The following is a 48,448-nucleotide window of genomic DNA, read 5'->3' as shown; positions in this document are numbered from 1 at the left end:
GCCACCAGCCGGTGGCGGGGGAGTAGACCGAGGGGTCGGTGGTGCCGTCGCCGTCATAGTCGCCGGGGACGGGGATGTCGCCCCAGGCGCCCCAGGCCAGGGCCTCGGTGATGTTGCGGATGTGCCAGACGCTGCCCCGGAGATAGGCCGCATCGGCGGTGCCGTCGCCGTCGTAGTCCCCGGGGGCGGGGATGTCGGAGGCGGTGCCGTAGTCGATGTCGCCCATGCCTTCGACGATCCAGGTCCCGTCGGAGTAGAGAGCGGCGTCGGAGATGCCGTCGCCGTTATAGTCGTCGGCGTCGACCACGTAGTGGACGATCTCGGCGGCCACGGCGGTGGCGGTGGGCCGAGGCGTGGGCGAGGCTGGGATGGGCGTGGGGGAAGCCGCCGCGACCGGAGTGGGGGTAACCGGAGTCGGGGTGGGACCGGGGTCGTACCAGCGGGCGATATAATACGCCGGCTGACCTCCCGCTTCGGTGAATTGCCCCCCCGCGTAGAGGTTCCCGGACTCATCGTAATACAAGGAATAAACGTTGTAGTCCAATCCCGATCCCAGAAGCGACCACGACGACCCGTTCCATCGCGCGATATAGCCGGCCGCAGAGCCCCCGGCCGTGGTGAAATTCCCCCCGACATAGAGGTTCCCGGATCCGTCCAGAGACAAGCCGTATACTCCCGGAGGCACGTATTCAAAGTCGCCGCCGCCCAAGCCCGTCCCCAGCTCCGACCAGGAACTCCCATCCCAACGGGTGATTCCGCCCTGGTCGAAATAAAAACCGCCGGAATACAACGTCGAGCCGCCGGCATACAAAAGGGAAGCCTCGCCGCCTCCTCCCAGATTCGTCCAGGAACTTCCATCCCATTTGGACACGTTCCCGGAAATATAATTCTGTCCCCCTGCGTAGAGGTTGCCGGCATCGTCCAGCGCCAAGGCCCGCACCGCGTCCCAATCCCACAGACCCGTGCTCAGCGCCGACCAGGAACTCCCGTCCCATCTGGCCACGTTGTTCACCTCCACGCCCCCGATGGTTGTAAATGCTCCTCCGGCGTAGAGATTCCCCGCTCCATCCTCGACCAAGGCCAACACCGTTCCTCCTCCATCCAGCCCCGAACCCAGCGACGACCAGGAACTCCCGTCCCACTTGGCCACGCCCCTGGTATCGGCCACGCCGCCCGCGGACCAGAATTCGCCGCCGGCATAGAGATTCCCGGCTCCGTCCCAGGCCAGGGTATAGACGACGCCGGTTGCTCCCGAACCCAGCGCCGACCAGGAACTCCCGTCCCACCGAGCCACGCGATTGGCGGCTACTGCTCCCACCTGCGTGAAACTTCCGGCCGCGTAAATCGCTCCGGACCCATCCCCTACGATGGAATAGATAATCCCATTGAGGTCCTGGTTCTCCCCCAACGCATGCCAATATTCATCGCCGGGGGCGCGGCGGACCGGAACACCCCCCGACGCCGGCGGGGCCGCTGCGAATACGTTGCAGATCACAGCGATGACGATTCCCGACAACCATGGTTGTTTCATCGTTCTCTTCCCCCGTTAGTATTTTCGGATACGGAAAAGAAAGTTTCCAAAAAGCGTTCCGGCGCCCTAGAGGCCGACCTTGGCAAACTCCCTTATCGGTTACTTAACATTTCCGGACCACATTGTCAAAACCATTTCCGGGGCAAGCGGTAATGATTCCCATCTCCGTTTGGACGGGTGGAGAGGGGGGCGGAAGCGCCGGGCACACACCACTGCAGTACCCCGTTTGGGAAAAAAGGGCTGATCGAAACCGGGAAGAGAGCTATAATGATTGTTAGTAGCTTTCGCGCCCAAGGGTAGAGAGCGGGGAAGCCGAATTTAACGCCGGGCGAACCGGCGACGAACCTGTCGGGAGGAACGAGAATGAGGATACCGGTATGGGTCATGGTCGGAATCGCGGCGCTGGGCACCATGAGAGCGGCTACGGCGGCGCCCCCGGCTCAAGCCGAAGAGATCGGCAAACACCTGGAATTTCTGGGGTACAAGATCACGATCGACGAAGACAAACTCGAAGCCCAGCATAACGTCTATCTGAACTTCACCCTCAGGGACTACCGGGGAGGGATGCTGCTCACCGCCTATTTTACCGGCAACGAGTTCTCCAAAACCCACCAAGCCGAGTTCCTGGAATTCGTCAACGCCCTCAACCTGGGAGCGGCGGCGGCGCGCTACTATATCGACAAGGACGGGGATCTGCTCATCGAGGGCTATTACCCGGGGACGTACGACAAGGCCAACTTCGGCGCTTTCATGGATGCCTTCAACCTGACCCAGGGACAGCTCTCGGCCGACTCGGACCGGCTGCTCAAGTTCGTCAATTGATCCTCAACCCGGCTTGACGGCCTCCGCCGGAACAGCCGCGGCGCCGGGGAAAAGCGAGGGAAGGCCCTTGCTCGCCGAAGGCAGGCCGGGGAAGGATTCCGTATCCGCGAAGAAAGGCGGCCGATGCAAGGAGAACCGACCGAAATCTCTCCGAGCGACTCCTCCACCGTATGGCACCCATGGCCCCCGAAACCGACGCCCGAGCCGGAGTCCTGGCGCAACCGCCTGCGCCTCCGTTCCTTCCGGTTCGTCCTCTCCGTAACCACGGCCGCGATCGTCCTCATCGTCGGACGAGACGCCCTCGCCTCCGGCACCGTCCCGCTCTCGGGGGCCGGGGCGGCCCTCTGCCTGATCCTGATCCAGGTACTGGTGGTCCTCAACCCCGCCTGGTGCCGCCCCCTGCTCTGGGCAGGGCTGGCCATCCTCCTGGAGGCGACCTTTCAAGAACTGCGCCCCCTGCCGGAGATGACCTCCAACCCCGCCTACGTCTTTCTCCCCCTCCTGGTCCTCTACGGGGTGCTCCTGGGCGATCTGGCCCTCAACCTGGCCGCCGTCGCTTTCATTTTGCTTCTCTGCGGGCTCAATCTATTCTGCGCTCCCGAAATTTCCGGACCGGTCGTCACCCGGATCGTCAACATCTCCGTGGCGACGACGGTCATCAGCCTGACCGGAGTGGGGGTCTGGTTGCAGCACCAGAAACTGATCCATGCCCTGGCCCGGCAGGCCCGCAGCCTGCGCCGCGAATTGGAAACCCGGCGGCGCCTCAACGCCGTCATCTTCCACGACATCCGCAATCCCTTGAGCGCCATCGTCTCCAGGACCCAGATCGCCCGGGAAAGCGGCGAGACCCGGGACGGCGACCTGAAAGCGATTTCCTTGATGGCAACCCGGATCAACGAGATCATCGTCGGGGTGGAAGACGCCCATGAGGAGACGCCCTTCATCCGGACGGTCGAGCCCGTGCCCCTGGACAGGATCCGCGAGCGCCTGGCCGAGGTTTTCTGCCACCGCCTCCGCCAGAAGGACCTCGACCTGGCCTGGCAAGGCGAGACGGACCTCGCCGTCAACACCAACCTACCCCTGATCTGCAACTCCGTCCTCGGCAACCTGCTGACCAACGCCATCAAATTTTCCCCCCGGGGCGGACGGATCGAGATCCGGGCGACCCGGGAACACGGGTTCGCCCGCATCGAGATTCAGGATCGGGGGCCGGGCTTCCCGCCCCACTTTTTCCGCGGGACCGGGCCGCCGGAGCGCGAGGATTCCCTTCCCGGAACCGAGGGCGAAGAAGGCAGCGGCTACGGGTTGGGCATCGCCGCTTTCTACCTGAAACGGCTGCGGGGCCGCATGGAGATCCGCAACCGGGAAGGCGGCGGGGCGGAAGCGGCGGTGCTGCTGCCCCTGGCGCCTTGACGAAACCGGCTTTCCCGGCGGCGGGGATTCAAGGAGCAGCCGGATTCGACCCCGGAACGTCCCCGGTCTTTTCCCCCCGGGGCTCATCCGGCCCGGCAGCCGAACGGACGCCGACCAGCCACCAGCGGGGAAGAGAGCGTTTCCCCCGCGGGGCGCGGTCGAAATAGATCTTCATGATCTGCCCGTCGGCGGTACCGATCTCGAACCAATGCTTGCGGACGTACCGCTCGCCGCTGCCGTGGCGACAGCCGCCGGTTTCCCGCCAGGAACGCAGCACGCCGACGACGGTCACCGTCCGGCCGCCGCGTACGAATTTCCGGGGCAGACCCGGGGCGCCCTGCGCCATCGGCAGCGGATCGCAACCGGCGGTGACCGGCCTCAGAGGTTCATGGACAAAACTGTTTTTCGTCTTCACCGCGGAACCCGCCCGTATTTTCCCGCGGGAAGGCTCCGGCGCCCAGGAAATTTATCCTTCCCGGCCCAAATACGAGCGCTCCGTCAAGACCCAGGAGAACCCGCCGGCCCACAATCACCTTGACCGCGGCGGCGGTTCTTGTAAAATTTTTTAAAGAGAGACCAACCCCGGAGTATAGATACGCTTATGAAACTCACCGTAGCCGAACTCGCCGAAAAACTCGGCGCCGAACTCGCCGGCAACCCCGATATCCAGGTCAGCGCCGTCGCCGACCTGGAAAACGCCCGCGAAGAAACCGTGGTCTGGGTGGAGAAACGACGTTTCCTGGCCGCCGCCCTGGAATCGCCGGCGGCGGCGATCATCGCCGGAGCGGATACGGAGCCCGGCAAGAAACCCGTCTTGCGGGTGGCCAACCCCCGCCTGGCCTATGCCCGGGCGGCCCAGATTCTGCACCCTCCGCGCCAGTTCGAACCCGGGGTTTCGCCTCAGGCCACCGTGGACGCCACCGCCATCCTGGGAGAAAACGTGACCGTGCAGGCCCAGGCGGTCATCGAAGCCGGGGCGGTGGTCGGGGCCCGCTCCGTGATCCAGGCCGGCGCTTTCATCGGGCAAGGCTCCCAGGTCGGTAACGACTGCCGGATCTACCCCCGCGTGACCGTCAACGAAAACATCGTGATCGGTGACCGCTGCATCATCCACGCCGGGGCGGTCATCGGGAGCGACGGCTTCGGCTTCACCCCCGACGAGAGGGGCAAACAGGTCAAAATCCCCCAGATCGGGCGCGTGGTGATCGAGGACGACGTCGAAATCGGCGCCAACACCACCATCGACCGGGCCACCTTCGGCGAAACCGTCATCCGCCGGGGGGTGAAGCTCGACAACCTGGTCCAGATCGCCCACAACGACGATATCGGGGAGAACACGGTGATGGCCGCCCAGGTCGGCATCGCCGGCAGCACCAGGATCGGACGCAACTGCGCCTTCGGCGGCCAGGTCGGCATCGGCGACCACGCCGAGGTCGGCGACCGGGTGTTCATGGGAGGAAAAACCGGGGTCGCGGCCAAGAAAAAGATCGCCTCGGACCAGATCCTGCTGGGGGCGCCGGCGCGGACCCTGTCGGATATGAAAAAGCTTTTCGCCCTGGAAAACCGGCTGATCAAGCAGGCCTCGAAACACGAGGCCCCCGAGGGAGAGTGACGCGCGAAGGCGCGGACGGCCGCGGAAACCAAGCCGGGCCCGCCGGGGGACGACCGAAAAACGCTCGAACGGTTCCGAAGTCGAAGGAGGATGCGCGATGTCGGGTAAAATACTGGCGTCGATACTGATTTTGAGTCTCGCCGGGCCGGTGACGGCACCGGGGCAGGAATGGGAACTCTCCACCGCTCTGGGAGAAGGCACGATCACGGGCGTGGGAGGCAACGAGACCGGGGAAGTCTGGGCGGTGCCGTCGGGGCAAAGCAGACAGGGAAAGGTATTTTACTACAACGGCTCGGCCTGGACGCTACAGACGTCCGTGTTCAGTTCTCATACCGGGGAATTCCGGGGAATGTTCGTCTACCCCGAAGGCGAGGACGTCTGGGCGGTGGGTAATTACAACACGTTTCCGGCCCAAGGCACCATCTTTCACTACAACGGGACGTCCTGGGCCCTGCAGACCGTCCTGATCGGGGGCAGTCACCAATACCTTTATTCGGCGTATTCGCCCGACTCCTACCACGTCTGGGTGGGGGGAAGCGATGGGAATATTTACGCTTCCGGCGACGAGGGCGCGACCTGGCAGCTCCAGACCAGCCTGGGTTCGGGCGTCTGGGTCCGGGGCATGGCCGGCAGCAGTTTCCATGATGCCTGGGCGGTGGCGGGGGTGGTTTCCGGAAATCCCCCCACCTGGATCCTGCACTGGGACGGAGTCGCCTGGGAAGTGGAAACGACCGTTCAAATTTGTCTTTACGACGTCGCCAGCGGCGGGGAGGAAGCCGCGGCCGCCTCCGGCTACGCCGGAACGATCCTGCAGTACGACGGCAACGAATGGTCTCTCTTCACCGACATCGGCAACCCCACCGTCTCCTCCGTCGCCGTGGGGCTCCAGAACGACAAGGTCTGGGCCGGCAGCAGCAACGGGGATATTCTCTTCTATAACGGCGTGCACTGGGCCGTTCAGACCCATATTGTCGGGAGCATCGACATCTCCGCCATCAGGACCGCGGGCACCGGCGAGATCTGGGCGGGAGCCCAGAACGGGAGCGTCTACCGGCTCCGGGTCCGACCGCCCCAGCGCTGGATCTACGACTATAACGGCGACGGGACCAGCGACATCGCCCTCTTCCGGTCCGGAGCCGGCCTCTGGCTGGTCCGGGGCCTGACCCGGGTCTATTTCGGTCAGAGCGCCGACACCGCCGCCCCCGGCGATTACAACGGCGACGGCACCACCGACATTGCCGTCTTCCGCCCCGCTTCCTCACTCTGGGCGATCCGCAACTGGTCTCGAGTCTACTTCGGAAATTCCGGGGACACCCCCATCCCCGCCGATTTCAGCGGCGACGGCACCGCCGACTGCGCCATCTTCCGCAACAGTTCCCGGCTCTGGGCGGTCCGGGGCCTGACCCGGATCTATTACGGGACGGCGGGCGATTATCCGGTACCGGCCGACTACACCGCCGACGGCAGTACCAACGTCGCCATCTTCCGCCCCGCCAACGGGCTCTGGAAGGCTCGGGCCTACAGTTACGTCTACTTCGGGCAGGCCGGAGACATCCCCGTTCCCGCCGCCTACGACGGCGGGGGGGGAATGCCCGGGATCTTCCGGCCCTCCACCGGCCTCTGGGCGCTGCTCAACGGCCCCCGCATCTACTACGGCCAGAACGCCGACACGCCGCTTCCGGCTTTCTACGAGGGCGGCGGATCCGCCGGGATCGGCATCTTCCGGGAATCGGTCGGCCTCTGGGCGATACGCCACCAGACCCGGGTATATTTCGGACAGACCGGGGACACCCCGGTAGTCAAGTGATGCGCGGCGCTCCGCCGCTTCACGCGCGAGCAATCCCCTTCGGGGGAGGGAGGACGATATGAAGACTCTGGTTTGGGGATCGGCGACGGTACTGCTTCTGGCGACGGCGCCCATATCCCGTCCCGCCCCGCTCCGGGAAGTCGACATCGAGCAACTCCGGGGAACTCCCCGGAGCGGAACCGGCGATCTGGGCGTGATGCGGCCGGACCCCGCCCTCCGCCGCGATTGGTGCACCCGGGAAAAGACCGGAAAGCGGGCCTGGTCCGACCCCTCGCTCACCCTTCCCCGCCAGGGCAGCTACTACAGCCTCCTGGGCAACCTCAGCTACGTCCCCTCCACCCGTTACCAGGGCGCCTGCGGCGACTGCTGGGTCTGGGCCGGGGTCGGGTGCCTGGCCATCGAACTGGAGCGTCTGACCGGGACCAAGGACCGCCTTTCCGTCCAGCACCTCAACTCCTGCGGCACCAACGGATACGGCCAATACCCCTGCTGCGGCGGCTGGGCCGAGGATCTGGCCGATTTCTTCGACGCGGTCGGATACTGCCTGCCCTGGTCGAACTCCAATGCCTCTTTCGCCGACAGCGGGCGTAACTGTTCGACCGGCAGCCCCGCGGTCGGCTGCGCCGCCATCGCCAAAACCCCCCGGCACGAAATCACCTCCTGCAGCTCCGGCTACCTGACCACGCACGGGGTGAGCCAAGCCACGGCCATCGCCAACATCAAGAACCAGCTCCACCAGGGCAAGGCGGTCTGGTTCGCCTTTTTCATGCCCACCTCCGCCGACGGCGACACCTTCGACAACTTCTGGGACAACTACACCGAGAACTACTACCTCAACCTCGATTACGTCAACGGGCATTCCTGGTCCAACGGCTGGGGCCACGCCGTCCTCTGCGTGGGCTACGACGACCGGGACCCGGCCAACCCCACCTGGATCATGCTCAACTCCTGGAGCACGGCCGGGGGGCTCCGGCCCAACGGTATCTTCCAGATCGACATGGACATGAACTATTCGGACACCTACTGGGACGGGGCTTCCTACTACGCGTTCTTCTGGGCGGTCTATGACGTCTCCTTCCCCGGGGGGAGCGGCACCCGCTACGTCATCGGCGACGGCGACTACAACGGCGACGGCACCGACGACATCGCCGTCTTCCGCCCCTCCACCGCCCAGTGGCTGGTCCGCGGGCTGAGCCGGTTCTATTTCGGGCAGTCCGGCGACGTCCCCGTCCCCGGCGATTATGACGGCAACGATACCACCGAACCCACGGTCTTCCGCGCGGCCGACGGCAAATGGATCAACCGGCAGCTGGGAACGGTCTACCTGGGCCAATCGGGCGACACCCCGGTGCCGGCGTACTGGACCGGGGACCTGGGGGCCTGCCGGATCGGCATTTTCCGCCCCTCCAACGGCAAATGGGTCTGGTCGGCCATTTCCGGCCTGTCCCCGGTTTACTACGGGGGGAGTTCCGACCTGCCGGTCCCGGGCGACTACAACGGCGACGGCACCGACGACGTCGCCGTCTTCCGCTCCTCCACCGCCCAGTGGCTGGTCCGCGGGCGCACCCGTTTTTACTACGGGAACAGCGGGGATTTCCCGGTGGTGGCCGATTTCTGGCCGGGGGGATCGGACAACCCCGGAGTCTTCCGCGCCGCCGACGGGAAATGGATGATCCGGAGCTACACCAGGTTCTACTACGGCCGCAGCGGCGACACCCCGGTGCCGGCCAATTTCAACGGGAGCTTGGGAGACGAATACTGCGTTTTCCGTCCCTCCAGCGGGCAATGGCTGATCCGCTTCCTCTCCCGGCCCTACTACGGCGCCAGCGGAGACATACCGGTTACCCGATAGCGAGTGCGCAAGCCAACGGGCGCCCCCGGCCGGGGGCGCCCAACAACCGCAGAGCGGAGGTATCTATGAGACCGAGCGCAAAGGCGCTGTTGCTGGCCGCCCTGGCGGCGGCGGGGACGTCGGCGGCCGCCGATTTCGACGGGGATTCCCGGGAGGACATCGCGGTCTACCGTCCTTCCAGCGGGAAATGGCTGATCCGGGGCATCACCCAGGTCTTCTTCGGGACCGCCGCCGACACCCCGGTCGCCGGGGACTTCAGCGGAGACGGCATCGCCGAGGTCGGGATCTTCCGGCCTTCCTCGGGGCTGTGGCGGATCCGCAACACCACCCGCGGCTACTTCGGGACTTCCACCGACATCCCCATAACCGGCGGCGGGAGCGGCCAACGCCTCTACGACTACGTGGTGAAGGCCGGGAACGGCGCCGACCTGCTGGCCGCCCTGCAGAGCACGACCTATACCAGCGTTTTCGTCCCGGCCGGAACCTATTACGTCTACAGCATGATCAACGTCGCCAGCGTCAAGCGCATCAGCGGAGAAAGCCTCCACGCCTACCCCCGGATCATGCTTATCAACGGGCAGTATCTCAACATCACCAGCCAGGGCTGCCTGGTCGAGGACATCATCATCCAGGGCGGCGGCGATTCGATATTGAAACGCGGCAGCTTCTACGTGAACAACGCCTGGTACGTGACCCTGCGCAACTGTTACTCCCTCTCCAGCGCCGGGAACGGGTTCGAGTACACGTCCGCGAGCCAGTACGTCACCTTCCTGGGTTGCAACGCCGAACAGTCCGACGACGCCGGCTTCCAGGGCAGCAACACCATCCAGACCGCGCGCATCATCGGGTGCGCCGCCGAAGATTGCTACAGAGGGTTCTCCAACTGCAACAACCTCTCCGCCTGCGTCTCCGAGGATGCCAGTGCCTACGGATTCGACAACTGTTACAACCTCTCTTCCTGCGCGGTCAAGGGCCCGGTTTCGGGCGGAGTCGGGTTCCACGGCTGCGACAACCTCTCCGCCTGCCGCGCCGAAGGCGTGGGTGACACCGCGTTTTTCGGCTGCGACCAGGTCGGGTCCTGCTCGGTGGTGACCGCGGGGACCGGCTTCGATTATTGCGGTTACCTCTCCAGCTGCGTGGCCTACGGCTGTTCCACTTCGTTTACGGGTTGTTTCAGCATCGACTCCGACTCGTGCAATAACTGAACCACGGTTTCCCGGAGAAGCGGCCCATCGGCCCCGCTTCCCGGCGCCGCTCAACTTCCGGGAGGTGAATACAATGAAACGCTTACTGACGGGCCTGGTCGGTCTTACCTTGCTCTGCCCGGCTCTTCCGGGCGGCGCCGCCGATTTCGACGGGGACTCCCGGGAGGACATCGCGGTCTACCGTCCTTCCAGCGGGAAATGGCTGATCCGGGGCATCACCCAGGTCTTCTTCGGGACCGCCGCCGACACCCCGGTCGCCGGGGACTTCAGCGGAGACGGGATCGCCGAAGTCGGGATCTTCCGGCCTTCCTCGGGGCTGTGGCGGATCCGCAACACCACCCTCGGCTACTTCGGGACCTCCACCGACGTCCCCATAACCGGCGGCGGGAGCGGCCAGCGCCTCTACGACTACGTGGTCAGGACCGGGGACGGAGACGACCTCGCGGCCGCGCTGGAGAGCGACGTCTACCGCTCGGTCTTCATCCCCGCCGGAACCTACAGTATCGATCAAACCGTCACGATCGAACACGTCAGGAAGATCGTGGGCGAGGAGCAGCGGGGCACCGTGCTCGCCTTCGACAGCGGGTGCTACCTCGATATCCACGTCGAGTTCTGCAAGGTCGATGGGCTGCGGGTGCTCTCCGGCGGGGGTGCGGGAGGTACGGGCAACGTATATGTTCGTTCCAATTACGTCACGGTCCGGGATTGTTTCTCCTACAGCAGCGAGGGTCACGGTTTCGAACATGGTTCGGGTGCGTACGTAAGCTTCATCGACTGCGTGGCCAGCAACGCCGCCGCCAACGGCTTCCAGGGTTCGAACGACGAGAGCTGCCGGTTTCTCAACTGCGCCGCCCGCGACTGCGCGGAGAACGGTTTCGAGGACTGCAACAACCTCGCCAACTGTTACATCGACGGGTACGGCCATACCCAGATCGGCTTCTACGACTGCGACCGCCTTTCCAACTGCTACGCCTACGGCTGCCAGACCTACGGCTTCTCCGGGTGCAACATGGCCGGCGCCTGCCTGGTCGATGGGGGCGGCATCACCACCACCGGATTCCATAGCTGCTACCGCCTCTCCAGCTGCTGGGTGCAGAACTGTACCGGGTCTTCATACGACAACGTTAACGTCTCGGACGACTCCACCAACAAATACTCCTGCAACTGAACCGGGGCCGCCGCGAGGCGGCGCGGATACTCCCGCTCAGGTCTCGGCGGAGGGGCAGCGGTCGGCGAGTACGCAGTCTCCGCAGCGCGGGCGGCGGGCGATGCAGACCTGCCGGCCGTGAACGATCAGGAGCGTGTTGACCTCCCCCCAGCGGCGGCGGGGAAAAACCTGGAGGAGGTCCCGTTCGATCTTGTCGGGGGCGGTCTCCCCGCTCAACCCCAGCTTTCCCGCCAGCCGTTTGACGTGGGTATCGACCGCGATTCCCTCGGCCTTGCCGAAAGCGTGCCAGAGGACGATATTGGCGGTTTTACGGGCGACGCCGGGGAGGGTGAGCAGCTCGTCCATGGTCTCCGGGACCTTTCCCCCGAACCGCTCTTCGATCAGGCGGGCGGAAGCGATGATGGCGGCGGCCTTGTTGCGGAAGAAACCGCTGGAGCGGATGTCCTCCTCGAACTGGGCGCGGTCGGCCCGGGCGTAATCCCCGACCGAACGGTACTTGCGGAAAAGATCCCGGGTGATCTTGTTGATCTGCCGATCGGTACTCTGGGCGGAAAGTATGGTCGCCACCAGGAGTTGGAGGGGAGTGCGGAATTCGAGGGCGATACCGGCGGCCGGATATTCCCGGGCCAGGCGGCGTAAGATCGTGGCGCCCCAGCTCTTCTTCTCGATCGTACTCACGCGGTTATCTTAGCCCGAAAGCGGCGCCGCGGCAACGGCGGCCGTCCCAGGAGAAACTGGCCCCGGCTCCCGCTTCCGGTTATACTATGTGATTAGTCCGTACCGGCAACTAGATGTTCGCTCCCGCCATTGCGGGCGGATGATAATTGCGTCCGGAGAAACGTATGCGAGCTCGCGTCTATTTCGACGAACTCTGCCAGGGCCGGGTTCTGGCGCTCTACCACTCCGGCAGAACCCTGGAAGCGGCCCAGGTGCTCCGCCAGGCCCGGGCCGAGGATATCGCCGACTGGCTTTCGACGCTCGCGCGGGAAGAACGTTTCGGCATCTTCAGCCTCCTCGACCGCGACCTCCAGGGAGACGTCCTCGAAGACAGTTCTCCTTCCCTCGAAGCCGAACTGGTCGACCGGCTCGGCCCCCCGGAACTGGGGGACATCCTGGAGACCATGCCCCCGGAAGAGGCGGTGGAGATCATCTCCGAGATGGAGCCGCACGAAGAGGCCCAGGTTCTGGGCGAAATTTCCGGGGACGGCTCGTCGGAAATCCGCACGCTCCTGGCCTACCCCGAAAACAGCGCCGGGCGGATCATGGACGCCGACCTCATCGCCCTGCCCGCCGACCTTTCGGTCAAGCAGGCCATCCAGGTCATCCGCCGCAGCACCATCGAGGAAGCGCTGTATTCCGTCTTCGTCGTCGACCGGGAGGGGCGCCTGCTCGGCCTCGTCCCCCTGCAGAAGCTCCTCGCCGCCCCCGACGGCGCTCTCCTGGGCGAGGTGATGCTGGAAGCATTTGCCCGGGTCACCCCGGCGACCGACCAGGAACAGGCGGCGGCGATCATCCGCAAATACGACCTGGCCGTCCTGCCGGTGGTGGACGAGACCGGGAAACTTTTGGGGCGGATCACCGCCGACGACGCGGTCGAAATCATCGACGAGGAGGCCAGCGAGGATATCCTGCGCATGGCCGGCACCGACGACGAGGAACTGCGGGCGACCAGTTCGCTGCGGATCGCCCGCATCCGCCTCCCCTGGCTCCTGATCTGCATCGGGGGCAGTTTTCTCTCCAGCCTGGTCATCCGTTCCTTCGAGGTCACGCTCGAACAAGTCATCGCCCTGGTCGCCTTCATCCCCATGATCACCGCCACCGGCGGCAACGTCGGGCTGCAATCGTCCAGCATCGTCATCCGGGGCCTGGCCCTGGGAACGCTGAAATCGTCCCGGGTCTTCGCCGAAGTCTTCAAACAGCTCAAAGTCGCGGTCCTGCTCGGGATTTCCTGCGGCGTCATCCTGGCGGGGCTGGCGTTTCTCCTCCAGGCCGGCCAGGGCAACGGCTGGTTCATGGGCGGGGTCGTGGGCCTGGCCATGTTTCTGGCCGTCACCTTCTCCACCCTCTCCGGCGTGCTCGTCCCCCTGACCTTCAGCCGTCTCCGCATCGACCCGGCGATCGCTTCCGGCCCCCTGATCACGACCATGAACGACGTCCTCGGTATCGCCATCTACCTGGGAAGCGCCACGGCGATGATCAGGGTTTTCCTCCATTGACCCCCCTCGGAACATGAATACCCTGGTCTGCACCATCTGCTGCCGGGACAAGGACGCGGCGCCGGGGCTGCTGCCGGCCCGGAAGCGTTACCGTTCGCGCCGGATCGCCGAAGTCGGGCGCCTGGCCCGCGAGGCCGGGCTGCCCCTGGCCATCCTTTCCGGTAAATACGGTCTGATCGACGCCGATGCGCCCATTCCTTATTACGACACCCTGCTGCGACCGGAAGGGGTGCCCGCGATCGCGGACGCGAACGAGCTCTACCTGCGCCGGAGCGGGTGCCGGCGCCTGCTCTTTCTGGTCAACCCTCCCGACCTCGACCCCCACGTCGTTTCCTACCTGAGCAGCCTGGAGATCGCCGCGGACCGAACCGAAACCGTTCTGGAAACCGTTTTCATCCCCCCCTACCCGGACCGTCTGGAGTAAGGGCCGGCCGCGGCGGCGGACACCCGCGCCGGTTTTCCCTTCCGCCGGCGGACGTTGACAAAAACCCGCACGGGGCTTATATTTATAAAAGACGCAGTCCCTTATGAAACATGCTGTTATGACAAGATTTGTCGGCGGGAAGTGAACGCGGACCCCGCCAAGCGGAGGAGGAAACGATTCGTCGGCGCCCTGGCGGGGATGGCGGCGATCGCGGCGGCGGGAACCGGCCGGGCGGCGGCGCAGGATCCCTACGGCCTGCCCCGGACCGGGCAGGCCGCCAGTTACCATTACGCCGCTCCTTACGACCTGGGAGACGACGGCTACCTGAGAATCGGATACCCCCGGGAGGGCGTGCGCTTCGTCGACAACGGCGACGGCACCGTCAGCGACCTCGGAACCGGCCTGATCTGGCAGAAAGACGACAGCGGCTACCGGCCGGTCGACGGTCTGGAAGGCATGGTCTCCTGGGACGACGCCTTCGCCTACGTCAGCGGTCTCAACAGCCGGGAGTTCGGATCGAGAACGGATTGGCGGCTGCCCAACATCAAGGAACTGCTCTCTATCGTCAACGAGGGGACCTGGCTGCCGGCGGCGTATAGTATCTTCTCCTGGATGCACGAATCCCCCTACTGGTCGAGCACCCACCATCCTTTCGCCTCGACCGGGTACGCCCCTTATTACATCAATATGGGGGAAGGCCACGCCAACGCCGGCTCCACGGAGACCGCCTACGTCAAGGCCGTCGCTTCCCTCCCCTACTCCGAAAGCGTCCGAGGGTTCCCCAAGACCGGCCAGGTCGACAGCATCCGGACCGGAGACGACGGGGACCTGGAGAAAGGATACCCCCTGACGGCCCCGGCTTACCTCGATTACGCCGAGTACGTCGAACAGGCGGCGACCGGCCTCTGCTGGCAGAAAACCGACAGCCGGACCCGGGCGTTCGGCTCGCTCGAGGGCGAACTGACCTGGGAGGAAGCCTTCGACTACGTACGGGCCATGAACGAATCCGGCTACGCCGGTTTCGGCGACTGGCGCCTGCCCAACTACTTCGAACTCTATTCGCTCTTGGAATTCCGGGACCGCTACCCGGAAGCACTGATCGACGAATCCTTCGACCCGGCCGTGCCCGCTCTCTACTGGACCGGCACCTCCCGCTACGGGGTTCCCGACGAGGCCTTCGGCGTCAGGTTTCTCGACGGCTGGTCGGGACAAGTCAGGTATTCGGACCGGTGCCTGGTCCGGGGCGTCAGGGGAGGGCCCTACCGTTCCCCCACCCCGGCCCCTTCCTGCCCCACCCCCACTCCCGATCCCGGGACCCTCACCGGTCTTCCCCGGAGCGGGCAGCTCGATTCCTACCACCCCGCGGGCCCCTACGACTTCGGCGACGACGGGGCGGTCCGGGCCGGGTATCCCCTGCAGGGAGAGCGCTTCGGCACCGCCGGGAGCACGGTCGCGGACCTCGCCGCCGGCCTGATGTGGCAGACCGGGGACAGCGGGTCCCAGGCGGCGGGGACCTACCAGGGTCTCCTGACCTGGGAGGAGGCCTTCGCCTACGTGGCCGAGTTGAACCGGAATTCGTTCGCCGCCTTTACCGACTGGAGAATGCCCAACAGCAAGGAGCTGGCCGCCATCGTCGATTTCGGCGCCTACGACCCCGCTTCTTTCTCCGTCTTCAGCTCCATTCCCGTCGGCGCTTTCTTCTGGTCGTCCACCACCTACGCCGACGTCGTCAGCGGGCTGCGGGGCTACGGCCTCGACTTCCGGGAAGGACTCCTGCAGACCGTGAACCTGGAAAGCTCCCCGGAACCGACGGGCTACGTCAAGGCGGTCCGGACGCTGCCCCGGGAGGAGACGGCGGCGGGGTTCCCGCGCTCCGGCCAGACCAACCCGATCCACAACCCCGTCGGCTTCGACCTCGGCGACGACGGCGCCGTGCAGGCGGGCTACCCCCGCTGGGGCCAGCGGTTCATCGCGAACGCCAACGGCACCGTCTCCGACCGGGCCACGGCCCTGATCTGGCAGGGGGAGGATTCCTCCAAGCTCGAGGTGGCGGGGCTCAAGGACAGCCTCACCTGGGAAGACGCGTTTCTCTACATCGAACGGCTTAACCGCAACCACTACGGCGGCTACAGCACCTGGCGCCTCCCCAACCAGCAGGAGCTGTTGAGCCTGATCGACTACGGCCAGTTCTACCCGGCCATCCCCCCCCTGCTCCGCTCCCGTGTCGGCACCGGCGCCCATTGGAGCGGCACTTCCCGCTTCTGCATCCCCTCCTATAAGTGGTACATCGACTTCACCCAGGGCGCCGGGGGTTTCCGCGAGAGCGAGGGCGCCTCCGCCCAGACGGCCTACGTCATCGCGGTCACCGGCGGACCCGGGCTCGACCCGGGCCCGACGCAGGCGACCCCGACGGCAACGCCCTACGGCTATACCACTCCCCCGGTAGTCACCCCCACCCCCATCCCGCCCCCTCCCACTCCCGTCATTGTTTTTAACCTTTATTACGGAGTGCCGGCGACCGGCCAGACCGAGGCCTTTCACGAGCGCGACGACGGCTATTATGAAATCGGCTACCCTCTCCACCCCCCCCGTTGGGAGGACCTGGGCACGGGGGTGGTGGCGGACTGGGCGACGGGCCTGATGTGGCAGCAGGGAGAGAGCAACAGCCAGCCCGCCGGCGGCCGTTCGGGGATCATGTCCTGGGAAGACGCGTTCGCCTACGTCGCTTCCCTCAACCGAGACTCGTTCGGCGGTTTCAGCGATTGGCGGATCCCGAATGCCCTGGAGCTGCTCTCCACCCGGGACCTGGGGCTCGATGCCAGCCAGGATCCGAACCACTACCTTTTTACCGGCACCACCCACGATCCCTACTGGACTTCGACCTGCTCCGCCAACTTCGCTTCGGGAACGGCCGTGTACCAGATGTCGTACGGTTTCGGCCAATCCTTCGCGGAACTGCTCGACAACGACCGGGAAGCGGCGGTGCGGGCGTGCCGCAGCTTTTTCACGGGCGACGACGCCGAGGGGTTCCCCGCCACCGGCCAGACCCTGGTCATCCACCCCCCGGGGCCGTTCGACCTCGGGGACGACGGAGCTGCCGGTGCCGGCTACCCCCGCTCGGGCGAGCGCTTCGTCCGAGAGGGCACGTACACCGTCCGCGACCGGGCCACCGGCCTGACCTGGCTGGACGCTTCCAGCCCCAACATACGTTCCTGGACCCAAGCGTTCGATTTCGTCGACGGCCTCAACTCCCTCGACGTGGGCGGCTACAACGACTGGAGACTGCCCAACCACGACGAACTGGTCAGCCTCGTCGACTTCGGGCGTTTTTATCCCGTGATCGATCCCATCTTCGCCGGAGGGACTCAAAAAGCCTGGTACTGGTCGAGTTCGACGGTCAAGACGCTCACCTCCAACGCCTGGGCGGTCGACTTTTCGGTGGGAGTCGCCGACGTCAAACCGAAGGACACGCTTCATTTCGTCCGGGCCGTGCGCGGCTACCCCCGGCCGGGTTACCGCCCCACCCCTCCCTCGCTGCCCGCCGTGGCCGGCGACTACACCGGAGACGGGACCGCCGACGCGGCTCTCTACCGCCCTTCCGCCGGGGCCTGGATGTTCCGGAACGGAAACCGTTATTACCTGGGGGAAAACGGGGACCGCCCGGTGCCGCAGGCTTACACCGGATACGGGAGGTGGCAGTCGGCGGTTTTCCGGCCGACCCTCGGGAAGTGGATCGTCAGGGAAGGAGACGGCGCCTACTTCGGGGCGGCGGCCGACGAGCCCGTCCCGGCCGACTACGACGGGGACGGAAGGGCCGCTATCGCCGTCTTCCGCCCGGGCCAGGGGAAATGGATGGTGCGAAACTCCACCCGGGCGTTCTGGGGCGGGGACGGCGATCTTCCGGTCAGCGCCGACTACGACGGGGACGGGACCGTCGACATCGCCGTGTACCGTCCCGCGGCCGGAAAATGGATGGTCCGGGGCGGCGTCTCCGCCTATTTCGGGGGAGGAGAAGACATCCCGGTTCCCGGCGACTACGACGGCGACGGTACCCGGGAAATGGCCGTCTTCCGCCCTTCAACCGGAAAATGGCTGGCGCGGACGGGGCGGAGCTGGTTTTTCGGGTCCGAAACCGACCTGCCCCTGGCGTCCGACTTCGACGGGGACGGGTCCGACGACGCCGCCGTCTTCAGATCGGGGACGGGAAAGTGGATGGTGCGCGGGTATTCCGGCTGGTTTTTCGGGTCCGAGGGAGATATCCAGGTGACCGCCCCCTATTGAAGCGGCAACCCCCGGGAAGACTCCCGGCCGAAACCCGTCAATCCCGATAACCGAATTCGGTCAGGCTGCGGGCGTCGCCGCGCCATTTGGGGCGCACCTTCACTCTCAGGTCGAGGAAGATCGGCATTCCCACCAGGGCTTCGATCCGGCCGCGGGCCTGAGTCCCGATCTTTTTGAGCATGGACGCGCCCTTCCCCACCACGATCCCTTTCTGCGACTCCCGCTCCACGAAGATAGTGGCGCCGACCACCAGGCGCCTGGGTTCCTCGCGGACATATTCGATCTTCACCGCGCTGGCGTACGGGATCTCCTGGCGGGTGTTGAGAAATACTTTTTCCCGGATGAACTCCCGCATCAGGTCTTTTTCCGGCTGGTCCGAAAGCATGTCCCCGGGAAAGAGTTCCTCGCCGGGAGGGAGGCATTCGAACGTCAGCGGCAGGAGACGGTCGCAGTTTTCCCCGGTCAGGGCCGAAAGCGGGACGATCTCCCGGAAACGGCCGGCGCGGCCGTAGACTTCGAGCCGGGGCAGGAGCGAGGGCTTGGGGACCAGGTCGGCCTTGTTCAGAACCAAAAACGCCGGGAGCCCCCGGGGCAGCAGCCGGGCGACTTTCGCCAAAGCGCTTTCGGGGTCGGAGCGGCAATCCTCCAGCCAATACACCAGATCGGCTTCCCCCAGGGCCCGCCGCGCCGATGAGACCATCCGGCGCCCGAGCCCGTCGGCGGGGCGGTGGAGGCCGGGAGTGTCTATGAACACGATCTGCCCGCGTTCGTCGGAGAGGATTCCCCGGACCGTGTTCCAGGTGGTCTGGGGCCGCGGAGAAACAATGGCCAGATCCGTTCCCACCAAGCGGTTCAGCAGGGTGGATTTTCCGACGTTGGGGAGCCCGACCAGGCAGACGAACCCGCTCTTCTTCCCGGTGCCGGTCACGAGCGCGGGGGGAGAACGAACTCGGCCAGGGCAACCAGGATCTCGTCCACCAGGAGGTTGCCCAGAGAACGGGGGTTGCGCCACTGGAGCTCGGGCTGAAGCAGCAGGTCCCCGACGGTGCGGATCTTCTTCCTCTCCAGGATATCGATCAGGTGGGGGGAGATGCGCAGGGCGCGGATGGAGGTCCTTCTCAACTTGCGGTCGCAGAGCACTCTCTCCACCCCCTTTCCCACGAAGTTGATCCCGAAGATATAGATGTACTGTTTCCCGTTCCAGTACGCCTTCAACTCGTCCTGAAGCTTGTTCCTGACCTGCTGGTCCAGGCATTTCTGGGAGAGGTCCTTGCTCTGCACCACCGCCACCAGATCGGCGAGGGTTTCGATCCCGTGCGCCGCCATCCACTTGCGGGGCCGGACCCCCGCCAGCAGAACCGCGGCCGGAAGCGTGCCCAGGTCCAAAAGAGGGCTGGGGGAACGGAGGAACCCGGCCGCGCCCTTGGCCATGAAGGGAAATTCGGTCTGTTCCGGGGAATGTTTCTTGTCGGGAGACATCGACTTACCTTGGCGGGAACCGCGTTTGATACTATTATAGCTGCCGGTGTACCGCCCGGAACAAAAATTTATCGTTCTTCGCCGCCCGTGATCTGGATTCAATTCATCATCAGCGCCGTCATCGTGATCGCCGGGGGGAGGCAGCTGGTCGGCTACGCCGAACTGATCTCCGACAAGCACCGGCTGACCCGGCTCTGGCTGGGCTTTATTCTGCTGGCCGGGGTGACCTCGATCCCCGAGCTGGGAACCGCGATCGGCGCGGTCACCATCGTCAAGGCCCCGCGTCTGGCCCTGGGCGACGTCCTCGGCAGCAACGCCTTCAACATCTTCATCGTCCCCCTGATCGCCCTGGCGGCCGGGGGGCTCAACATCCTCAACGGACAGAACTGGAAGTCGTGCCGGAACCTGATCTTCTTCGGGTGCGTGATGACGTTGACGGCGGCGGGGGGGATCGCTCTGGCCCGCGCCGGCCACACCTTCACCCTGGGCCCGGTGGGGCTGTTCGCGGCCGTCCTGCTGGTCTTGTACCTGGCGGCATCGATCTCCCTCTATCGGGGCGAACACGCCGGACAGGAAGAACCGCTGCCCCCCGGAAGGGACTTCCCCCCGGCGATCTACCTCAAGCTGGGGGGGGCGGTCCTGGCGGTGGTGGGAGCCGGTTTCTGGCTGTCCTACAGCGGGAACCGCATCGCCGAAATCACCGGATGGGGAACCACCTTCGTGGGGGCCCTGCTCCTGGCCCTGGTCACCTCGTTGCCCGAAGTCGCCGTCAGCCTGACCGCGGCCAAGCGGGGCCACTCCGAAATGGCTTTGGGCAATATTCTCGGCAGCAACATCTTCAACCTCGCCATCCTCTTCTGGACCGATCTCGCCTACGGCCGACGGTCGCTCCTGGCCCAGGGAGGTAACGCCGACCTGGCCGCGGCGGCCCTGGGGTTGCTGCTCACCCTGGCGACGGGCGCCGGGATTTTCCTGGGGAGATCCCGTCCCCCGAAATCCTCGCCCTGGATCCCCCTGCTCATCGCCGCGCTCTACCTGGGGGGTATGTACTGTATCTTCGCGTATTCCTCCCGCTGAGGCCGACCAACCGCCGGCGGGAGCGAGACGCTAACTTTATTTCCCGCTCCATCGGTGGTATATTTCCCGTACCCGATAAACGGAAGCCCGAATACCCGTCGACGGCCGGGCATACTCAGGCCTTCAGCCGAAAGGAGACGAGCATGGGTTTTTTCTATTGTTTTGCCTGTTCCAAATTCTTCGAGAGCGACGACAGCACCTGCCTGCGGTGCGGGCGCGGAGCGGCGGAAGCGCGCCGCGAACTGGTCAAATCCGGGCCGCAGGCCGACATCTACCGGATCATCGTGGGGGACCGGGCGGTAGGCAACCACCGGGTCAATAAGAAAGCCTGACCGCGACGCGCGCGGTTCGGGCGGCAGAAGTAACGGGAAAAGAACAGCCCCGGCGGTACGGTCAGGTCTCGGTAACCCTCACGGTCCCGCCGACCATGCGGGCGGGGCGTTTCATGATCCGGTCCATTTTTTCCCAGAAAGCTTTCTCCAGGTCGAAATCGAGGGAGACGGCGTTGCCCAGCAGCAGGATGAGCAGGTCGGCGTGCTCCTCGATCAGCTCTTCCCGGGGCTTGCCTTTGGTCAGGCACTGACAGATCTCGCCCAGCTCCTCCATCATCAGATTCATCCGGTGGAGCATCTCTTCCCCGCCCCGCTCCTTCAGGTCGTGGCGGCGGTGAAACTCCCTGACCGCCTCGACCATCTCCCCCAGCCCGGGGCTTCGGGAGCTGTCAGTGGGAATAGACATAATCGACGATGGCGTCGATGTGGCTGTAGTAGGAGGGGAGTACGAACCCTTCGTTCTCCCAAGCGACATCCTGTTTGATCCTGGCTTTGGCGGCGGCGGCGCTGTACCGGAGCTCGCGCAGTGTGGTGGCTTTATCCTTGACCCCGTACATATGCATCTTTTCGAAGTCGCTGCGGTACTCGTAGTGCTGTTTGCCCGGATGTTTGACCATTGCCGGCCTCCTTGGGTTGTTTGACTTGACGCCGTTTTGAGGGCATAATTATATAGATTGGCGCGCCGGGCAGGCAAGGCGATAGATCGATGATAGACCATACGTCGAAAAATTCGATGCTTCTGGGGTTGGGCCTGGACGGGACCGACAAGCACCTGAGGATCACTCGGGGTAAAAATTTCAGGCTCTTCGGCGGTTCCGAGGATACCCATTCCCTGATGCAGGAAAAGGCGATCAAGTTCAACGAACACCTGGACAAGCGAGGAAAGGGCCTTAACGACATTTCCCGCACCGAGTTCGAGGAAATCGCCCACAAGGTCGGCATCAACCTGCCCCCCTCTCCTTCCTGACCGACCGCGCCGTGGAACTCAAACAGCACATAACCCTCTCCGCGGCGGCGGCGGCCGTGACGGCATTCTTCACCCGGAGCCTGGCCGCGGGTCTGGCCTGCTTCCTGGCCGGGGTGCTGATCGACCTGGACCATGTGACGGAATACGTCGCCACCTTCGGCCCCCGCATCAAAATCCACGCCTTTTTCGAGGCCGCCCACTACCATATCTATCGGCGCTACTACCTCCCCCTGCATTCCTGGGAGCTGGCGGCGGGGACCTGGCTCCTCTGGATATTCGTTCTCCCCGTCGACTGGCTGCTGGGCGCCGCGGTGGGGGTCACCCTCCACCTATTCGCCGACCAGCTCTGGAACCCGGCCCGGGGAGCCACCTATTTTTTGATCTGGCGGGCGCTGCATGGATTCCGCTCCGAAATCGTCTTCCCGCCGGAGAAGGTCATCCTCGCCTACCCCTACCTCATCGACCGTTACCGTTGAGCGTCTTTTCGGACAAATGTCCGAAAATGCGCTCAACGACGGAGTTGACGCTCGCTCACGCCGAGAAACGCGGCCAGATGGCCCGGCGCATAACCCCGGGCGCGCAGGGCGCCGACCAGCCGCCGACGAGTCCCCGCCTGGCTGACGCTCTTGAACCCTCCCGAGGAATGCACGCAGCGCAGCAATTCCAGCAACCCCTCGTCGTCGCCGGCGCCGGAGAGGCCGGCGGCGGGCACACTTCCGGTTAAGCGTAGTTTCCCCCGGGCCCTCCAATCCCAGAGCAGCAGCGCGAATTTCTGGTCCTCGCCCGATTCCGCTTCCTCCCCCCGGGCCGCGCTCAAAAGGTCCCGGTACGCCTGGGCGCACTGGAACGGCGATTCTCCCAACATCTGCAGAATGAAGAACTTATCGACCAGAGCGGTCCCGGCCAGCGGCCGGACGAAATACCGGCACGACGACCAGGGGTAATCTTCAGGATCCGCGACCATGCCCGCGCGGACGGGGTTGAGATGGATATAGATGGACTGGCTGAGCAGGCGGCTGGTATCGCAACACGCCACCTGGTGGTAGGTGTCGTAAAAAAGGTGGCCCTGGCGGGAGTATTTCCGGTTGAACTTCCGGGAGTAGCGGAAAAACAATTCTTTCAAGGACCGGGGGAGATTGTCCTCCTCCTGCTGAAGCAGCAGATGCACGTGGTTGGTCATCAAGCAGTACGACAGGAGCTTGAACCGAAATTTCCGGGCGGCCTCCCCCAACAATTCGAGGAAGACCAGGCGGTCGGCGGCGGTTTTGAACAAACACTCGTCTCCCACGGCGTGCTGGGTGATGTGGGAAACCAAGAAGGGAGCGCTGACTTTTCTGTTGCGGCGCAGAACGCCCCGCAATCCTCGGCTTCGGTAGACAACGGGGCGCCCGGGAGCGTGAGATCCTTTGACGACATTCATGAAACACCTCCTGCTACTATATTGGTCGTAGAAGGAGACGTTTTATTCCCGTCTTTGAGCGTTTTTTCGGACAAATGTCCGAAAAAACGCTCAACAACAATCAGAGGAGGATGAGGGAAGCGACGGTGAAGTAGGCGACGATGCCGAGAATATCGATGGAGGTGGTGACGAAAGGACCGGTGGCGATGGCGGGATCGACGTTCAAACGCCGCAACAGCATGGGAATGAACGTTCCCATGGTCGCGGCTAGGCACATGGAGCAGAAAATGGCCGTTCCCACCGTGAACCCGAGATTGATCCCGTACGCCCGGTAATGAAGGACGGTGGCGAAGACCCCGAGCAGGACGCCGTAGGTCATCCCCAGGATCACCCCGATCCGCATTTCCCGGAACACCGTTCGCCCCAAGGCGTTGACGTCGATATACCCCATGGCCAGGCCGCGGACGACCACCGTCGCGCTCTGGGTGCCGATATTCCCGCCCATGCCCAGGACGATGGGAAGAAACGCGGCCAGGGCGGCCACCCGGGCGATCGACTCTTCGAAGACGCCGATGATCAGGGACGCGCCCAAGCCTCCCATCCAACTGGCGAACAGCCAGGGAGCGCGGATACGGGCGATCCGGAAGACCGATTCGGAGACGATCTCCTTCTGATCGGTCCCGGCCATCTTGTACATATCCTCGGTGGCCTCCTCCTGGATCACTCTCAGAACCTTGTCGAGGGTGATCGACCCCACCAGTTTCCCTTCCTCGTCCACCACGGGGAGCGCGTAGATCACGTGCCGGGTCGCCACCCGCGCCACTTCCTCCTGGTCCATATCGGTTCTCACCGAAACCACGAAGGGGCGGATCATCTCCCCCAGACGGGTGGAGCCGGAAGCGGTCAGAAGTTTGCGCATGGGCACCACTCCCAAGAGCTTTCCGGAGCCGTCGACCACGTAGCAATGAAAAATCTCGCCCTGCGACTCGTGCTCCCTCATCCGGGCCACGGCCTGGTCCACGGTCATCTCCCGGTCGAAGGGAACGACGTCGGGCGACATCCGCGCCCCGGCGGAGTCGGGAGGGAAGCTCAGCAACCTGCGCACCAGCTTTTCCTGACGGGGGACAAGCAGAGGCAGAACCCGACCCCGCCGCCGCGGCGGGAGCAACCGCAGAAAATCCGCGGCCCGGTCGGGAGCGGCGGAGGAACAGATCCGGCCCAGACGCTCATCGTCCAGGCGTTGAACGATTTCAGCCCGCGACGACCGATCCGCCTTCCAAAGGACCTCTCCCGCTTCCGCCGGGGCCAGGGCCGCCACCGTCTCCGTTTTCCGGGCCTCGTCGAGGCCGCTCAAGGATTCGGCCAGCGCCGCCGGAGAAGTCCGAGGCGGTCTCCCCCCGGATTCTTCCAGGCGGATATCCCTGATGGCCTCCTCCAGCGAATGCCGATCCTGATCCATGGTTCCTCCCGGGCCTAAAGTGACGGGGCACGGACTTATTGTATAAAGCGCGCGGAGGTCTTGTCAAAACAGACGGGAACCACGCACTGTGCGGGAGTAGACGGTTTTCGAGTAGGGTGGCCCGGAAAACTGTGGTAGAACGTGAAGGCCGATTCAACGACACGAGCGCAACGAGATGAAAAAAAACCTCATGGTTCTGGCCGGAGCCGTCGTCTTCGCGCTGCTGCTGCTCGAGGTCACGGTCCGGGTTCTGGGCCTGGCGCCCGACACCGCCGAGATCTCCTCCAGCGGGATCGTTTTTTCCACCAACCCGAAGCTGCGCTACACCCTCAAGCCCGGCGGGGTCAGCTACTACCGGAAGACGGCGATCGAGATCAACCCGGCCGGCTACCGCGGACGGGTCCGCGGGCCGGACGCCCGGCCCCCGCGGACGCTCCGGGTCATCTGCATCGGCGACTCAGTCACCATGGGGGTTTTTCTCGAAGACGACGAAACGTACTGCAGCCAGCTCGAAGAACTGCTCAACCGGGAAAACGTCCGCGGGCGCAGTTGGGAAGTCCTCAATTTCGGGGTGTTGGGCTACAACACCATCAACGAGGTGGAACTGCTCAAGGAAAAGGGGCTGGCCTACCACCCCGACGTGGTGATCCTGCAGTACTGCTTCAACGACCACCGGAATAAATCGGAGTTGGATATGCGCTTCCGGGGCGCCCTGGTCAGGAACCATCGGCTGGTCTATATGCTCACCCAGCCCCTGGCGCGGATCCTGGCCAAGAGCAAGCTGTTTCTCTTCTGCGCCGTCCGGCTCAAGGCCCTCGACCCGGACGAAGAGGACGTCCGCAAGTCGATGGAGGAATACTACTACGAGGGGGATTTCGTGTCCCAGGGGCTGGCCGAATTCAAAAAACTCGCCGACCGCTTCGGCTTCGAGCCCCTGGTGCTGATTTTTCCCAAGTTCGAGGGCAAGGAACGCTTTTCCGAGTACGAAAAAAACTACCGCGTGGTGACCGTGCCCTGCGAGGAGAACCGCCTTCCCTTCATCAACCTCCTGGACCGGCTGAAGGCGGATTATCCCGATCTGACCCCCTACCCCGCCTTCCATTACGACTCCGCCCACCCCACCGCCTTCGGGAACGGAGCCGTGGCCCGGATCGTCGCCGATTACCTGCGGACCCACCCGGGCGGTCCGCCCTCAAACGTGCTTGCCCCCCCCGCTTCCCCTTAGGCAAGATACCGCGAGCACTCCCACCAGCAAAAGGGCGCCGGCGACGGTGAGCGCGGCCCCGAGCGCGAAGGAAGCGGGGCGGTAGGAAAAATACACGTCATGGGCGCCGGGAGGGAGAAAGACCGCCCGCATCAGATAATTCGCGCGATAGACGGGCGTTTCCCGACCGTCGACCCGGGCGGACCAGCCCCGCGCCCAGGAGTCGTTGACCAGAAGAATTCCGTTTCCGCTCATCTCCACCCGGACCCGGAGCCGGTTGGGGGTTTCCTCGACCCCGAGAACTTTTCCGGCCGGAACGGGACCGGCCGCGAACCAGGCGGGAGGAGGGTCTTCCAGCAGAATTTCCCGGCGCGGGTCGTAGCCCGGGGAGGCCAGCCGGTTCAGGAGGGAGCGCCCGTCGGGGACGAACGCGCAAGCGGAGGAGACGATGCAGCGGTCCCACGCGGCCCCTTCCCAGACGGCTTTATCGCCCCCCCGGGCGACCCGCCGGAAACCGGGATAGGGCACGTCCATATCACCGGGCGTCACGTAAAAGCGAAGCCCCGCCAAGGCGAAGAGCGGAGATGACCGGGTCACATCCACCACCAGGTCGAAACGTTCGGGGTCGCCGAATTCTCCGGCGGCCAGGTAGCGCAACGTCCGCAGCGGAGCATCGGCCTGGGATCCGGTCAGGCAGGCCGCGTCCCCCAGCATCCCCCGGTTATAGTCGGAGGGGTCGAAGCTGATGTACCGCCCCTCCCGGCCCCGGTCCCGAAAAAAGCCCTCAAGCCCCCTCTCCCAACCGCAGCGGCGGGAATCGAAATCGGTGACGAAACCCGCCGCCCAGCTGAGAAGTTCCAGCAGAACCAGGCCCACGGCCGCCGGACGCGCCCACCATCCACGCAGCCCCAGGAGGATGCCGAATCCGGCCAAAACCAGCGCCGCTCGGAGAAAATCCGTTCGGGCCAGGCTCCAGGCCGGCCCCAGGAACATGGGGTGGGCGGCCAGCACCCCCACGTACTCCGTCCACCGCTCCGGCGGAGTCTCCCTCGCCAGTTCCCGCCACCAGACCGGGAACCCGGGGGGCATGAATTCGTTATGCCGGCCGCGGCCCAGTTCTTCCCTGACCAGGTTTTTCCACGGCCGCGGGGGCGAGGAAACCGAGGCCAGCGCGGGGAGAAGCGCCAGGGCGATCAGGGACAACCCCGCCGCCCGGCGGAGCCGGGTAAGATCCCGGCCCAACGCCTCGATGCCGACCGCGGCCGCGGCGGAGAGGAAAAAGACCGCCATGAACAGCGCCTTGGCGCTGCCCCGGACCAGGTCGAAGCCGGGCACATGATCGTACAGGAGCTTGAGCAGGGGGGTATAGCCCCCCAAGGAAAGGAGCAAAGCCAGCAGCGCCAGCACCAGGAACAGCACGGCCGGCCGACGCCGGGGGCCGCACAACCCCAACCCGACGAACCCCAGCGTCGAGATTCCGCAAAACGCGCACATCTCCCAATACAGGTTCCGCCCCCAGTACATCGCGCCGACGCCGTCGCCGAGAAACCCGGGGAAGAGGAGCGTAACCAGGTTGATGGGGGGAAGCGAGAAAGCGGCCGCCCAGTCGTAACCGAGCCCGGCGCGGAAGGAATCCCGGGACAGTTCCAGGGCCGGAATCCACTGGACGGCCCCCAGGGCCGCGCCCAGGCCGGCCGCGAAAACCAGTTTCCCCACCCGCCCCGCGGCCCCGGCGCCCCCGAGAACGGCCAGCCGGGCCAGCAGGTACAACCCGAGCCAGAGGCCGCCGTAGAACACGTACTGCCAGTGCCCGGCAAAGATCGCCATGCCCAAGGCGCCGCCCAGCAGAACCGGGGCGGCGGGACCGCGCGTCCCCAGTACCAGTTCGGCCAGAAAGAACCAGAGCGGGATCCAGGCCATGGTACAGATGTTGGAAAGATGCCCGGCGTACAGGTGCAGCACCAGGGGGGCGCTGAAGGTCAGGATCGACGCCGCGCCCAAGGCCGCCGGCGGACCCAGCCGGAGGCGCCGGAGAAACAGGTATTGGAAGATCCCGGCGGCGAAGAGATGCCCCACCAGGGAGATGTTGATCCCGACCGAGACCGGGACCAGCAGAAAGATCAGGTTGGGGGGGTAAAAAATCGAGGTCTCGGGGTAGGCGGCGAAGGGGACCCCGCAGAGAACGGCCGGGTTCCAGAGGGGGAGAACCCCTTTCCGCAACAACCCGAATCCGAACGATCTCCAATAGTAGTAAAGACGGGAAACATCCCCGTCCACGCTGGAAAGCAAGCGGACGGAGGAGAAGAAAACGTCCCCGTAAAGAAGGAGCAAGGCCCCTCCCAAGAGAAGCGCCGCCCCCAGGAGTTCCCTCCGGCCCACGACCGTTCTAGGCTCCACCGGACCCGCTCCCGGCCAACAGCCGCTCCACCTCCGCCAGCGTGGGCAGCGATTTTCTTCCCCCCACCTCCCGGCAGACCAGGGCTCCGACCGCGGCGGCGAACTCCATGCACTCGGGCAGGTCCCAACCTCGAACCACTCCGTAGGCGAAACCGGCATGGTAGGCGTCCCCGGCGGCGGTGGTGTCGACGGCGTCGACCGGGAAGGCACGCTGGCGGCGGACCGAAGCTCCGTCGGTCCCCACGCTGCCTTCTTCGCCCAGGGTGACGACCGCCGCTCTCCGGCAACCGCGGCGCATCAGCTCCCGCAACGCCGCCTCGGGCCGGTCCAGCCCCAGCAGCGCCAGCGAATCGCGGGAGCCGATGACGTAATCGCTGGCAGCGATCATCCCCCCCACTCCTTCGGCCGTGTGCTCCAGGTCGTAGACGACGGGGACACCCGCGGCGCGCGCACCGGGCGCCGTCCGGAGACCGAGCCCGGTCCCGAACGGATCGACCATGAGGCAGCCGGCGCCGGCCAGCAGGTCGAGCGGGCAAGGCAAGGCGTCGAGGAGGTGGGGGGCCGAATCCGAATAGACGATGGTTCGGGACCGGCGGCGGGTATTGATCACGATCTGGGCAACCGGGGTCCTGATTCCGGGGGCCACGCGCACCCGGGAGACATCCACGCCGGCGGCGGCCAGACCATCCAGAACCAGAACACCTTCGGGGTCGTCCCCCACCACTCCGACAAAAGCGGCGGCGAGCCCCAACCGGGAAAGAGCCGCCATGGCCGTCGACGACTGTCCTCCGCCTTCAACCGCATGCCGGAGCGCGCGCACCTTCGAATTCTCCGCCGGGAAACCGTCCACCAGCGCCAGATAATCGAGACAGCAACGCCCTATCCCCACCGCGTCGAACATGGCCGCGAAAGCCTCCCGTCGCGTATCCGGGTTTATTCCGCGGAAGGAATCAAATCCAAGGAGATGGCGAACAACTCCTGTTCGGGGTTGCGATAGCGAACCCCGCCCGGAACGGTCTCGCCCTCGGGCTCCGCCCGGGATATCTCCCACCCTCGAGGAACCTCCACCGTGACCAGGGGCATGTTGGTTTGGCGGCGGAAACAGAGATCGCCGCCGTCGCCGCGGAAAAAGGATTCGGGACGGCTGAAGACGCTGTCGAGAACATAGCGGCCCCGGGCCGAAGGATACGCCCCCCCCTCCTCTCCGCTGACTTCGACTGCCGCCGGGTCCGATTCGATCACCGAGCTTTTCAGATCCTCGTCGGTAACGTCATCCCAGGCCTGGACCCGGTCGATCGCCGTCCCGGCGGCGGACGAGGTTACCCGGAAAGCGGGACCGGCCTGGCGGACCAGAACCTGGAATTCGCCGGGCTCGGAGCCCAAACCGTATACCAGCTCCCCTTTCCAGGCGATGATCTCCCGCTCCAACAGGCCCATCATCTCCCGGCATTCCTCCAACCCGAGGTCGCGGGAAAGATCGCAGCCGACCAGCGGCCCTAGGCGCGCCGGCAGCCAGTCGGCTCCCCCCCCCGCGGTCAGGAGGGGAGAGCCGGGGGAAAGCGCGTAGTCGCCGGAGTCGGGGTTGACGAAGACCGGCGCCAGGTAAAGATTTTCCGGGAGAAACTCCCCGGCGGACGTATCGGCGCCGTTGGCCCAGAAATCGTTGTTGAACAGATCGGGAGAAGCCCCCTCCTCCAGTCCGAAACCGACGCCGGAGTAAGCCAGAATATTGTTCGCCAAGGAGCTCCAGGGGGCTTTCCAGGCCTGAACGGCAGTCTCCCGCTCCGCCACGGTGTTGTTGCCGACCAGGGCCACCACGGCGCTGAGCTGAAAGCCCAGTTTCCCGCTCCCCCGCACCAGGTTGTTGACCAGAATGCAGCCCCCGCCGCCGGCGTACACCGCGCTCACGGCGTTATCGACGAACTCGCACCCGAAAACCCCCAACCTGCCCCCGTTATTGCGAACGCCGGCGGAGCCGCCGCGGACCGTAAGCCCGCGCAGGCAACAACCGTCGGCGGCGTCGATCACGGCCGGGACCTTATCCCCCTCGATGACGGTCAACCCGGCGCCGGCGCCGGAGAGGGTCATCCCCTTCTCCAGCCTGACGGGCCCCCGGTAACAACCGGGACCCAACTCGACGACCGAGTCCGGACCGGCCGCGGCCACGAGAGACTGGAGGTCTTCGGCCGACAGAGCCGGAGCGGCGAGGAAGAGGATCGTACAGCCGACTAGAAATACCGTTTTCATCCCATCCTCCTTGTGGTGGCGATTCTTCCGAATAATTGCTCACTGGATAGTATACACCCTTTCCGCAGGTTTGTGGATAACTCCGCCGGGGCCGGACCGGGCCCCCGGTCAGCGAAGGTTGCCGGAGACGGGCAGATCGCCGGAAACGCCGAACCAGGCGCTCAGGACATCCTTGACCAGCCAGCGGCACCGGCCGGACCGGAAGACGGCGATATCCGCGGTGCCGTCGCCGTCGTAATCGGCGGGAACCGGCAGGTCGCCGGAAGCGCCGAAGGAACAGCCGGTCACTCCCCGGACCAGCCAGCGGCCGGAGGGGGCCCGGTAGACGGCGACGTCCACGCGCCCGTCGCCGTCGTAATCCGCGGGCACGGGCAGGTCGTCTTCCCTGCCGAAATACAACGGGGGGCATCCCGGGAACATCCATTTGCCCAGGCCGGCCCGATAGACCGCCGGCTCGGCACGGCCGTCGCCGTCATAGTCGGCCGGAAGAGGCGTATCTCCCTCTCCGCCGAAAATCAACGGAGAGGACCCGCCCACGAACCAGCCTCCGGTGGAGGGGCGGAAAACCGCGGGTTGGCACCGGCCGTCGCCGCTGTAGTCGGCGGGCACCGGCAGGTCCCCGGTCCGGCCGTAATAGACCGACCCGGCGCCCCGAATCTCCCACTGCCCGGCGGAGGGACGAAAAACCGCGGCTTCCCAGGTGCGGTCGCCGTCGTAGTCGCCCGGTACCGGCACATCCCCAGAGCGGCCCCACCAGATCCGGGTGATCCCGCGCACGACCCATAACCCGAGGCGGGGGCGGTAGATCGCCACGTCCGCGGTGCCGTCCCCGCTGTAATCGCCGACCACGTCCCGAAAGGGTTCGACGAGGGTGCAAAGGGCTTTCTCCAGATCGATCCGGGAGGCGGCCTGCCCCGTATTCTCGTCGACCACCTTGACGGCGGCGGCGCACAGAAGCGCTTCCAGGTCGGAAGGCGCGAGCGCCGTCCCGTTGACGAAAACGGAGGCGCCCTGGACCACGGCCGCGGCCCCGGCCGCATAGGGACAGGCGGCGGACGTCCCTCCGAAACCGGGATAATAATCCCCGTCGGTATACCCCCCGGCGCCGGCTATGTCCAGGGTCTGGACCCGGTCGGCGGGGGCCAGAAAAACCGCCAGGGGCCACGAGTTGGAGTAAGCGGCGACCAGATCCGGTTCCGACTCCTGAAGAACGTAGTACGATGTGCTGCAGCCGTCGGTGTAGATTTTGTCGGGGCGGCAGCTGTCCTGGGAAACGCAGGGAGCGATAGGGCCGAAGGCGTCGTCATAAACGGCGCCGACGGGATTGATCCCGCTGACGCAGGCGGGCCAACAGACCGAGTCGCAATAGCCGCTGTTGCCGGCGGAGGCGAAGATGGTTATCCCCGCCGCGCGCGCGGCGGCCGCCGCCTGTGTCAGCGCGGGAGAATAGTCGTCACAGGCGGAGGCAAACTTCCCCCCGCCGAAGCTGAGGGTGATCACCAGTAGGGGCTGCCCGGGGCGGTCGTCGCGATGGCGGACGCACCAATCCCAGGCGGCGACGATATCCCCGGAGGAGGCCGAGGTGGAATCGCCCGAGGTGATCTTGAGCGCGTAGATGCCGGCGCCGGGGGCGACTCCGCCGATATAATCCCCGACGTCCTCCCGGGCCCCGGCGACGATACCGGCGCAGGCGGTTCCATGGGCGGATCCCCCCGGGGAGGGATCTTCGTCGCCGTCGCCGAAATCGTATCCGCCCAGGACCTTGAGGTTGGGGAACCCGCCGCCGCCGAGGAGGGGGTGGCGGTAGTCGACTCCGCTGTCGCAGACGGCCACGGCCACCCCCGCACCGTCGAACCGGCTGCGGTAGCGCTCGGCGCCGATCAGGGCCAGCCCCTGACGGAGACAGGCTTCGATCCTGGTCTCCGGCTCGACGGAGAAAGCGAGACCGCTGGCCAGCAACGCCTCCAACCCTTCCGGGCTCACCGTTCCCGAAAAACCGGGGATGGCGGAGTACCGGTGGCGGAGACGGAAACTCCCCCGGGGGAAAACCGCCAAGGCTTTGTCCTCCAAGGCGCGGAAGCGCTCCTCCCCGAGCCGACGCTCCCGGAGGGAAACCGGGCCCGAACCGCCCCCGGCCCCGCCCTTCTCCAGCAGGACCACCACTCCCGCCTCCCCGCCGTCTCGGAAAAACGCTTCGGCAATCTCGGTGCCGCGCACCAGAGCCGGGTCGTCGGCGGAAAAAATGAATGCGGAGAGATCCGAGGAGGGGGCGGCAGCGGACAATCCGGGGGCGAGCACGCAGAAAACCGTTGTCAGCGACAAGATTCTCATATCCCCCTCCTGATTATACTATACCACGAAATGCGGCCGGAGGGGGCCGGGGCGGAAAAAAGGGGCGGCGGCCCGGCGGCCGCCGCCCCTTATTCGTCCCGTCCGGTTCGACGCTCAGGTGGTGGGAGTGACCGACGGGGTCGGTTTCGGACCCGGGTAAGGGTTGGTGACCTGGCTGTCGTTGGACGATCCGAAGTAGATCGTGGCCACGGAGGGGTTGTTGATCAGCCACTTGCCCTTGTTGGCCCGGAACACCGCCGTGTCGGCGGTCCCGTCCCCGTCGTAGTCGGCGGGAACCGGAACGTCGGTAGAGACGCCGTAATAGACGGAAGCCCCGTTCCGAACCAGCCATTTGCCCTGGCCGGGACGGAAGACGGCGATGTCGTCCGCCCCGTCCCCGTCGTAATCGGCGGGAACCGGAGCGTCCGTGGAGACTCCGAACCAGGCGGTGAGGACGTCGCGGATCAGCCACTTGCCCTGCCCGGCGCGGAAGACGGCGATGTCGTCCGCCCCGTCCCCGTCGTAGTCGGAGGGGACCGGGAAGTCGGCGGCTCCGCCGTAGTAGGCGGAAGTCATGCCCCGCACCAGCCATTTGCCCTGGCTGGGACGGAAGACCGCGAGTTCGGCGGTGCCGTCGCCGTTATAGTCTCCGGGGACCGTGCGGTCGGAGGCGGTGCCGTAGTAGAAGGAGGTGCCCCCGTAGACGAGCCACTTGCCGGCGGCGGGACGGAAGACCGCGATCTCCCAGGAACCGTCTCCGTCGTAATCGCCGGGAACGGGACGGTCCGTGGACACCCCGTAATAGGCGCGGGTGAAGGACCGGACCGCCCAGAGGCCGGTGGAGGGACGGAAGACGGCGATGTCGGAGGTGCCGTCGCCGTTGTAATCGCCGACCACGCCCGCCTGGGGCGGGGCCGGAGTCGGGGTGACGGGAGCGGTCCCCTCGAAGCAGGCCCCGTCGTCGGCATACCCGCAGAAAGCGTCGTCCAGGAAACCGCGGACGGCGCAGCGGGCGTCGGTGGCGCCGGCGAGGCAGACCGAGGAGACGGTCAGAAGTTCCCACTGGTTGGCCGTGGTCGACTTGACCGTATCCCAGTAGATGGTGGAGCCGCCCACGTACCAGTTGGCGGTGATCCCCATCGAACCGGGAGAAGCCGAATAGACCCACATCTGGAAGGTGTAGGTGTTCCCTTCCACGGTGGGCTCGGCGTCGGCGTAGATCCCCTTCCCGTAGGTCCCGGCGGTTCCGGTGACGCTCAGGGAGAGGCTCTTGGACCCGGCATGGACGGTGCCGGTTTCTTCGGCCACGACCGCTCCGGTGACCGGGGTCCAGTCGTCCGGCGTGCCGCCGGTCCAGTACTCGAAGCTGGGGTTGGGGAGGAGGTTGACGTAGGAGGGCGTGGGGGTCGGGATCGGGGTCTTGTACCCCTCGGGGGTGGGCGAAGGCGGAGCGGTGGGGGTCGAGGTCGGGGGCGGCGTGGGGGTCTTGTACCCCTCGGGGGTGGGCGTGGGGGTGACGGCGTCATACTCGACGACCAACCAGGCCGCCTTGGCCGGGTCGGCGTTGTAGGAATACACCCGGTTCCTCTGGTCCACCGCCGGGTTGTTGCCTTGAACCAGGAGGGTCAGGGGCGACCCGGCGCTCCATCCGCCCTGCCCTACGATCTCTTCGACGATCGCGCTCAGTTGGGGGCTGGTGATGGTGGCTTCATAGGCGGGAGCCGGGAAAGTCCAGGCGACGGTGGCGGTGGTCGAGGGCCGCTCGTGGGGCTGGTCGCCCGAGGAGAAAGCGGCGGAGTTGGTGGACTTGTCCCCGTAGACGGTGACCCCCATCGAGGTCTTGGAGGAGTAGGGGTACTGGGTCATGTAGAGAACCGCGGAGGTGATGGTCGCTCCCTGGGGGACGTTGAAGTTCTCGAAACGGAAGCCTCCGGTGTAGACCCCGGAAGTGCCGCCCCGGTTGCCGATGTAGATATAGTCGGCGTCGGCGGAGAAGTAGCTGTTGTGGTCGCAGGCGTCGTCGTCGGCGGCAATGATGACGTAGGTGCCGGCGGGCGGGGTCGGGGTGGGCATGGGGGTGGGGGGAAGCACGTCGGCGGGGTCGTAGGAGAGGAAGTCGCAGGGGTACTTGCTGCTGAATTGATATTTTTCCCAGAGGGTCAGGTAGAAATCGTTGAAGAGCTCGTCGAACCCGTACCCGTCGATATTGGCGTGGCGGGCTATGCTGAGCTTCTTGGGAGCGGAGCAGATGGTGATGTCTTCGATGGTGGCGGGGTCGAGGAAGGGGAAGTTGGCGGCGGTGAGCAGATCGCCGTCGCCGTAGATGGGGCGACCGGCCACCACGGTCAGCTTGACCTCCTGGGGACCGCAGCGGTAATCGGCGTCGGCGCCGCCGCCGGCGACCATGAGCAGGTCGTCGTAGGGGTCGCCGGGACCGTTATCGATGACCATGAAGTTGGCGACCTTGCCCGCCTCGATCGAGCCCAGCCGGTCGGACTGCCCGAACCCGTGGGCGGCGTTGGTGGTCACCATCTCGACGAAGGTCCGGGTCTGGATGCTCCAGGCGTTCTCGAACGCCACCCAGCGGCAGAAGTTGAGTTCGGCCAGCATGTTGGGCATCCCCGACTCGGTCCAGTCCGGAGCCAGGGCGACCACGGCCCCCTGGGCCAGGGCGCCGCCGACGTCGGCGGTTTCGTCGTAGAGGAGCATGTTCGATTTGCAGGCCCAGGAGAGCACGGTCTGGAGGGGGTTGCCCCAGACGTCGGTGCCGTGGTTGAAGAGCGCGTATTCGGCGGCGGGGATGTTGATCCCGTGGATGATGGTGTCGTAGCCGTCGAAGGAAGCGAACGACTTCCAGTCGTTCCACTGGTTGATCATATCGCCGCCCTTGTCGGTGGTCTCCGCCAGGTGGACGATATAGCGCTCGACGCGGCCGGCGACGGCGGCGTTGTGCCAGTCGCCCCAATCGCTGGCGTCGGTGGTCCCGACCACCTTGTCGTAGCAGCGGCCGGGGTAGCGCTCCCCGTTGAGGATCCCGATCCCGAGCTTGGCGATCCCGTCGTCGCTGTGGTTGATCCGGCTGGAAACCTGGGATTGGGTGACGGTGCAGCCGGAAGAGGCCATCCGGACCTCGACCAACTTGCCGATCTGATCGTAGTAGCTGGCGAAGGCGGAGTACTGGGCCTTGAAGTCGCAGTACATCTGGGTCGCGGCCCACTCGTTGCGCCCGACGAAATCGGGGGCTTCGGTGAAGGGGATGAAGTCCCACATGTCGTAGGCCAGGTGGTCGTGAGTGCTGATCAGGCCGGGGAAGATGAGGCCGTCGACGTCGATCACCTTGACCGCCGGGGGCGACGTCGTCACCTCGGCGATTTCGTCGCCGTCGACGACGATGTAGGCGTTCTCGTAGACGTTGAACCCGGAGTCCATGGTCACCACCGTCCCGTGGAGGGCGTAGCTGGGGATGATGTCGCTGGAGGCGGCGAAATCGGCGGTGAAGCGGGGCTGGAGGATCTGGTTGGGCGAAGCCGAGGTGTCGCGGACGACAATCCCGGTGATGGAGTCAAAAACGTCGCCGTTGGTGGGGAAGTAGTTGTAGTCGAGTTCGTCGTCGATGGTCACGGCGGTGCCGCCCCCGACCGGCTGGATCTGCCAGCGGCCGTTCCCGGCGTCCTCGTTGGTCACCTGAACGTTCTCCAGGGAGACCAGACAGCCGTCGTACTCGGTGTTCTGGAAGTTGGCGGCGGTCACCACAACCGGCGCGTAGGGAACGTTGCCCCGGGAGTTGATGGCGAAGGCGGTGGGCGACTTGAGCTCGGTTTTGCCGTTGTACTCGTCCACCTCGCCGGTCATGGTCACGGAATCGCCGATATCCACCCCGTACGCCCCTTGATAGATGCAGATGCCGTTGTAGGCGCCGGCGGCATCGGCCACGTAGAAATCGTAATTGCCCGAACTCTGCGCGATATCGGAATCGACGAAGTTTACGACCCCGGTGATGGTGGCCGTCGACCCCACCGGGATGGTCCCGTTCTGAATATCGGAAATGGGGACCGCCCAGCTCGAAGCGGCGACCACGGCCATAAAGACCAGCAGCCCCGCGGTGACCAATGCCGACCTGTTCATACTCCTCTCCCTGTTGCTGATTTCCGGATATACCAGGGACCGACAGACCCCTGCTTTTTGTCGATTGTATGCCCCGGCCGGGAGCGCGACAAGCTAAATCCGGGATTTAGCGGAGGGAACGGACTTTCTCGAGGTTGCGGGCCGCCGGCGCGAAACCGGGATCGAGCTCCAGCGCCTTTTCCCACTTCTCCGCCGCCGCCTTCAGGTCTCCGCCCTCCCCCAGGGCGCGGCCCCAGGCGTTGAAAACGCCGGGGGAAGGCTCCCGGGCGGCGGCCGCGCGGCATTCGGCGGCGGCGGCCGCGAAAAATCCCATGTCCGTATAAACGTTGGCCAGGTTGACCCGGGCCTCCGCCAACGATCCGTCCAGGAAGAGGGCGCGGCGGTAGGCCTCGATGGCCCCGACGGGGTTGCCCGCCGCCCGGCAGAGACGCCCCAGGTTGAGCGCGGCGGCTGGATGGCGGAAGGCTTCCCGGTACGCCGCCCGGGCCCCCGGGAGATCCCCGGCCTCTTCGCGCCGGGCGCCGAGCGCGAAGAACTTCTCCTCCCTCGCCGGATCCGGCGCCGAGGACGCCAGGCGACCGACCCGTTCCAGATTGAGCGCGTATTCGGAAATGCCCGGGTCGAGCGCGGCGGCGCGGCGCCACGACCGCAGGGCGGCCCCATAGTCGCCGGTCCGGGCCTGAACCAGGGCCAGGTTGCCCCAAGCTTCGGAGAGGAGCGGATCCGCGGCCAGAGCCCGGCGCACGACCGCCTCCGCCTTGGCGAACAAGCCCAGGTCGGCCCAGAGACGACCCAGGTTGGAAAGCGTTTCCGGCTGGTCCGGGCGGAGGGCCAGGGCCCGGAGGTAAGCCGCCTCCGCCGCGCGGAATTCGCCTTCCCGGGCCAGAAGCCTCCCCTGGCCGTCGAGAGCGGCTACGTTTTCCGGATCGACCCGCAGGGCCCGGAAAAACCATCTCCGGGCCCTGTCCGCTTCGCCGCGGGCCGCGTATTCGTCGCCGAGGTTGCCGAAGACGCCTCCCAGGCGGCGCCCCCGGGCCTCCCGGAGCGAGTCCGGCGGGGCCGCGGAAACGGTACGGAGATACAGCGCGACGGGGTCGGACCAGAAACGCGCCTGCACAACGGTTCCCGCCCCCAGAACCCCCACGACCGCCAGCGCCGGCCAGCGGCGGCGCGCGGCGGCGCTCCAGAAGGGGGCGGCGAGCAGGACCAGGCCGGCGGCGGGGAGGTAGAGCCAGTTGTCGGCGAGAGGGGCGGCCAGAGGGTAGAACCCCAGGTACGGGGAAACGGCGATCAGGAAAAAGCCCAAACCCGGCCGCAGAGAGCGGAAGCGGACGGCGGCGGCGACCAGGACCGCCAGGGGGAAGAGCGGGAGGAGGAAGCCGGGGGCCAACGGCGACGGAGGAGGAGGCAGCCACCGCAAGAGGTGGGGGTTGACGGGGAAATAAAAAATACCGAGGTAGGAAAGCAGTACCGCGGGAAGCCGAAGCCCGGCCGTCGCCGCGGCCCAGGGCGGAACCGGGGCCGCGACCACGGCCCCGCGCGCCAGCCACCACGCCCCGGCCACCGCCAGGCAGGCGGCGGCGACGGCCAACAGGCCGCGGCGCTTCTCGACCCACCCCATCCAGATCAGAAGCAGCGGGAACATCACCGCGGCTTCCCGCGAAGCCAACGCCCCGGCATAACAGCCGATCGGAACCAGAACGCCCGGCCAGCCGCGGCGGAGAGCCGCCCAAAGACCCGAGAGCACGAAGAACGCGCAGAGAAGGTCGGACCGGGAAGCCACATACCCGACAACCGAAGACCAGGCGGGATTGACCGCGTAAAACGCGGCGCCGACCGCGGCCGCCGGCGGTGACGCGCCCAACCCGATCAGCAGAGAGGAAACCAGGAAAGAATTGACGGCGTGCAGCGCAACCCCGGTCAGGCGAAAGCCGGCCGGACGCGGGCCCCAGACCAGATAATCGAGAGCCAAGCTCAACCCCGCGGCAGGACGCCAGTAATTTCCGCCCCGAACCCCAAAGGCGTGAAGCTGGTCGGTCAGGAGGCGGTCCCAGCGGGACGGGTCCCGAAGCAGGGGGTTGCGGACGACCAGGGGCTCGTCGTCCCAGACGAAGGGGTTGTCCAGGTACGGCAGGTAGACCGCAAAGACCACGCATCCGAGTAGGGCAAACCGCGTCCACGTCCGGTTCATGCCCCGAATTGTACCCCGCGGACGGACCCAGACCGAACCGCGAATTTCCCGGGCGGACAGAAACCGCTTCATCCGGGGAGGATCTTCGCCGATAATAGGTTCATGCAGAAGATCGGCGTCATCGGGACCTTCGGCGTGGGCAAGACCACCTTCGTTCACCGTCTTTTCAGCGAACTGAAGTACCGGGCCTTCCAGGTCGAACTGGTCCCGGAACTCTCCCGGCTCTGCCCCTACGATATCAACGAAAGCGGGCAGGTCACCCGGGGACAGTACTGGATACTCAAGGAGCAGATCCGGCTGGAACTCGACCATGCCGAACTCCTCCCCGATTTCCTGCTCTGCGACCGCTGCGTCCTGGACAATTCGGTCTTCGCCGAACGGGGAGCCGAACTCGGCTACGTCGATCCCCGCGTCTTCGGCGTCATCCGGGCCGCCGCAGAAACCTGGGTTTCGACCTACACCCTGCTCGTCTACATCCGGCTCGAGGAGAATCTGCGCCTGAGCGCCAACCGGGGGATGGAAGACGGAGTCCGCTCCACCAACGAACTCTTCCAGATCGACATCGAGGAACGCCTGCAACGGCGCTGGAATGCGTTCACCGGCCCCAAGCTCGAAATCCACGGCAACCTCGACGCCCGGATGGACCAGGTCATGCGATACCTGGCCGAAAGCGTGGGGGACGACCGGCTCAAGAACCTGACCCTCGGTCTCTGAATCCGGAGCGGCGGGATCGGGGATCAGTGCCGGAAATGACGGGTGCCGGTGAAGACCATGGCCAGACCGTGCTCGTCGCAGGCCCGGATGGAATCGCGGTCCCGGATGGAACCCCCGGGCTGCACGATCGCCGCCACCCCGGCCGCCGCGGCCAGATCGACGACGTCCCGGAAGGGGAAAAAAGCGTCCGATGCCAGCACCGCCCCCCGGACGTCCAGCCCGGCGTCGGCGGCTTTTTCCAAAGCCAGCCGGGCGGCGTCGATCCGGCTCATCTGCCCGGCCCCCACCCCCACTACCGCCTCGTCCCGGGCCAGGACGATGGCGTTGGACTTGACGTGCTTTCCCACCAGCCAGGCGAACCCGAGCGTCGGCAGCAGCGCGGTCGGGACCCTGGCCGCGGTCACCGGATCGAGAGCGGCGGGGTCCCAACCCCGGCTATCCTCGTCCTGAAGGAGCAGGCCGCCGTAAACCGATCGAAAACGCAGGAACGGGTCCCGGGCCCGGAAGGGGCCGGTCTCCAGCAGGCGGAGATTCTTTTTCCGGGTGAGTATCTCCAACGCCCCGGGGGCGAAGCCGGGGGCCACGACCGCTTCGGCGAAAAAAGAAGCGGCGGCGGCGGCGGTGGCGGCGTCCACTTCCCGGTTGAGCGCGACGATGCCCCCGAAAGCCGACTTGGGGTCGGCGGCGAGGGCGCGGCGGAAGGCCGGCTCGAGCGCGGCGGCCAGGGCGGCGCCGCAGGGGTTGGTATGCTTGACGATGACCGCGGCGGGGGCGGAAAATTCCAGGATCAGGCTGAGGGCGCTGTCCAGGTCGATGATGTTGTTGTAGGAGAGTTCCTTGCCGTGGAGCTGGCGCGCGGCGGCTAGTCCGGCGCCGGCCCCCGGTCCCCCGGCGTAGAGGGCCGCCCGCTGATGCGGATTCTCCCCGTAGCGGAGGCGGCGGCTCAGCCCGTATCCGCAGCAGACGCCGGGGGGGAATTCCTCGCCTTCCATCCACGCCGCGATTTCGGCGTCGTAGCGCGCCGTCAGCGCGAAGGCCTTGGCGGCCAGACGCCGACGGAAATCGGCCGGAACCCCTCCCCGGGAAAGGGCCGCCAGCACCGGGGCGTAATCGTCCGGATCGCAGAGAACGACGACGTCTTCCCAATTCTTGGCGGCGGCCCGCAGGAGCGCCGCACCCCCGATATCGATCCCGGCCTCCGGGTGAGCGGTCCCGGCCTCGACCCATTCCCCGAAACGGTAGAGGTTGACCGCGACCAGATCGATGGGCGCGACCCCCGCGGCCGCCAGCTCCCCCATCTCTCCCGGGTCCGCGCGGCGGGCGAGGACCGCGGCATGGACGGCGGGGTGCAGGGTCTTGACCTTTCCCCCCAGGAGTTCCGGAAAACCGGTCAGATCGGCGACGCGCCGAACCGGCACCCCGGCGTCTTCCACGGCGGCGGCGGTTCCACCGCTGGCGACCAGGGAATAGCCCTCCCGGGCCAGACCCCGGGCCAGGTCCGCCACCCCGGTCTTATCGGTGACGCTGAGCAAGGCGGTTTTCATCGCCCCGCCCCTCCGACATTCTCACGCAGGTAGTCTTCGAAAACGGCCAGCCGTTCCGGCGTGCCGATATCGAAAAAATCGTGGCCCGGGGAAAAACTTCCCAGCAGCCCCCGGCCGGCCAGGAGCGGATATACCGTTTCTTCGAGAGCGAAGGCGGGGCCCGGGGGGAAATGCTCGACCAGGCGCCGGCTGAATATTCCCACGCCGGCGTCGACATGGGTAAAACCCTCCGCCGCCGGCCCCCGGCGGCGGTAATCGACCACCTTCTCCGCCTCCCCCAGCCTGATATTGGGGACCCGGCCGGTCCCCGCGGAAGCGACCACGCTGAGCAGGCCGACGCCGGACCGCGCGGAAAACGCCCGGGACAAGCGGCGGTAATCGAGGGGAAGAAAGGTATCCCCGTTGATCAGAAAAAACGTCTCTTCCAGGCCCGGGGCCGCCCTAAGGAGAGCGCCTCCCGTCCCCAGGGGCGTCTCTTCCCGGGAATAGCTCAACACCAGCCCCCACTCCCTTCCGTCGCCGAAACGATCCTCCACCATCCCGCCCAGGTACCCGGTCAGAAGCAGAATCCGGGTGATCGAATGCCGCCGCAGTTCCAGAAACTGATGCTCCAGAAAAGGGCGCCCGCCCACTTCCACCAGGGCTTTGGGAATCGTGGCCGTCAGGGGGCGCAAGCGCGTTCCCAGGCCCCCGCAGAGAATCACGGCCTGCATCTCCTTCATCCCGCCTCCCAGAGTTCGGCGGCGGCGCGGCGCACCGCCGCTTCCGCATCCAGGGAAGCCTTCCAGCCGCGGCCGAGAGCCCGGGCGGCGTCGAGATGGGTGCGGGGGACATCTCCGGGCCAACCTTGCCGGCCGCCGCCGAAAGACACCTCGGGGTTTAAACCGGTTACGGCCGCGATCAGTTCGACAATCCGCTTCACCGAAACGGTGCCCTCTCCGGCCAGATTGAACACTTCCAGGGTCCCCGGAGCCGGGTCTCCCAGGGCCAGCACACCCCGCACGCAATCGTCGACGTGCAGATACGATTTTTCCTGAGCGCCGTCGCCGAGCACGCGCAGGCGGGCGGGATCGAGGCGGAGCTGGGCCAGGAGATCGAACAGCACCCCGTGAGTAGGACGGGGGCCGACGACGTTGGCCAAACGAAAGATAACCGCTCCCAGACCGGAACAGCAGACCGCCGCGCTGATCATGGCCTCGCCCGCCGCCTTGCCCGCGCCGTAATATGAAATAGGCAGCCCCAGGGCCTCTTCGGGAGTAGGCAGCACCGGCCTTTCTCCGTACACCACCGAACTGGAAGCGAAAACCATCTTCCGACAGCCGCGGGCGCGCATCGCCTCCAGGAGCCGAAAGGTGGCCAGCGTCTCTTCCCTGAAATCGATACCGGGGTCCTGCAGCCCCGCCCGGATGTCGGGGTTGGCGCAGAAGTGGTAGACGCATTCGACCCCGCCCAGGGCTTCATCCACCACCTCCCGCTCCACTATCGAACCCCGGAACAACCGGAACCCCGGATACGCCCGGGCACGGGCGAGAAATTCGGGGCGGCCGGAGGAGAAATTATCGAGAACGCTCACCTCCACCCCGCTCTCGAGCAGAGCGTCGGCGAGGTGGCTGCCGATAAATCCGGCGCCGCCCGTAATCAGCACCCTCACCGGCCGCTGTCCCGGGTAACGGCTCCCGCCGGCGGTCCGACCCGGCGGGGCGGGGGAATAACTGATGACATTGAATTGTCCGCCGTGATAATCACCGGTGGGGAGGATACCCGAAATCACCGGACACTTCCACCTCGGATCGACGACCGGGAACATGACCGAACGCTGTAAAGACAGGCTGCTGGCGGCCGCGCTGGGGTTGCTGGGAGCGGCGCTGACGTTTCCCTTTCTCTGCAACGCGAGCCTGCTGGCCCGCTCGGACGCCCAGATCCACCGGGGGATCGTGGAGGCCGTCCGGCGCGGGGGAATCCCGCCGGAGAACCCCTTTCTGGCGGGGGAAAAACTGGCTTACTACTGGGGGTACGACGCCCTCGTCGCCGCCGCGTCCGTAACCGGAGCGGACCCGGAAGCGCTCATGGCCGCGGGACAGGCCCTGGCCGCCGCCGTTCTCGGCGCCGCGCTGTACGCCGGAGCCCGGGCGGCCGGGGGCGGTCGAAGCGGAGGAACGGCGGCGGCGGTGCTGGGGATCGTGGGCCTCAACGGCTTCGGCTGGATAGCGGCGGCGCGGCGGGGGTCGGAAGCTCTGGCCGCGGCCGTAGCGGGAGGCATCTGGGGCTACCTCCCCGCGGTCTCCGCCGGGCCGGCGGAAACCACCGCGGGCATGATGATGAGCAAGTTCCTGGTCGCCAATTCCCTCCCGGCCGGACTGGCCGGGTACGCGGTGGGTCTGGCCCTGTTCCGGGCGACGATCCGGAAACCTTCCGCGGCGAGGTTCGGGGGGTGCGCGGCCCTACTGGCCCTGATCGGCTTTCTCAACCTGTTCCCGGCCGCGGTCCTTTTCCTGACCGCCTTCCTCTATGCCGGAACGGCCGGCGCCGGAACGCTGCTCTTCTCCCGCAAACGGGCTTCGGGGTGGGCGGTCCCCGCGGCGGCGGCGACGGCCGCCGCCGTCGTCCTCTGGCCGTACCTGAACTCGATCTTCGCGCCGGGAAGCGTTTCCGGGTTCGCCTTCGCGCCGCCGGGGGCGCCGCAATGGCGGATGCTGCTGGCGCTGCCGCTGCCGCTCTGGGCGGCTCTGGCGCTGGCGCTCGCCGGCGGCTGGAGGCACCGGAGCCCGGACGCGGGGTTTTTTACTGCCGGACTGGCCGTCCTGGCGGCGGCCGTACTCTTTCTGCGGCTGCGCGGGTACAACGAATACAAGCTGCCGTTTCTGCTGTCGGTGCACCTGGCCCTGATGGCCGGCTCCGGAATCAGGGGCGGGTTCGCGGCGCGGGGCGTTTTCCTGATCGTCGTCGTCTGTCTCCCCACCACCGCCCTGGGACTGACCGCGTACTGCCTGGAAAAAGACCGGAACCCGCTCCGACCGGAAGCGGCGGCAGTCTGCCGGAAAGCGGCGGAGGGGCTGCCGGGCGACGCCGTGGTGGCGGCCGACTGGGGCTGGTACGTACCCTCCCGGGCCGAACGCGACACCTACCTGGCCCGAATCGATTTTCTCCGCGCCATAGGAACCGATCCCCGGGAAATCCGGCGCCGAGAGCGCACGCTGGGCCGCGCCCGCTCCGGAGACCGGGGGGAAGTCCTGAAGGAGATATCCCGGGAGCTGAAGCGGCCCGTTTTCTGGCTGGGGCCCGCCCCGGACCGGAGCGGGACTACCAGAGTCGTTTTCCGGGATGGAGCCTGGGCTCTGTACGCGCCGGTTACTGGATATAGCCCAAAGCCCGGAGCCGCTCCATCGCCCCCTCCTGCAGGCGGGGATCGACCGCGGGCCGGGACCGCTCCCGGGGACCGTCTTCCCAGGAATCTTTGAATTCAACCGGACGGGACGCTCGGAACGCGGGAGTAAAAGCCTCCATGAGAACGCGGCCCGGCATCTGGCGGGAGACGGGAAGATCGAGCAGGTAGAGAACGGTGGGAGTGATGTCGGCGACGCCGGGGGAGTCCAGCCGCGTCCCGGCCTGGATGCCCGGGCCGGCCATGGCCAGAAACCCTTCTTCCCGATGGAAATGACGCCCCCCCCCGACATCTCCATAGCCATGGTCGGAGAGAACCAGAACCCGGCATTCCCGGGGAAGAGCCGCCAGGAGTTCGCCCAGTCGCCGGTCGGTATACCGGTAATACTTTTCCAGCAGCGGGCCCAGCACCCGGGCCTCGTCCGCGTTCACCGGATAGCGGTCGGGATGTGCGTATCCCCAGAAGAGGTGGGAAAAAACATCGATGCCTTCCACGTAAACGGCGAAGAGATCGACCGGGCGTTCCCGAACCAGATCCCGGGCCAGATCGAACACCGCCGCATCTCCCGCGACGGCGTAGCGAAAGACCCCCCGCCCGTCGGGAAAGGACCGTTCCCGGACCGGATCGTAGCCTCCCGGAAAGGGGATCGCGAAGACGGTCTCCGCGTCGATCTCGTCGAGAAACCCCCCGCCCGAGGGCCATTTATCGGCCAGCGAAAGCGCCAGTTCGGGCGGCCAGGAAAGCCCCTCGAGCCCGGCCAAGCGCTTCCGGTCCACGCCGCCGGGCGCGGCCAGATCGGCGTAGAGATAGCGGAAATAATTGGAGACCATGAACCCGTCGACCCGCTCGGCCGGGAAGGAAGGCCACCAGTTGATGAAGCCGGACGAGAGCCCGGATTCGGTGGCCATTTCCCAGAGGGCCTTGACCCGGCGGAAATCGGCGGTGGCCGGGACCCTGGCACCGTCCTTCCCGGGCACGGTGAAATCCACGATACCGTGGTCCCGGGGGAGCCGGCCGGTGGCGATCGTAGTCCAAATCACCGGCGATTTGAGCCCGGGCAGCGAGCGGAGGCGCCCGCGGGCGCCTTCCCGGATCAACCGCGAGAGCGTCGGCAGTTTCCCCTGAGCCCCCCACGCCGCCACCAGATCCGGATCGAGGGCGTCGAGCCCGACGATGCAGACCCGGGGCCGGGGGACAACCGGCCCCTTCGCGTCCCCGACGACGGCCGCCGCCAAGGCCAGGATCCCCGCCGCCGAGTAGATCCTGCGGTAGACGGTCCGGAAACGGGACAGGTCGGCGTAGCCGAGGTCGCCGGGCCAGATCCGGCTGAAAGCGAGGATGTACGCGAGCCACGCCGCCAGGAAGATCACGGCGACGGCGGAGGTATAGACGACGCCGCCGAACCCCAAGACCGCCATGAGAGCCGAGGCCAGCGTGACGCCGACGGCGCTGGCGGCGAAGACCGGGCGCAACCCGAAAACGCCGGGGGTCGTCCGCAGCCGCGCCCGGCGGTCGCCCTCGAAATCGATCGATTCGTGGCTGAGATGCCCGGCCCCGTACAGAAGCCCGAAGAACAGACCGGCGAGCCAGCTGGCGGTCGACGGAGTTCTCACCGTCGACCAACCGAGATTGAAGAAGAGCGAACCGGAAACGACGTGAATGGAGGTCGACACGAAGGGCACGTTTTTAAGAAGGGTGAAGCGGTTGCTGTAGAGGATGCAGAGAAAAACGAGGCTGAGGCAGATGAACAAGGACCGCATCGGCAGCGCCGCCAGATAGACGATCAAACCGGCCCCGAAGGTGAGGATGGAGAAGCTCAGGGTTTCGTTCAGGGTCATCCTCTTCTTCAAGAGAGGGTGGTCTCCCTTGTGCCGGTCGCAGACGTCGAAATGATAATGGGACCAATCGTTGAAGGCGTAGGCATGAAAGAGGCAGAGCAGAGTGGCCGCGCAGAAGATTCCCGTGCGCGCGGCCAGGGCCGCGTCGAGCTGCGGGCGGGCCAGGACGATGCCCAGAAGGGGGATGCCCAGAAGCATCAGAATTTCCCCACCGCGGGCGCGGACGTAAAGTTTAACTTTTCGCAGCATACCGACGCCTCGTCTCCACGGCTACTCCCAAGACCAGCCCCGCGGCCGTCACGGCGGCGGCGGCCAAGCCTATCTTAAACCACAGCGGGCGGAAAACCATCCGCAGCCGATAAGACCCCGCCGGAAGCACCGAACCCCGGAAGGCGTGGTTGAGCCGGAAGAGCGGCAGCCGCTCTCCTCCCCCGACCCGAACCAGTTCCCAACCGGGGTAATAGATTTCGTTGAAAAAAACCGGAGTTTCGGCCCGGGCTTCGATCTCGTATTCAATCAGGTTAGGGGAAAAAACCACAACCCGCGACTCAAAACCAGCGTCCGCTTCCGCCGCCGCCGGCTCGAACCCCGGGGGGAGATCGCTTCCGACCGCCAAGCCGGTTTCGGCGATATCTTCTCCCGCCCGGATCCGCTCCAGAACCGCGGCTTCGTCCTCCAGCACCTCCAGCCGCCGCAGCGGCCGGATCCGGAAGTCTTCGCCGAGAACCTCCGCCGCCGGCGACAGCATCACCTCGGCGAACGGCCGCAGAACGGTGCCGTCGATCCCGCTGTCGGAACGGTATTTGTGAAACATGGAGCGGGCGTCCCGGCTCGGAGCCTCGGAGCGGCGGGCAAGCTTGTCCGTCCGGTCCACCCTCCGTTCCCGCCGGGCTTCCTTATCCAGGCGCTTGAGCCAGAACCCCGTTCCGACCCGGTCGCCGATGGTGGAGAAGTTATAATTACCCCAATACGCGATCTCGGCGACGGCGGCGCCCAGAAGAAGACCGTCCCGGAGACGTCCCCGCCTCAGCAACCCCAGGACCGGAAGCAGCATGGTGACGGCGAAAGCCGTCCAGACCGATGGCGGAAGACCGGAGTCCCGGCCGCGCATGATCACGACCAAGCCGAGGGCGGCGGCCGCCGCTATGCCCAGGTAGACCAGGAGAAACGGCCCCGCCCGGTTCCGGCGCCGGTGGAGATCGAACCCCATCCCCGAGGCCAGGGAGAGGTAGAAGAGGAAGAGGGCGCGGAAATCCATGGCGGGATGGCTGACCAGCCGCAGCGGCAACACGCGCCGGTAAAGCCATCGGTAGGGGGGCAGCGTGAACCCCAGCGCCAGAGCCGCCGCCGCCGTCACGACGATGAAGACCACCGCCCGGTCACGGCCCCGGCCGCGGACCAGGTAATAGACGGCGAAGACGAGAGGGATCA

The 48,448-nt window shown here is 66.1% G+C and carries 37 protein-coding genes (1 of these 37 running past the window's edge); 17 read left to right on the top strand and 20 right to left on the bottom strand.

What is annotated here, in order from left to right; all coding sequences use genetic code 11:
• The coding region (locus tag PLZ73_04595; GenBank protein ID HOO77149.1) for a hypothetical protein at positions 1 to 1,531 on the bottom strand (1,531 nt) is incomplete at its 3' end.
• 363 nt (positions 1,532 to 1,894) lie between these two features.
• Between PLZ73_04595 and PLZ73_04590 the strand changes: the two genes are divergently transcribed.
• Both PLZ73_04590 and PLZ73_04585 read left to right on the top strand, forming a co-directional pair.
• Positions 1,895 to 2,353 carry a hypothetical protein gene (locus tag PLZ73_04590; protein HOO77148.1) on the top strand — a complete coding sequence of 153 codons (459 nt, stop codon included), beginning with the start codon at positions 1,895 to 1,897 and terminating at the stop codon, positions 2,351 to 2,353.
• 123 nt (positions 2,354 to 2,476) lie between these two features.
• A complete protein-coding gene (locus tag PLZ73_04585) occupies positions 2,477 to 3,766 on the top strand; it encodes an ATP-binding protein (GenBank protein HOO77147.1) in 1,290 nt (429 codons plus the stop codon).
• A 28-nt stretch (positions 3,767 to 3,794) separates the two neighbouring features.
• Here PLZ73_04585 and PLZ73_04580 read toward each other — a convergent pair whose 3' ends face one another.
• A complete protein-coding gene (locus tag PLZ73_04580; protein ID HOO77146.1) occupies positions 3,795 to 4,181 on the bottom strand; it encodes a DUF6504 family protein in 387 nt (128 codons plus the stop codon).
• A gap of 186 nt (positions 4,182 to 4,367) precedes the next feature.
• Between PLZ73_04580 and lpxD the strand changes: the two genes are divergently transcribed.
• The 5 genes from lpxD to PLZ73_04555 all read left to right on the top strand — a co-directional run bounded on the left by lpxD (position 4,368) and on the right by PLZ73_04555 (position 11,410).
• Complete coding sequence (lpxD, locus tag PLZ73_04575) at positions 4,368 to 5,378, top strand: UDP-3-O-(3-hydroxymyristoyl)glucosamine N-acyltransferase (protein HOO77145.1); 1,011 nt, start codon at positions 4,368 to 4,370, stop codon at positions 5,376 to 5,378.
• A 97-nt stretch (positions 5,379 to 5,475) separates the two neighbouring features.
• A complete protein-coding gene (locus tag PLZ73_04570) occupies positions 5,476 to 7,185 on the top strand; it encodes a hypothetical protein (GenBank protein ID HOO77144.1) in 1,710 nt (569 codons plus the stop codon).
• A gap of 58 nt (positions 7,186 to 7,243) precedes the next feature.
• Complete coding sequence (locus tag PLZ73_04565) at positions 7,244 to 9,037, top strand: C1 family peptidase (protein HOO77143.1); 1,794 nt, start codon at positions 7,244 to 7,246, stop codon at positions 9,035 to 9,037.
• A 65-nt stretch (positions 9,038 to 9,102) separates the two neighbouring features.
• Positions 9,103 to 10,242 carry a VCBS repeat-containing protein gene (locus PLZ73_04560; protein ID HOO77142.1) on the top strand — a complete coding sequence of 380 codons (1,140 nt, stop codon included), beginning with the start codon at positions 9,103 to 9,105 and terminating at the stop codon, positions 10,240 to 10,242.
• A 73-nt stretch (positions 10,243 to 10,315) separates the two neighbouring features.
• Positions 10,316 to 11,410, top strand: coding sequence for a VCBS repeat-containing protein (locus tag PLZ73_04555; protein HOO77141.1), 1,095 nt, complete (start codon positions 10,316 to 10,318; stop codon positions 11,408 to 11,410).
• Positions 11,411 to 11,446: 36 nt separating this feature from the next.
• Here PLZ73_04555 and nth read toward each other — a convergent pair whose 3' ends face one another.
• On the bottom strand, positions 11,447 to 12,088 hold the full coding sequence (gene nth, locus PLZ73_04550) for an endonuclease III (GenBank protein HOO77140.1): 642 nt from the start codon (positions 12,086 to 12,088) through the stop codon (positions 11,447 to 11,449).
• Positions 12,089 to 12,252: 164 nt separating this feature from the next.
• Here nth and mgtE (PLZ73_04545) point away from each other — a divergent pair, with 164 nt between their 5' ends.
• The 3 genes from mgtE (PLZ73_04545) (at position 12,253) to PLZ73_04535 (ending at position 18,331) form a co-directional block, all read left to right on the top strand.
• Positions 12,253 to 13,626, top strand: a complete 1,374-nt coding sequence (gene mgtE / locus PLZ73_04545; protein ID HOO77139.1) for a magnesium transporter — start codon at positions 12,253 to 12,255, stop codon at positions 13,624 to 13,626.
• Positions 13,627 to 13,639: 13 nt separating this feature from the next.
• Positions 13,640 to 14,050: a hypothetical protein gene (locus PLZ73_04540; protein HOO77138.1), complete on the top strand. Its 411-nt coding sequence runs from the start codon at positions 13,640 to 13,642 to the stop codon at positions 14,048 to 14,050.
• 141 nt (positions 14,051 to 14,191) lie between these two features.
• Positions 14,192 to 18,331 (top strand): DUF1566 domain-containing protein, encoded by a 4,140-nt coding sequence (locus tag PLZ73_04535; GenBank protein ID HOO77137.1) that lies wholly within the window; start codon positions 14,192 to 14,194, stop codon positions 18,329 to 18,331.
• Positions 18,332 to 18,368: 37 nt separating this feature from the next.
• Here the strand turns inward: PLZ73_04535 and era are convergent, their stop codons facing one another.
• Both era and PLZ73_04525 read right to left on the bottom strand, forming a co-directional pair.
• Positions 18,369 to 19,259, bottom strand: a complete 891-nt coding sequence (gene era / locus PLZ73_04530) for a GTPase Era (GenBank protein ID HOO77136.1) — start codon at positions 19,257 to 19,259, stop codon at positions 18,369 to 18,371.
• Positions 19,256 to 19,810: a hypothetical protein gene (locus PLZ73_04525; protein HOO77135.1), complete on the bottom strand. Its 555-nt coding sequence runs from the start codon at positions 19,808 to 19,810 to the stop codon at positions 19,256 to 19,258. The genes era and PLZ73_04525 overlap by 4 nt, the downstream gene beginning before the upstream one ends.
• 87 nt (positions 19,811 to 19,897) lie before the next feature.
• On the opposite strand from PLZ73_04525, the gene PLZ73_04520 reads away from it, so the two are divergent.
• Entirely contained in the window at positions 19,898 to 20,887 is a 990-nt protein-coding gene (locus PLZ73_04520; GenBank protein ID HOO77134.1) for a hypothetical protein, read from the top strand.
• Positions 20,888 to 21,030: 143 nt separating this feature from the next.
• A complete protein-coding gene (locus PLZ73_04515; protein HOO77133.1) occupies positions 21,031 to 21,219 on the top strand; it encodes a hypothetical protein in 189 nt (62 codons plus the stop codon).
• A gap of 61 nt (positions 21,220 to 21,280) precedes the next feature.
• Here PLZ73_04515 and PLZ73_04510 read toward each other — a convergent pair whose 3' ends face one another.
• Entirely contained in the window at positions 21,281 to 21,625 is a 345-nt protein-coding gene (locus PLZ73_04510) for a nucleoside triphosphate pyrophosphohydrolase family protein (protein ID HOO77132.1), read from the bottom strand.
• Complete coding sequence (locus PLZ73_04505) at positions 21,609 to 21,836, bottom strand: hypothetical protein (GenBank protein HOO77131.1); 228 nt, start codon at positions 21,834 to 21,836, stop codon at positions 21,609 to 21,611. Before PLZ73_04505 ends, PLZ73_04510 begins: the two co-directional genes overlap by 17 nt.
• A gap of 89 nt (positions 21,837 to 21,925) precedes the next feature.
• Between PLZ73_04505 and PLZ73_04500 the strand changes: the two genes are divergently transcribed.
• Complete coding sequence (locus PLZ73_04500; GenBank protein HOO77130.1) at positions 21,926 to 22,186, top strand: hypothetical protein; 261 nt, start codon at positions 21,926 to 21,928, stop codon at positions 22,184 to 22,186.
• A gap of 11 nt (positions 22,187 to 22,197) precedes the next feature.
• Positions 22,198 to 22,662 (top strand): hypothetical protein, encoded by a 465-nt coding sequence (locus PLZ73_04495; GenBank protein ID HOO77129.1) that lies wholly within the window; start codon positions 22,198 to 22,200, stop codon positions 22,660 to 22,662.
• A 32-nt stretch (positions 22,663 to 22,694) separates the two neighbouring features.
• Here PLZ73_04495 and PLZ73_04490 read toward each other — a convergent pair whose 3' ends face one another.
• Entirely contained in the window at positions 22,695 to 23,606 is a 912-nt protein-coding gene (locus tag PLZ73_04490; GenBank protein HOO77128.1) for a transposase, read from the bottom strand.
• Positions 23,607 to 23,706: 100 nt separating this feature from the next.
• Positions 23,707 to 25,044 (bottom strand): magnesium transporter, encoded by a 1,338-nt coding sequence (gene mgtE, locus PLZ73_04485; GenBank protein ID HOO77127.1) that lies wholly within the window; start codon positions 25,042 to 25,044, stop codon positions 23,707 to 23,709.
• A 175-nt stretch (positions 25,045 to 25,219) separates the two neighbouring features.
• Between mgtE (PLZ73_04485) and PLZ73_04480 the strand changes: the two genes are divergently transcribed.
• Entirely contained in the window at positions 25,220 to 26,269 is a 1,050-nt protein-coding gene (locus PLZ73_04480) for a GDSL-type esterase/lipase family protein (GenBank protein ID HOO77126.1), read from the top strand.
• On the opposite strand, the gene PLZ73_04475 is transcribed toward PLZ73_04480, so the two are convergent.
• The 6 genes from PLZ73_04475 to PLZ73_04450 all read right to left on the bottom strand — a co-directional run bounded on the left by PLZ73_04475 (position 26,237) and on the right by PLZ73_04450 (position 39,611).
• Complete coding sequence (locus tag PLZ73_04475) at positions 26,237 to 28,645, bottom strand: YfhO family protein (protein ID HOO77125.1); 2,409 nt, start codon at positions 28,643 to 28,645, stop codon at positions 26,237 to 26,239. The two genes, PLZ73_04480 and PLZ73_04475, sit on opposite strands and share 33 nt — an antisense overlap.
• Positions 28,635 to 29,546: a PfkB family carbohydrate kinase gene (locus PLZ73_04470; GenBank protein ID HOO77124.1), complete on the bottom strand. Its 912-nt coding sequence runs from the start codon at positions 29,544 to 29,546 to the stop codon at positions 28,635 to 28,637. Before PLZ73_04470 ends, PLZ73_04475 begins: the two co-directional genes overlap by 11 nt.
• A gap of 32 nt (positions 29,547 to 29,578) precedes the next feature.
• Positions 29,579 to 30,892, bottom strand: coding sequence for a hypothetical protein (locus PLZ73_04465; GenBank protein ID HOO77123.1), 1,314 nt, complete (start codon positions 30,890 to 30,892; stop codon positions 29,579 to 29,581).
• A gap of 108 nt (positions 30,893 to 31,000) precedes the next feature.
• On the bottom strand, positions 31,001 to 33,223 hold the full coding sequence (locus tag PLZ73_04460; protein HOO77122.1) for a S8 family serine peptidase: 2,223 nt from the start codon (positions 33,221 to 33,223) through the stop codon (positions 31,001 to 31,003).
• 114 nt (positions 33,224 to 33,337) lie between these two features.
• On the bottom strand, positions 33,338 to 37,348 hold the full coding sequence (locus PLZ73_04455; protein HOO77121.1) for an amidohydrolase family protein: 4,011 nt from the start codon (positions 37,346 to 37,348) through the stop codon (positions 33,338 to 33,340).
• A gap of 106 nt (positions 37,349 to 37,454) precedes the next feature.
• The gene (locus tag PLZ73_04450; protein ID HOO77120.1) at positions 37,455 to 39,611 is read right to left on the bottom strand and encodes a tetratricopeptide repeat protein; all 2,157 of its coding nucleotides are present in this window, start codon (positions 39,609 to 39,611) and stop codon (positions 37,455 to 37,457) included.
• Between the two features lie 30 nt (positions 39,612 to 39,641).
• Here PLZ73_04450 and PLZ73_04445 point away from each other — a divergent pair, with 30 nt between their 5' ends.
• Positions 39,642 to 40,253 carry an AAA family ATPase gene (locus PLZ73_04445; protein HOO77119.1) on the top strand — a complete coding sequence of 204 codons (612 nt, stop codon included), beginning with the start codon at positions 39,642 to 39,644 and terminating at the stop codon, positions 40,251 to 40,253.
• 23 nt (positions 40,254 to 40,276) lie between these two features.
• Here PLZ73_04445 and purH read toward each other — a convergent pair whose 3' ends face one another.
• Genes purH through PLZ73_04430 form a run of 3 tightly spaced genes read right to left on the bottom strand, consistent with a single transcriptional unit; the run spans position 40,277 to position 43,568 of the window.
• Positions 40,277 to 41,797 (bottom strand): bifunctional phosphoribosylaminoimidazolecarboxamide formyltransferase/IMP cyclohydrolase, encoded by a 1,521-nt coding sequence (purH, locus tag PLZ73_04440; GenBank protein ID HOO77118.1) that lies wholly within the window; start codon positions 41,795 to 41,797, stop codon positions 40,277 to 40,279.
• On the bottom strand, positions 41,794 to 42,519 hold the full coding sequence (locus tag PLZ73_04435; protein HOO77117.1) for a sugar phosphate nucleotidyltransferase: 726 nt from the start codon (positions 42,517 to 42,519) through the stop codon (positions 41,794 to 41,796). Before PLZ73_04435 ends, purH begins: the two co-directional genes overlap by 4 nt.
• Positions 42,516 to 43,568, bottom strand: coding sequence for an NAD-dependent epimerase/dehydratase family protein (locus PLZ73_04430; GenBank protein ID HOO77116.1), 1,053 nt, complete (start codon positions 43,566 to 43,568; stop codon positions 42,516 to 42,518). Before PLZ73_04430 ends, PLZ73_04435 begins: the two co-directional genes overlap by 4 nt.
• A gap of 34 nt (positions 43,569 to 43,602) precedes the next feature.
• Here PLZ73_04430 and PLZ73_04425 point away from each other — a divergent pair, with 34 nt between their 5' ends.
• The gene (locus PLZ73_04425) at positions 43,603 to 45,255 is read left to right on the top strand and encodes a hypothetical protein (protein ID HOO77115.1); all 1,653 of its coding nucleotides are present in this window, start codon (positions 43,603 to 43,605) and stop codon (positions 45,253 to 45,255) included.
• Here the strand turns inward: PLZ73_04425 and PLZ73_04420 are convergent.
• Together PLZ73_04420 and PLZ73_04415 are read right to left on the bottom strand one after the other, a co-directional pair.
• On the bottom strand, positions 45,146 to 47,266 hold the full coding sequence (locus PLZ73_04420; protein ID HOO77114.1) for an alkaline phosphatase family protein: 2,121 nt from the start codon (positions 47,264 to 47,266) through the stop codon (positions 45,146 to 45,148). The genes PLZ73_04425 and PLZ73_04420 overlap by 110 nt on opposite strands.
• Positions 47,250 to 48,448: the 3' portion of a hypothetical protein gene (locus PLZ73_04415; GenBank protein ID HOO77113.1), read on the bottom strand. Its footprint extends 937 nt past the window's final position; only the last 1,199 of its 2,136 coding nucleotides appear in the window; its start codon lies beyond the right edge, outside the window; its stop codon occupies positions 47,250 to 47,252. Before PLZ73_04415 ends, PLZ73_04420 begins: the two co-directional genes overlap by 17 nt.

This window comes from bacterium (assembly GCA_035380285.1).
Classification (GTDB): domain Bacteria; phylum Auribacterota; class Erginobacteria; order Erginobacterales; family DAOSXE01; genus DAOSXE01.
The sequence above is the reverse complement of the archived record's forward strand: the minus strand, read 5'-3'. Positions and strand labels throughout refer to the sequence as shown.

What these genes read in the sequence shown, in the direction of transcription:
- PLZ73_04590 (HOO77148.1), top strand. Translation starts at nt 1,895, where the DNA reads ATGAGGATACCGGTATGGGTCATGGTCGGAATCGCGGCGCTGGGCACC.
- PLZ73_04585 (HOO77147.1), top strand. Translation starts at nt 2,477, where the DNA reads ATGCAAGGAGAACCGACCGAAATCTCTCCGAGCGACTCCTCCACCGTA.
- lpxD (HOO77145.1), top strand. Translation starts at nt 4,368, where the DNA reads ATGAAACTCACCGTAGCCGAACTCGCCGAAAAACTCGGCGCCGAACTC.
- PLZ73_04570 (HOO77144.1), top strand. Translation starts at nt 5,476, where the DNA reads ATGTCGGGTAAAATACTGGCGTCGATACTGATTTTGAGTCTCGCCGGG.
- PLZ73_04565 (HOO77143.1), top strand. Translation starts at nt 7,244, where the DNA reads ATGAAGACTCTGGTTTGGGGATCGGCGACGGTACTGCTTCTGGCGACG.
- PLZ73_04560 (HOO77142.1), top strand. Translation starts at nt 9,103, where the DNA reads ATGAGACCGAGCGCAAAGGCGCTGTTGCTGGCCGCCCTGGCGGCGGCG.
- PLZ73_04555 (HOO77141.1), top strand. Translation starts at nt 10,316, where the DNA reads ATGAAACGCTTACTGACGGGCCTGGTCGGTCTTACCTTGCTCTGCCCG.
- mgtE (HOO77139.1), top strand. Translation starts at nt 12,253, where the DNA reads ATGCGAGCTCGCGTCTATTTCGACGAACTCTGCCAGGGCCGGGTTCTG.
- PLZ73_04540 (HOO77138.1), top strand. Translation starts at nt 13,640, where the DNA reads ATGAATACCCTGGTCTGCACCATCTGCTGCCGGGACAAGGACGCGGCG.
- PLZ73_04525 (HOO77135.1), bottom strand. Translation starts at nt 19,810, where the DNA reads ATGTCTCCCGACAAGAAACATTCCCCGGAACAGACCGAATTTCCCTTC.
- PLZ73_04515 (HOO77133.1), top strand. Translation starts at nt 21,031, where the DNA reads ATGGGTTTTTTCTATTGTTTTGCCTGTTCCAAATTCTTCGAGAGCGAC.
- PLZ73_04510 (HOO77132.1), bottom strand. Translation starts at nt 21,625, where the DNA reads ATGTCTATTCCCACTGACAGCTCCCGAAGCCCCGGGCTGGGGGAGATG.
- PLZ73_04505 (HOO77131.1), bottom strand. Translation starts at nt 21,836, where the DNA reads ATGGTCAAACATCCGGGCAAACAGCACTACGAGTACCGCAGCGACTTC.
- PLZ73_04500 (HOO77130.1), top strand. Translation starts at nt 21,926, where the DNA reads ATGATAGACCATACGTCGAAAAATTCGATGCTTCTGGGGTTGGGCCTG.
- PLZ73_04490 (HOO77128.1), bottom strand. Translation starts at nt 23,606, where the DNA reads ATGAATGTCGTCAAAGGATCTCACGCTCCCGGGCGCCCCGTTGTCTAC.
- mgtE (HOO77127.1), bottom strand. Translation starts at nt 25,044, where the DNA reads ATGGATCAGGATCGGCATTCGCTGGAGGAGGCCATCAGGGATATCCGC.
- PLZ73_04480 (HOO77126.1), top strand. Translation starts at nt 25,220, where the DNA reads ATGAAAAAAAACCTCATGGTTCTGGCCGGAGCCGTCGTCTTCGCGCTG.
- PLZ73_04470 (HOO77124.1), bottom strand. Translation starts at nt 29,546, where the DNA reads ATGTTCGACGCGGTGGGGATAGGGCGTTGCTGTCTCGATTATCTGGCG.
- PLZ73_04465 (HOO77123.1), bottom strand. Translation starts at nt 30,892, where the DNA reads ATGAAAACGGTATTTCTAGTCGGCTGTACGATCCTCTTCCTCGCCGCT.
- PLZ73_04460 (HOO77122.1), bottom strand. Translation starts at nt 33,223, where the DNA reads ATGAGAATCTTGTCGCTGACAACGGTTTTCTGCGTGCTCGCCCCCGGA.
- PLZ73_04455 (HOO77121.1), bottom strand. Translation starts at nt 37,348, where the DNA reads ATGAACAGGTCGGCATTGGTCACCGCGGGGCTGCTGGTCTTTATGGCC.
- PLZ73_04450 (HOO77120.1), bottom strand. Translation starts at nt 39,611, where the DNA reads ATGAAGCGGTTTCTGTCCGCCCGGGAAATTCGCGGTTCGGTCTGGGTC.
- PLZ73_04445 (HOO77119.1), top strand. Translation starts at nt 39,642, where the DNA reads ATGCAGAAGATCGGCGTCATCGGGACCTTCGGCGTGGGCAAGACCACC.
- purH (HOO77118.1), bottom strand. Translation starts at nt 41,797, where the DNA reads ATGAAAACCGCCTTGCTCAGCGTCACCGATAAGACCGGGGTGGCGGAC.
- PLZ73_04435 (HOO77117.1), bottom strand. Translation starts at nt 42,519, where the DNA reads ATGAAGGAGATGCAGGCCGTGATTCTCTGCGGGGGCCTGGGAACGCGC.
- PLZ73_04425 (HOO77115.1), top strand. Translation starts at nt 43,603, where the DNA reads ATGACCGAACGCTGTAAAGACAGGCTGCTGGCGGCCGCGCTGGGGTTG.
- PLZ73_04420 (HOO77114.1), bottom strand. Translation starts at nt 47,266, where the DNA reads ATGCTGCGAAAAGTTAAACTTTACGTCCGCGCCCGCGGTGGGGAAATT.